This is a genomic window from Streptomyces musisoli, from assembly GCF_016741855.1.
In the GTDB taxonomy this organism is placed as follows: Bacteria; Actinomycetota; Actinomycetes; order Streptomycetales; family Streptomycetaceae; genus Streptomyces; species Streptomyces musisoli.
Genome location: NZ_JAERRH010000007.1, coordinates 1 through 57,671 on the forward strand (window position 1 = coordinate 1; position 57,671 = coordinate 57,671).

Annotated in this window: 46 protein-coding genes (1 of these 46 running past the window's edge); 28 read left to right on the top strand and 18 right to left on the bottom strand. The window is 74.3% G+C overall.

From position 1 onward, the window contains the following. Positions 1-768 (bottom strand): alpha/beta fold hydrolase (locus tag JK361_RS19690; protein ID WP_201819937.1); only part of this gene is annotated, 768 nt, incomplete at its 3' end. A gap of 87 nt (positions 769-855) precedes the next feature. Here JK361_RS19690 and JK361_RS19695 point away from each other — a divergent pair. After that, positions 856-2,202: an aminotransferase-like domain-containing protein gene (locus JK361_RS19695; RefSeq protein ID WP_201819940.1), complete on the top strand. Its 1,347-nt coding sequence runs from the start codon at positions 856-858 to the stop codon at positions 2,200-2,202. Here the strand turns inward: JK361_RS19695 and JK361_RS19700 are convergent. Next, positions 2,102-3,028, bottom strand: coding sequence for a hypothetical protein (locus tag JK361_RS19700; RefSeq protein WP_201819943.1), 927 nt, complete (start codon positions 3,026-3,028; stop codon positions 2,102-2,104). The genes JK361_RS19695 and JK361_RS19700 overlap by 101 nt on opposite strands. A gap of 313 nt (positions 3,029-3,341) precedes the next feature. Continuing rightward, positions 3,342-3,863, bottom strand: a complete 522-nt coding sequence (locus JK361_RS19705; RefSeq protein WP_201819946.1) for a hypothetical protein — start codon at positions 3,861-3,863, stop codon at positions 3,342-3,344. Between the two features lie 163 nt (positions 3,864-4,026). Here JK361_RS19705 and JK361_RS19710 point away from each other — a divergent pair, with 163 nt between their 5' ends. Beyond that, positions 4,027-5,190, top strand: coding sequence for a PP2C family protein-serine/threonine phosphatase (locus JK361_RS19710; protein ID WP_201820732.1), 1,164 nt, complete (start codon positions 4,027-4,029; stop codon positions 5,188-5,190). Positions 5,191-5,299: 109 nt separating this feature from the next. Further along, positions 5,300-6,676, top strand: a complete 1,377-nt coding sequence (locus JK361_RS19715; protein WP_201819950.1) for a hypothetical protein — start codon at positions 5,300-5,302, stop codon at positions 6,674-6,676. 14 nt (positions 6,677-6,690) lie between these two features. Here the strand turns inward: JK361_RS19715 and JK361_RS19720 are convergent, their stop codons facing one another. Beyond that, positions 6,691-8,655 (bottom strand): YncE family protein, encoded by a 1,965-nt coding sequence (locus JK361_RS19720; RefSeq protein WP_201819953.1) that lies wholly within the window; start codon positions 8,653-8,655, stop codon positions 6,691-6,693. Positions 8,656-8,769: 114 nt separating this feature from the next. Continuing rightward, entirely contained in the window at positions 8,770-10,011 is a 1,242-nt protein-coding gene (locus tag JK361_RS19725; protein ID WP_201819956.1) for an amidohydrolase, read from the bottom strand. Between the two features lie 395 nt (positions 10,012-10,406). Between JK361_RS19725 and JK361_RS19730 the strand changes: the two genes are divergently transcribed. Next, complete coding sequence (locus JK361_RS19730) at positions 10,407-11,750, top strand: helix-turn-helix domain-containing protein (RefSeq protein WP_201819959.1); 1,344 nt, start codon at positions 10,407-10,409, stop codon at positions 11,748-11,750. Between the two features lie 18 nt (positions 11,751-11,768). On the opposite strand, the gene JK361_RS19735 is transcribed toward JK361_RS19730, so the two are convergent. Continuing rightward, positions 11,769-12,560, bottom strand: a complete 792-nt coding sequence (locus tag JK361_RS19735; protein ID WP_201819962.1) for a hypothetical protein — start codon at positions 12,558-12,560, stop codon at positions 11,769-11,771. Between the two features lie 345 nt (positions 12,561-12,905). Here JK361_RS19735 and thrS point away from each other — a divergent pair, with 345 nt between their 5' ends. The 3 genes from thrS to JK361_RS19750 all read left to right on the top strand — a co-directional run bounded on the left by thrS (position 12,906) and on the right by JK361_RS19750 (position 16,946). Then, positions 12,906-14,189 carry a threonine--tRNA ligase gene (gene thrS / locus JK361_RS19740; RefSeq protein WP_201819966.1) on the top strand — a complete coding sequence of 428 codons (1,284 nt, stop codon included), beginning with the start codon at positions 12,906-12,908 and terminating at the stop codon, positions 14,187-14,189. Positions 14,190-14,220: 31 nt separating this feature from the next. Further along, complete coding sequence (locus JK361_RS19745) at positions 14,221-15,186, top strand: nucleoside hydrolase (protein ID WP_201819969.1); 966 nt, start codon at positions 14,221-14,223, stop codon at positions 15,184-15,186. 89 nt (positions 15,187-15,275) lie between these two features. Further along, the gene (locus JK361_RS19750) at positions 15,276-16,946 is read left to right on the top strand and encodes a glycoside hydrolase family 13 protein (RefSeq protein ID WP_201819972.1); all 1,671 of its coding nucleotides are present in this window, start codon (positions 15,276-15,278) and stop codon (positions 16,944-16,946) included. Between the two features lie 78 nt (positions 16,947-17,024). Here JK361_RS19750 and JK361_RS19755 read toward each other — a convergent pair whose 3' ends face one another. Next, on the bottom strand, positions 17,025-17,771 hold the full coding sequence (locus JK361_RS19755; RefSeq protein ID WP_201820734.1) for a DUF4142 domain-containing protein: 747 nt from the start codon (positions 17,769-17,771) through the stop codon (positions 17,025-17,027). 263 nt (positions 17,772-18,034) lie between these two features. Between JK361_RS19755 and JK361_RS19760 the strand changes: the two genes are divergently transcribed. The 3 genes from JK361_RS19760 to JK361_RS19770 all read left to right on the top strand — a co-directional run bounded on the left by JK361_RS19760 (position 18,035) and on the right by JK361_RS19770 (position 20,797). Further along, positions 18,035-18,721, top strand: coding sequence for a DUF6445 family protein (locus JK361_RS19760; RefSeq protein WP_201819975.1), 687 nt, complete (start codon positions 18,035-18,037; stop codon positions 18,719-18,721). Between the two features lie 214 nt (positions 18,722-18,935). Beyond that, positions 18,936-19,601 carry an SDR family NAD(P)-dependent oxidoreductase gene (locus tag JK361_RS19765; protein ID WP_201819978.1) on the top strand — a complete coding sequence of 222 codons (666 nt, stop codon included), beginning with the start codon at positions 18,936-18,938 and terminating at the stop codon, positions 19,599-19,601. 248 nt (positions 19,602-19,849) lie between these two features. After that, positions 19,850-20,797 carry an MIP/aquaporin family protein gene (locus JK361_RS19770; RefSeq protein WP_201819981.1) on the top strand — a complete coding sequence of 316 codons (948 nt, stop codon included), beginning with the start codon at positions 19,850-19,852 and terminating at the stop codon, positions 20,795-20,797. Positions 20,798-20,833: 36 nt separating this feature from the next. On the opposite strand, the gene JK361_RS42070 is transcribed toward JK361_RS19770, so the two are convergent. The 3 genes from JK361_RS42070 to JK361_RS19785 form a co-directional block, all read right to left on the bottom strand. Continuing rightward, the gene (locus JK361_RS42070) at positions 20,834-22,681 is read right to left on the bottom strand and encodes a serine/threonine-protein kinase (RefSeq protein ID WP_201819984.1); all 1,848 of its coding nucleotides are present in this window, start codon (positions 22,679-22,681) and stop codon (positions 20,834-20,836) included. Between the two features lie 213 nt (positions 22,682-22,894). Next, positions 22,895-23,572 (bottom strand): L,D-transpeptidase, encoded by a 678-nt coding sequence (locus tag JK361_RS19780; protein WP_201819987.1) that lies wholly within the window; start codon positions 23,570-23,572, stop codon positions 22,895-22,897. After that, complete coding sequence (locus JK361_RS19785) at positions 23,562-24,080, bottom strand: SigE family RNA polymerase sigma factor (protein ID WP_201819990.1); 519 nt, start codon at positions 24,078-24,080, stop codon at positions 23,562-23,564. Before JK361_RS19785 ends, JK361_RS19780 begins: the two co-directional genes overlap by 11 nt. A gap of 161 nt (positions 24,081-24,241) precedes the next feature. Between JK361_RS19785 and JK361_RS19790 the strand changes: the two genes are divergently transcribed. Further along, a complete protein-coding gene (locus tag JK361_RS19790) occupies positions 24,242-25,234 on the top strand; it encodes a L,D-transpeptidase (RefSeq protein WP_307787279.1) in 993 nt (330 codons plus the stop codon). Positions 25,235-25,503: 269 nt separating this feature from the next. Next, on the top strand, positions 25,504-26,769 hold the full coding sequence (locus tag JK361_RS19795; protein WP_307787280.1) for a M64 family metallopeptidase: 1,266 nt from the start codon (positions 25,504-25,506) through the stop codon (positions 26,767-26,769). Between the two features lie 9 nt (positions 26,770-26,778). Here the strand turns inward: JK361_RS19795 and JK361_RS19800 are convergent, their stop codons facing one another. From JK361_RS19800 to JK361_RS19815, 4 genes are all read right to left on the bottom strand, one after another. Next, positions 26,779-27,129, bottom strand: a complete 351-nt coding sequence (locus JK361_RS19800) for a cytochrome C oxidase subunit I (RefSeq protein WP_307787281.1) — start codon at positions 27,127-27,129, stop codon at positions 26,779-26,781. Further along, a complete protein-coding gene (gene ctaD, locus JK361_RS19805; protein WP_201819996.1) occupies positions 27,126-28,850 on the bottom strand; it encodes an aa3-type cytochrome oxidase subunit I in 1,725 nt (574 codons plus the stop codon). Before ctaD ends, JK361_RS19800 begins: the two co-directional genes overlap by 4 nt. Before the next feature lie 251 nt (positions 28,851-29,101). Beyond that, complete coding sequence (locus tag JK361_RS19810; RefSeq protein WP_201819999.1) at positions 29,102-31,429, bottom strand: MMPL family transporter; 2,328 nt, start codon at positions 31,427-31,429, stop codon at positions 29,102-29,104. 221 nt (positions 31,430-31,650) lie between these two features. Then, positions 31,651-32,451: an LmeA family phospholipid-binding protein gene (locus JK361_RS19815; RefSeq protein WP_201820000.1), complete on the bottom strand. Its 801-nt coding sequence runs from the start codon at positions 32,449-32,451 to the stop codon at positions 31,651-31,653. Between the two features lie 451 nt (positions 32,452-32,902). On the opposite strand from JK361_RS19815, the gene JK361_RS19820 reads away from it, so the two are divergent. The 10 genes from JK361_RS19820 (at position 32,903) to JK361_RS19865 (ending at position 44,919) form a co-directional block, all read left to right on the top strand. Further along, entirely contained in the window at positions 32,903-33,541 is a 639-nt protein-coding gene (locus tag JK361_RS19820) for a TetR family transcriptional regulator (RefSeq protein WP_201820003.1), read from the top strand. Between the two features lie 449 nt (positions 33,542-33,990). After that, complete coding sequence (locus JK361_RS19825; RefSeq protein ID WP_201820017.1) at positions 33,991-34,488, top strand: SigE family RNA polymerase sigma factor; 498 nt, start codon at positions 33,991-33,993, stop codon at positions 34,486-34,488. A 59-nt stretch (positions 34,489-34,547) separates the two neighbouring features. Then, positions 34,548-35,879, top strand: coding sequence for a hypothetical protein (locus JK361_RS19830; protein WP_201820021.1), 1,332 nt, complete (start codon positions 34,548-34,550; stop codon positions 35,877-35,879). A gap of 122 nt (positions 35,880-36,001) precedes the next feature. Next, on the top strand, positions 36,002-37,363 hold the full coding sequence (locus JK361_RS19835) for a C1 family peptidase (RefSeq protein ID WP_201820024.1): 1,362 nt from the start codon (positions 36,002-36,004) through the stop codon (positions 37,361-37,363). 833 nt (positions 37,364-38,196) lie between these two features. Next, complete coding sequence (locus tag JK361_RS41315; RefSeq protein WP_201820027.1) at positions 38,197-38,487, top strand: DUF6059 family protein; 291 nt, start codon at positions 38,197-38,199, stop codon at positions 38,485-38,487. A gap of 238 nt (positions 38,488-38,725) precedes the next feature. After that, on the top strand, positions 38,726-41,152 hold the full coding sequence (locus tag JK361_RS19845) for an acyl-CoA dehydrogenase family protein (protein WP_201820030.1): 2,427 nt from the start codon (positions 38,726-38,728) through the stop codon (positions 41,150-41,152). Then, complete coding sequence (locus JK361_RS19850; protein WP_201820033.1) at positions 41,146-42,972, top strand: acyl-CoA dehydrogenase family protein; 1,827 nt, start codon at positions 41,146-41,148, stop codon at positions 42,970-42,972. Before JK361_RS19845 ends, JK361_RS19850 begins: the two co-directional genes overlap by 7 nt. Positions 42,973-43,031: 59 nt before the next feature. Further along, positions 43,032-43,370, top strand: a complete 339-nt coding sequence (locus JK361_RS19855) for an acyl carrier protein (protein ID WP_201820035.1) — start codon at positions 43,032-43,034, stop codon at positions 43,368-43,370. Beyond that, a complete protein-coding gene (locus JK361_RS19860; protein WP_201820046.1) occupies positions 43,364-44,191 on the top strand; it encodes a 4'-phosphopantetheinyl transferase family protein in 828 nt (275 codons plus the stop codon). Before JK361_RS19855 ends, JK361_RS19860 begins: the two co-directional genes overlap by 7 nt. Before the next feature lie 119 nt (positions 44,192-44,310). Next, positions 44,311-44,919 carry a response regulator transcription factor gene (locus tag JK361_RS19865; protein WP_201820048.1) on the top strand — a complete coding sequence of 203 codons (609 nt, stop codon included), beginning with the start codon at positions 44,311-44,313 and terminating at the stop codon, positions 44,917-44,919. Positions 44,920-44,973: 54 nt separating this feature from the next. On the opposite strand, the gene JK361_RS19870 is transcribed toward JK361_RS19865, so the two are convergent. From JK361_RS19870 to JK361_RS19885, 4 genes are all read right to left on the bottom strand, one after another. Continuing rightward, complete coding sequence (locus JK361_RS19870) at positions 44,974-46,038, bottom strand: sensor histidine kinase (RefSeq protein WP_201820050.1); 1,065 nt, start codon at positions 46,036-46,038, stop codon at positions 44,974-44,976. A 316-nt stretch (positions 46,039-46,354) separates the two neighbouring features. Next, entirely contained in the window at positions 46,355-47,974 is a 1,620-nt protein-coding gene (locus JK361_RS19875) for a SagB/ThcOx family dehydrogenase (RefSeq protein ID WP_201820061.1), read from the bottom strand. A gap of 70 nt (positions 47,975-48,044) precedes the next feature. Beyond that, positions 48,045-50,327, bottom strand: a complete 2,283-nt coding sequence (locus JK361_RS19880; RefSeq protein ID WP_201820068.1) for a TOMM precursor leader peptide-binding protein — start codon at positions 50,325-50,327, stop codon at positions 48,045-48,047. Next, complete coding sequence (locus JK361_RS19885) at positions 50,324-50,635, bottom strand: TIGR04351 family putative TOMM peptide (protein WP_201820070.1); 312 nt, start codon at positions 50,633-50,635, stop codon at positions 50,324-50,326. The genes JK361_RS19880 and JK361_RS19885 overlap by 4 nt, the downstream gene beginning before the upstream one ends. 500 nt (positions 50,636-51,135) lie before the next feature. On the opposite strand from JK361_RS19885, the gene JK361_RS19890 reads away from it, so the two are divergent. The 6 genes from JK361_RS19890 to JK361_RS19915 all read left to right on the top strand — a co-directional run. Further along, positions 51,136-52,014: an AfsR/SARP family transcriptional regulator gene (locus tag JK361_RS19890; RefSeq protein WP_307787282.1), complete on the top strand. Its 879-nt coding sequence runs from the start codon at positions 51,136-51,138 to the stop codon at positions 52,012-52,014. Between the two features lie 68 nt (positions 52,015-52,082). Beyond that, positions 52,083-52,931, top strand: a complete 849-nt coding sequence (locus tag JK361_RS19895) for an AfsR/SARP family transcriptional regulator (protein ID WP_307787283.1) — start codon at positions 52,083-52,085, stop codon at positions 52,929-52,931. Between the two features lie 393 nt (positions 52,932-53,324). After that, positions 53,325-54,392, top strand: coding sequence for a glucose-1-phosphate thymidylyltransferase (locus tag JK361_RS19900; RefSeq protein ID WP_201820072.1), 1,068 nt, complete (start codon positions 53,325-53,327; stop codon positions 54,390-54,392). Further along, positions 54,389-55,588, top strand: coding sequence for a Gfo/Idh/MocA family protein (locus tag JK361_RS19905; RefSeq protein WP_307787284.1), 1,200 nt, complete (start codon positions 54,389-54,391; stop codon positions 55,586-55,588). The genes JK361_RS19900 and JK361_RS19905 overlap by 4 nt, the downstream gene beginning before the upstream one ends. 58 nt (positions 55,589-55,646) lie before the next feature. Continuing rightward, positions 55,647-56,915, top strand: coding sequence for a beta-ketoacyl-[acyl-carrier-protein] synthase family protein (locus JK361_RS19910; protein ID WP_201820075.1), 1,269 nt, complete (start codon positions 55,647-55,649; stop codon positions 56,913-56,915). Then, on the top strand, positions 56,912-57,671 hold the 5' portion of the coding sequence (locus JK361_RS19915; RefSeq protein ID WP_201820078.1) for a ketosynthase chain-length factor. The gene runs 458 nt beyond the window's last position; only the first 760 of its 1,218 coding nucleotides appear in the window; the start codon lies at positions 56,912-56,914; its stop codon lies off the right edge, out of view. The genes JK361_RS19910 and JK361_RS19915 overlap by 4 nt, the downstream gene beginning before the upstream one ends.

Consider the following 57,671-nt stretch of genomic DNA (forward strand, 5'->3'; position numbering starts at 1 on the left):
CGCCAGGAAATCTCCCAGTGCCCGGTTGAACTCCCGGGGGCGTTCCAGATTGGGCAGGTGGGCGGCGCCCTCGATGACATGCAGGGTGGAGTCGGGGAGGGCCGCGTGCATGGCCTCGGCGTCGGCGACGGGGGTGTAGGTGTCGTCGGCGCCGACCAGGACGAGGGCGGGCACCGGCAGCCGGGCCAACAGCGCGCGGTAGTCCGGGCGTTCGGCGCGGCCGCGCAGGGCCGCGGCGGCGCCCTCCGGCGCGGTGGCCGTCATCATGCGGTGCACATGGGCCTTGACGTCGGCGCCGGCGTACGGGGCGACCATCTTCTCCAGCACCTCGTCGGCGTAGCCGCGCATGCCCTCGGCGAGCAGCCGGTCGGCCATGGCGTTGCGGCTCCTCCTGCCCTCGGGGGTCTCGGCGGCCGGGAAGGTGTCGGCGAGGACGAGGCCCCGGATCCGGTCGCCGAGGCGGGCGGCGCACTCCATGACGATCTGCCCGCCCATGGACAGCCCGGCGAGGACGAAGGTGTCCACGCCCAGGTGGTCCAGGAGGCCGGCGATGTCCTGGGCGTGGCGGGCGAGCGGGACCGTGCCGGGGGTCACGGGGGAGGCGCCGTAGCCGCGCAGGTCGGGGGCGATCACCCGGCGGGTGGTGGCGAACTCCGTCAGCTGCGGGTGCCACATCGTGCGGTCGAAGGGGTGTCCGTGGACGAGGACGAGGGGAACCCGGGAGGTGAGTCCGGGGTTTTTGTCCTCGTGTGCGAGGAAGGCGGGCATGTGACGACCCTAGGACCCTTCCGTCGCTCGGTGCAATAAAATCTTTGCCCTCGGTGCAATTGAACGGCCCGGAGATCAGGGGGACTTGTGGACGACTACCGGCGCATCGCCGACCGGATCGCGACCGACATCACCGGCGGACGGCTCCGCCCCGGCCAACGGCTGCCGCCCCAGCGGGCGTTCGCGCGCCGGCACGGCATCGCGCCGTCGACGGCCGGCCGGGTCTACACCGAACTGGTGCGCCGCGGACTGGTGGTGGGCGAGGTCGGGCGCGGCACGTTCGTGCGGGCCACCGCGTTGGACGGGCAGCCGGGACACGCCCTCACCGAGGCGGCCGGCGCCCCGCCGGTGAACCTGGAGCTGAACTACCCCGCGGTGCCCGGCCAGTCGGAGCTGCTGGCCCCCGCCCTGGCCCCGCTGCTGCGGCCGGACGCGCTCGGCCAGGCGCTGCGGCCGGCCGCCGCCGCGGGCACCCCGGCGGCCCGCGAGGCGGTGGCCGCCCTGCTCGCCCGGGGCGGGCTGCGCACCGGACCGGAGCGGATCCTGTTCACCGGCAACGCCCGCCAGGCGATCGCCGCGGCCCTCGCCGCCCTCGTCCGGCCCGGCGGCCGGGTCGGCGTGGAACCGCTGACCTACCCGCTGGTGAAGGAGATCGCGGCCCGCCTCGGCCTGGTCCTCGTCCCGCTCGCCACGGACGCCGCGGGACCGGTGCCCGAGTCCGTCGCCGCAGCCCACCGCAGCGCGCCGCTGTCCGCCCTCTATCTCCAGCCGACCCTGCACAACCCCACCTCGCGGACGACAGGGCCCGGACGGCTGCGGCAGCTGGCCGACGCCGTCCACAGGCTGGGGATACCGGTGGTCGAGGACCGGATCTGGTCCTTCCTGCACCCGGGCGGCACACCCCCGCTCGCCGCGCTCGCGCCGGATCTCGTGCACCTCGTCGACAGCCTGTCCAAGCGTGTCGCGCCCGGCCTCACCGTGGGCTTCGTCGTCACCCCGCAGGACCGGACCGAGGCGATGGCCCGGGCGGTCCGGTCCGGCGGGTGGAGCGCGGGAGCCTTCGCGCTGGAGGCGGCCGTGCGCTGGCTCGGCGACGGCACCGTGGACCGCCTGGTGGACGCCAAGCGGCAGGACGCCCGGCGGCGGCAGCGGCTGGTCGCCGAGAAGCTGGCCGGCTTCGCCGTACGGTCCGATCCGGCCGCCTACTTCGCCTGGTGGGAGCTGCCCCCGCCGTGGCGGGCGGACACCTTCACGGCGGCCGCGCGGGCGCACGGCATCGCCGTCACACCGGGCACGGCCTTCTGCGTGGACCCCGGCCGGACCCCGGACGCGGTCAGGCTCGGGCTCGGGTCGGCCCCGGAGCCGGAGCTGGCGTGGGCGCTGGAGACCCTCGCCGGCCTCGCGCGGGACGGGGCAGCCGCAGGTACCGGGTGAGCCAGGTGACGAGGGCCACGGCGACGCCGAGGCCGAGCAGCAGCCAGGCGGCCGTGCGCAGGGTGCCGGTGAGGGCGTCGTAGACCGCGCCCGCGGCCGGGTGGGAAACGCCGGCGGGCAGGCCGGCCAGGGTCAGGCCGCGGCCGACGGAGAGGGCGAGGGCGAGCAGCGCGCCGCCCAGGGCCGTGCCCAGGGCGGTGGCGACGACGGCCCGGCGCCGGCGGACGGCGAGGGCGATCCCGCCGACGGCGAAGGCGACGGACGCCACCGGCAGCCAGAAACCGGCGACTTCGAGCACGTGGAACCCCTTTCGGAGCGTGGTCAGCCGGCCCGCCGGGAGCACGGCGACCGCGGTGTGCTCCACCGGGATGCGTGCGGCGAGCGGCACGTGGTCGTGCGTGAGCTGGCGTTTGACCTGGGCGGTGACGGGAGCCAGGTCGACCGTGACGGTGCGCTCGTCCTCCTCGCGCAGGGCGCGCAGGACGGCGTCGTGGGTGACCCGGTTGCCGGTGTCCCAGGCCAGCCGGAAGGCCCGCGTCTGGGTGAAGGAGCGCACCGCGTCGTGCACGAACGGGCGGACCGAGCCGCGCATCGGGCGGACGTCCAGGTGCTGGTCCACCGCGCGCAGGATGCCGTCACCGACCGTGTCCACGACGGCCTCCCGCACGGCCGGGTCGGCGGCGAGCGGCGCCATCGTGGTGACGTAGCGGCCCGTGTCGGCCAGCCCGTACGCCGCCCAGGCCGCCAGCGCGCCGAACGGTACGAGGAGGCAGGACAGGGCGATCAGCACGGCCGACAGGGCGCTCCGGAGGCGGCGTGTGGGCACGTCTCCAGGCAAGGACCCCCGGGCCCCGCGCGCGAGCGGGAGGACTGCAATCGGGGGGCGGGAGAACCCCCTTGGCGGAACCGGCGTCCCGCGGGGATCCCGGAGGCGGTGTGCGCGCGGGCCGGGCCTCCGGTGGAGGGATCACCCGAACGGGTGTTTGCTGGTTCCGGGCGGTTCCGGCGCGTCCGGCGCTCCGGGTCGTGGGGCCGGGCCGCGTCCGGGAACCCGCTCCGACGAGGGGCCGGGGAACACAGGGGAACACGTGGGTCCCGGCCGGCCGGCCGGGACCCACGTATGACGCCGGTGCGCCCGTTCAGCGGATCCGTCGTCCGGAGGCGTCCTCCCGCGTGTAGTAGCGGTAGAAGCAGACGGCGAAGGTGATCGCTGCCACCGCCAGTGACATCAGCACCGACCGCACCAGGTCGTCGTGGCTGCCCTGGCCGGCGCCCTGGGTGGAGAGGAGGCTGCCGCTCTGGCTGTACAGGAAGCCGAACGCGCAGCCGGCGAACGCGGACCACAGCAGCGCGTGCACTTCCCGCGGCATCCGCGGGGCCAGCGCCAGCAGCGCCATGCACACCACCGCGAACACCAGCGCGCTGACGAAGCCGAGCAGCAGGTTCCAGCCGGTGATCTCGCCGCCGGACCGGTTGTTGGCCGCCACCCAGTAGCCGTAGACCAGACCCAGCACGACCGGCACGCCGATCCGTGCCATCGCGTGGGTGCGGGCATCGAACATGTCGGGCGGACGGGCGCGCGCACCGGTCTTCCGGCCCTCCACCCGGGGGGTGGGGCCGGGCCTGGGCATGCCGCCGGGCGCGGGTGCCGCTTGAGCCATGAGAGGACTCCTCTCTCCTCGCCCCCCGCTCTGCCCCCGGTACCAGGGCACACCGGGGGGCACGGCCTGGCAAGTCGGCCAGGAAGGTGACGAGTGCCCGGATGCGTGCCTGTCTCCCCCGTGTTTCTCTGAAAGACATGGAGGGCGGCCGGCCGTGACGGAGATGGAGTACGGGGGGCGCCGCCGACTGCTGTGGGTCCACGGGCGGAGCATCGCCTGGCTGCCGCCCCTGCTGCTGCTCGCCGGCGTCATCCTGCTGGACTTCGCCACGGGCGAGGACTTCCGGATCATCTCCTGGATCGTGCTGGTGCCGGGCATCGCCGCCGCGATCTGCGGGGTGTGGACGACGGCCGCCTACGGCGTGGTGTCCGTGGTGACGTACTTCGTCGTGGACAGCGCCTGGCCCGACCAGTACAAGGCCGGATTCGGCGACTTCCTCCTGGTCGCCCTCGGCGGCGCCCTGGCCACCCTCGCCGCCGCCGTGCGGGTGCGCCAGGAACGGCAGCTCCTGCACATCCGGGACATCGCCGAGACCACCCGGCGTACCGTGCTGCGCCCGCTGCCGCCGCGCTGGGCCGGCCTGGAGCACGCGGGGGTGTATCTGGCCGCAGACGTCGACGCCCGGGTCGGCGGCGACTTCTACGACATCCAGCCCGGCCCGCACGGCACCCGGGTCCTCGTCGGGGACGTGCAGGGCAAGGGCCTCGGCGCGGTGGAGGCCGCCGCCGCCCTGCTCGGCACCTTCCGGGAGGCCGGTTACCACGAGAAGGACCTCGCGACCGTCGCCGAGCGTCTGGAGATCCGGATGCTGCGCCACCGCTCCCACTCCACCGCGCTCGGCCACCACGACGGCGACCGTTTCGCCACCGCCGTCCTCGTCGCCTTCCCCGACGACGCCCCGGAGAGGATCGACATCGCGAACTTCGGCCACGAGCCCCCGCTCGTCGTCGGCCCGCACGGGGTCCGTGAGCTGCCCAGCGGTGACGGGGTGCCGCTCGGCCTCGGCGACCTCGCGGGCGGCCTGCCGCCCGTGCACCGGGTGCCGCTGGCAGCCGGCGAGACGCTGCTGCTGGTCACCGACGGGGTGACCGAGGCCCGCGACACGCCCGGCGAGTTCTACCAGCTGGCCCGCGAGGTCGAACGCGCGGTCCGGGCCGACCCGCGCCGGGCCGAGCCCCGGCGCCTGGTCCGCCGGGTCCGCGACGGCGTGCTGCGGCACAGCAGGGGCCGGCTGGAGGACGACACCACGATCTTCGCGCTGCGCCGGCTGACGGACGCCACGGGTGCTCCGGGCGAAGACCTCGAACAGGGACGTTTACGGTCCTGAGGCGCCGGTTCGCAGCAGCAGCGGTTACGGTGCTGGCTGGAGAGCGGATCTACGGGGTCCTCGGGGCCGGAGGTTCCACGGGGTCCCCAGGGTGACAGGGGGAAGCACGATGCCCGGAACCGTGCTGCTGCTCGCGGCCGCGCCGCTGGGCCGGGGGCGCCTGGTGGACGCGGCCGGTGTCCTGCCGGTGCTGGCCGCCGTCGCTCCCGCCGTGCTGTCCGGCACCGACACCGCGAACGTCGTGGAACTCGCCGATCCGCTGGAGCCGCAGGCCGTCCTCACCCGGCTGCGGGCCGCCGCGGCCGCCCCCGGACCGCTCACCGTGTACCTCACCGGGCAGCTGCACCTGGACCGCCGCCAGCACCTGCTCCACCTGGCCCTGGCCCGCACCACCCCCGCCACCGTCCGGTACACCGCGCTCCCCTGGCAGTGGATTCGCGAGGAGCTGCGGCTGCGCTCCGCCGCGGACACCGCGCTCGTCGTCGATCTGCACGCCGACGCCGAGAGCTGGCGCCATGTCACCGAACGCGGTCTCGACTGCGGCCGCAACATCACGGTGTACGGCCGTGTCGCCGCGGCGGCGGCCGGGCGGCGTGGTCCGGCCGAGCCGGCCTACATGAAGACGGTGGCCACGCTGTTGCGCAGCGGCCACCGGCCGCCCCTGGACGCCCTCCACCAGCAGGCCCTGGCCCGGGTCCCGGAGGAGACGGCGGGCAACCTGCTCCTGGCCCACACCGGCGGGTACGCCCCGGGCTTCCCGACGGCCGGCGGGTTCGCGCCCGTGGCCGGTGCGGGTGGGTTCGGCGCGAGCGGGGGTGCGGTGCGGTCGCCGGGTGCGGGTGGCCCCGGCGGGGCGCCTTCGCCGTCGGCGGGTGCCGGGGGGTTCGATGTGAGCGGGGGTGCGGCGATGTCATCCGGTGCGGGTGGGCATGCGGTGACGTCGGTGGGTGTGGGTGCGGGTGCGGGTGTGGGTGCGGGTGCGGTCGGGGGCGGGGCGGGCTCGCCCGTCGCCGAGTCCGCCGCCGGGTTCCGGGGCGGTGACCTGGTTCCGGCACCCCGGCTAGCCGATCCGCACGCCGCCATCAGTGCCGCCGTGCAGTCCGGGCGGCACCCGGAGGCCGATGCGATCGCCGCCCGGTACCAGGAGGACGCCGTGCGGGCGCACGGTGCCGGCTCCGAGCCGGCGCTGCACTGGAGCGAGGTCCGGGCCGATCTGGCGATGTTCGCGGGGGACCCGGTGCGCAGCTGCCGGGTCTGGCTGGCGGTGGCCGAGGCGCGGCTGGCCGCGGGGCAGGCGGTGGACGCGCCCGCCGTGGAGGCGGCCGTGGACCGTGCCCACCACCAGTGGGCCACCATCAAGGACGCGGCGCGGGCCCGTGAACTCGGGCCCGCGCTCGCGCAGTTGCGGCTCAGGGTGCCGGGGCGCCGGCGCGGCGCGCTGGAGAACGTCCAGCGGCAGCTCGGGCGGCTCCAGGCCGCCCGGTAGCCCCGGGCGGAGCCTTACCCGGTGAAGGTGAAGTACTTCCAGGCGCCGTGCGTCGTGGAGTTCACGCTGTCGCCGGAGGTGCCGTTGATGTACGACGAGCGGACCCGGAAGCGCCAGCCGACGTCCTCGCTGTGGTTCCCGGTGATGGTCACCTTGGAGACGCCGCCGGTGCCCAGCCTGAAGTACGCGGGGTCACCCGGGTACCAGCGGCCCTGGTAGTACACCTCGAACTCGAACTTCTGCGCCCGGCCCGGGTAGTACGGCATCTTCGTGGTGATCAACGGGTTCTTGGTCTTGTGGAAGAAGTAGTACGTGTGGCCCCACGCGGACTTCGCCCGGTAGTGGTTGGAGACCGACGTGGACACGCTGACCTTGGCGCCGACGGTGCTGGAGGCGGACGCGGACGTGTACCGGGAGTCGCCCTTGTACCTGGCGGTGACCTTGGTGTCCCGCCTCAGGTCCAGGGTGACCGACAGGTCGCCGTGGGAGTTGACCTTGCCGGTCTTCACCAGCTTGTTCGGCTTGTCGGCGCCGAACGGGTCGGCCCAGATCTCCACGGTGCGGTTCGAGTACGTCCTGCCGAGGTGCGCGGTGAACCTGACGTCCTTGCCGTACGAGTACACCTTGCCGTTGTTGCCGATCGTCAGCACCGGCTTGGCGCGGGAGACGGCGACCGAGTCGGCGCCCCTGGCCGGCGTGTGCGTGGCGTCGCCCTCGTACGTCACCGTGTACGTGACCGTGCCGCCGGACTGGGGCGTGTCGGTGAAGCCGAACGCGCCGCCGCTGCCGAGCGGCTTGGTGCCGAGCAACTTGCCCTTCGGCGACTCCCTGTCCGTGCGGGTCACCTTCAGCGGGGTGCCCGCGGGCAGGGCCAGCCCGGCGGTCAGCCTGCCGGTTACCTTGAGGGACTTGGCACGGGCCGCCGTCGTCGGGGCGTTCACCGTCAGCGTCGCCTCGTACTTGCGGGGCTCGTCGATCCGGTGCAGCTTGGTGGACTCGCCCGAGCCCGTCTGCACGAAGAGCTTCGCGCCGTCCGCGGACCAGCTGATGGCGTGCGCGCCCCACGGCATCCAGGAGTGGGAGACGTTGCGGACGCTGGGCTTGCCGGGGCCGCCCGTGAAGACGTAGGTGTCACCGATGTCGTCGGTGTCCAGGACGGTGGCCGCGACGGTGCCGTCCGGGGCGATGCTCACCGTCTCCGGCTGGTCCTTGACCGGGTACGTGCGCACCTGGGCGAGGTCCGAGAGCCGGTACTCGGTCAGGGCGCGGGTGCCGGGGCCGGCGACCACGACGTTCTGGCCGTCCGGGGTGAGGGCCGCGTCCTTGTAGAAGCCGCCCTTGTCCTCGGTGACGCGGATGACCGGCGTGCCGGAGGAGATGTCGTACACGATGATGGGGCCCGAGCTGATGCCCGCGTCCAGCGCGAGCAGCGTGCCCGGGTTGTCCGGGTCGGCGTACAGCTTGGGCGGGCTGGCGAAGTCGTGGCCGGCGGCCAGGTCGAGGGTGACCACCGGGGTCTCGGCGGTCAGGTCGACCTTTCCGAGGCCCGACTCCCACTGGTCGCCGTAGCCGAACCAGAGCTTGCCGTCGGCGAAGGAGACGCTGGACGGCATGGTGCCCGCGCCGGTCGGGTATTCGGCGGTCTGCCGGAGCGTCGCGGTGTCGATCGCGACGATCTTGTCGGCGCCGTAGAGGGCCGCGTACAGCGTGTTGCCGTCCGGGCTCAGCTCGAGGTCCCTGACCTGCGGCAGGCCGGTGAGGGTGGTGCCGGTGTACTTGCCGGTGGCGTCGGTGACGACGATCCGGTTGTTGTACCGGTCGGCGAGGAAGATGTGCTGGTGGACGCCGTCCACCACGGTGTCGCCGGCGTCCGTGAGCGGAATCGGCCGGTCGGTGTCGGCGTACGACGGCACGGCCAGCGCCGTCGAGCCGATGAGGGCCGCCAGGGTGGTGGCGGCAAGGAGAGAGCGCTTGCGCACGCTGATTCGAACCCCCCGGAACGAATGAAGGCATGGGGCCACCCGGGCACGGCGATGTGCGAGTCCCCTGTGCGCGCCGTGTGTGCCTCGTGTGGCGGGTGCGCAAAGACTAGGTCATGTCACCGACAACAGCGCCAGGGCCCCTGAGACAAGGGTGCGAACACCCGGGGCAACCGTGGACAGATCGGGCGCGAAGTGCGGACTGTGGTTGCTCGGCACCGCCGCGAGCTTCTCGGGAAGGGTGTCGCCGGGCGCCTGCTCCCACACCTCGGCGGGTGTGGTGGTGACGAGCCAGTACGCGTACGGGATGGAGCCGAGCGCGAGTTCGGGGAAGTCCTCGCTGCCCATCACAGGACCGGGGTCCGGGACCGTGCCCGCGCCGAACACCTCGCCGTGCACGGCGGCCACGGTGGCGTCGGTGCCGGCGTCGTTCACCGTCATGGGGAAGGTGGCGGCGATGGTCACCTCCGGCTCGCGCGGGCAGCCGGCTGCCAGGCACTCGCCGTGCGCGATGCGCCGGACCGCGGCCAGCATCCGCTGCCGGACGGCCTCGGACCGGGTGCGCAGGTTCAGCGCGATGCGCGCCTCGGCGGGGATGATGTTGGGCCGGCTGCCGGCCTCGATCCGGCCCACCGTCAGCACCGCGGACTCGCCCGCGGCGATCTCCCTCGACACCACCGTCTGGAGCCGGGTGACGAGATAGGCGGCCGTCACCACCGGGTCCACGGTCGCCTCCGGGCGCGAACCGTGCCCGCCCCGGCCGTGCACCACGATGTCCACGTCCGTCGAGGCGGACATGATCAGGCCGGGTGCGTGCGGGTACAGGCCCGCCGGACCCGGGACGGCGTGCTGTCCGAGCAGCACGTCCGGCCGCCCGAACCGCTCGTACAGCCCGTCGGCGACCATCCGGGCCGCGCCCCCGCCGGTCTCCTCGGCGGGCTGCCCCACCACCAGCAGCGTCCCGTTCCAGGTCTCCCGTCCGGCCGCCAGCGCCTGCGCGGCCCCGGCCAGCCAGGTGACGTGCAGGTCGTGCCCGCAGGCGTGCATCACCCCGTCGGTCGCGGAGGCGTACGGAAGCCCGGTGTCCTCGGTGACCGGCAGCGCGTCCATGTCGGCCCGCACCAGCACCACGGGCCCGTCGCCGTTGCGCAGCACCCCGGCGACCCCCGTGCCGCCGACGCCCTCGGCGACCTCGAACCCGGCCCCGGTGAGCCGCCCGGCGAGCGTCGCCGCGGTGCGGTGCTCGCGCAGGGACAGCTCGGGGTGCCGGTGCAGGTCCCGGTAGAGGTCCTCCAGCTCCGTGACGGGAAGATCGGCGGTCAGTTCCAGGGCGACACGGGCGGCTGGGGAGGTCACGGGGTCAGGGTAGGCCCTCGATGACGGTGTCCACAGGGCGGCGGAGGCCCGGGGCGGGCGCTCTTGCGGGGGCCGTCAGCGGTCCATCGGCTGGGCCGATATCTGCGCCGGTGGGGTGCCGGCCGCGCGGGCCGGGCCGGCGTTGGCCGCGAGGAGCAGGGCCACGGCGGCGATGACGGCCGCGGCGACGCCTCTGGCGGCGGAGGTTCGCCCGGTCGGGCGTATCCGGGAGTGGGGGAGGGCGGTGGGGGGTGCGTAAGGTGCGGATGTACGTCCGGGCACGGCGACCTCGCAACACAACAGCGGCGTATTAAGCGTGCTTAATTCGCCATTTAACCTAGGGGTTGCCGGATCCCAACGGCAAGGGGTGCCGAGGGAGTTGGGGGAGCGGGGCCATGCGGGAGCGGGACGATCCAGAGGTCATCGGGCGGCGCGTACAGCGGCTGCGCACCCAACGCGGTCTCACCCAGCGACAGTTGGCCGAGCCCGCGTACACCCCCGCCTACATCTCCACCCTGGAGGCGGGCCGGGTGCGGGCCTCGGACGAGGCGCTCAGGCACATCGCCGACCGGCTCGGGGTCGCCTTCGAGGAACTGGCCGTCGGCCGGCCCGCCCACCTCGCCACCGACCTGCGGCTGCGGCTCACCGAGGCCCAGCGCGTCCTCGCCGACGGCCGCGCCGAGGAGGCCGCCGCCCAGTACGCCGTGCTGCGCGCCGAGGCGGAGGCCCACGGGCTCGGGTGCGAACAGGCCGACGCCCTGCTCGGACTCGGCGAATGCGCCCTGGAGACCGGGCACCTGACCGAGGCGCGCGAGTACTTCGAGCGGGCCGAGGAGCAGATGGCGGGAAAGGCCCTGCCGGTGCGCGTGCCCGCCGTCCGGGGCCGGGCGGTCGCCCACTACCTCGCGGGCGAACTCCGGTACGCCGTCTACCTGCTGGAGTCCACCCTCGACGAGCTGAACCGCGGCGGCCTGCACGACCCCGACGCGCTCCTGCTGCTCTACGCCAGCGTCATCGGCCCGTACATGGACATGGGCGCCCACGCCCGGGCCGCCCAGGCCGCCGAGTTCGCCCTCGCGCTCGCCCCGCGGGCCGGCGACCCCGCGCTGATCGCCCGGATGCACCGCTCGGTGGCCCGCACCCTGCTCGCCGAGGGCCGGGTCGCCGAGGCCGACGTCTCCCTGGCCAAGGCGGCCGAGCTGTACCGCCAGCTGCGCCTGCGCACCGAGCTGGCCAACTGCCACTGGATGCGCGGCTACGTCTGCGCCCAGAACGGCCGGCTGGACCGTGCCGAGGCGGAGCTGCGGCAGGCCCACACCATGCTCTCGGCGAGCCGGGCCGCCCTGTACCGCAGCCAGGCCGCCGTCGAACTCGCCGACGTCCTGCACCGCCGGGGCAAGTCCGGGGAGGCCGCCGAGCTGCTGGAGGGCGTCCTCGGGGACTTCTCCTCCGAGCGCGGCGCCGTCCACGCCGCCGCCGCGCACCGCCTGCTCGGCATCATCGCCGAGGACACCCGGGACACCGAGGCCGCGGAGGAGCACTACGTCCGCGCCCTCAGCCTCCTGGAACGCGCGGGTGCGGCCGGCGACCTCGCCGACCTGTGCCGCCTCCTGGGCGACCTGCTGCGCCGCACGGGCCGCGTCGAGGCCGCCCTGGACGCCTACCGCACCGGCCTGGGCCACCGCACCGCCCCCGGCACCACCACCCTGGGTCCGGCCCCGGCGCAGCCGCCGCTGTGAGCCGGGTGCGTCCCGGTCTCACACCAGCGCCCGGCCGTGCCTGCGGATGTCCGCCAGGCGGAGGGCGCCGATCTGGACGGCGGCCTGGGTCGCGTCGTTCGGCACGTCGCCGAGACCGCCGTTGGTGAGGGCGAAGGCGTCCTCGCCGACCCGGACGGCGGCCACGTCCATGGTGAGCAGGAAGCCCTGCCCCTCGGGCGCCGTACCGGCGAAGGTGACGCGCAGGCCCTGGCGCACGTCCCCCACCTCCGGCAGCGGCGCGTTCGTCACCTGGACGTCCTCCACGAGCCCGAGGTCCGTGGTGGCCGTGAACCGCGCGCACCGCGTCGGCATCGTCCCCAGCCAGGCCAGCACGGCGTCGACGTCCGCCGGGCGGCGGGCGCCGATCTGGAAGCGGATCTGGGCGTCGGTGTCGGCGTCGTCCAGGCCGATGGCGACGCGGGCCGGGGCGCCGAGGAGTTCGTCGCTGTAGAGGGCGTCCAGCAGCCGCTGGCACTCGACGGCCGTGGTGCGCGTCTTCAGCAGCCCGTCCCGCCAGGTGGCCGCGCCGCGCGTGGCGGTCCAGGGGGCGCCGAGGTCCGCCTGGGTGATCAGGGCGCCCTGCGCCTGCTCGTCGGTGAGCGTGGAGCCGTCGGCCCGGGCGGACGTCCTGGACGTCGGCCTGGGCCGGTCCACCGTGGGCAGGGGGTGCGGCGCGCTCTCCGGGTGCTCCAGGGAGAGGGCCGCGCAGCCGCCGCCTATGAGGAGACCGGTGGCGACGAGGGGGAGGAGGACGGCACGGGGTATGCGGGGGCGTATCGCGGGGGACATCGATGCCTCCTGGGCTGCGTGCGGCCGGCGGACCGCCTGATCTCACGGCGCCACCGGACCGGCCGGCGGCTGCCTGATCTCACGGCATCACCGGCCCGACCGCCCCACCAGCGCTCCGGTCCGTACGGGTGAGGGAGCGGCGGAAAACGCGTGGTGCGGGGGGCGCGGGGCTGTTAGCGTCGCGTCCATGCAGCGCGCCCAGCAGTGCCCGTCGAGCACGACGACGCCGGAGACCGTCCCGGCGCGCTGACACCTGCCAGCATCGAAGCCCCGGGGCGTACGCCCCGGGGCTTCGGCATGCCACGGGGTGTCCGCCTCTCCCGCCGAACCCACGCAGGAGACCCCATGAACGACCAGATAGGCAGCGACGACCCGGACCGGCTCCCCGACCACCGCCGCCTCGGCCGGGAACTCGGCCTCTTCGACACCGACCCGCTGATGGGCGCCGGCCTGCCGTACTGGCTGCCCGACGGCGCGGTCGTCCGGCACACCCTGGAGGAGTACGTCCGGGACGCCGAACGCCGGGCCGGCTACCGGCACGTGTACTCCCCCGCGCTCGGCAAACGGGAGCTGTACGAGACCTCCGGGCACTGGGACCACTACAGCGACGACATGTACCCGCCGATGCGGCTCGGCGCCGAGGAGGTCGTGCTGCGGCCCAGCCTCTGCCCCCACCATGCCCTGATCTACCGCTCCCGCTCCCGCAGTTACCGCGAACTCCCGCTGCGCATCGCCGAGTTGGGCACCATGTACCGTGCCGAGCTGTCCGGTGTCCTCGGCGGCCTGACCCGGGTGCGTGCCATCCGGCTCAACGACGCCCACATCTTCTGCACCCTGGACCAGGCGGTGGCGGAGGCCCGCGCCGCGCTGGAGCTGATCGCCCGCGCCTACGCCGACCTCGGCATCGAGGCCGTACGCCACCGCCTCTCCCTGCCCGGCGGGGGCGGCAAGTACGTCGCCGACCCGGACCTGTGGCAACGGGCCACCGGACTGCTGCGGGAGGTCCTCGCCGAGGCGGGGGTGGCCTACGAGGAGGCGGAGGGCGAGGCCGCTTTCTACGGCCCGAAGATCGACGTCCAGATCGCGGATCCGGCGGGCCGCGAGTCCACCCTGTCCACCGTGCAGATCGACTTCCACCAGCCCGCCCGCTTCGACCTGCACTACATCGGCGCCGACGGCGCGAAGCACCGGCCGGTGATGGTGCACCGCAGCGTCATCGGCAGCGTCGAGCGGGCCGTCGCCCACCTCGTCGAGGCCCATGGCGGCGCGTTCCCGGCCTGGCTCGCCCCGGTCCAGCTGGTCGTGCTGCCGGTCGGCGGGGAGCAGGTGGAGCAGGCGGCGGCGGTGGTCCGCGAGGCGGTCGCGCTCGGCCTGCGCGCGGAACTCGCCGGACCCGATCAGGGCACCCTGGGTGCCCGGATCCGCGCCGCGCGGCTCGTGCCGTACCAGGCGGTGATCGGTGCCCGGGAGGCCGGCGCCGAGCTCGCCGCCGTACGGCTGCGGGACGGGCGGCGGCCCGGCGCGCTCCCGGTGCCGGAGCTGCTGGGCCGGATCGCCGAACGGGTGGCGGCGCGCGGCACCGCGCTGTGGGACCGCCCGCCCGGCGCCGGTCACGACCGCCCGGCCTGACCTAAGGTCGCATCGACGGAAGGAGTCCGCCGTGACCGGTCAGCCCATCCCCGTGATCATCGACTGCGACACCGGCGTCGACGACGCCCTGGCCCTGCTGTTCGCCGTACGCCACCCGGCACTGGATCTGCGGGCGGTGACCTGCGTGGCCGGGAACACCGACGTCGACGGCGTGGTCCGCAACACCCTCACCGTGCTGGAGCAGGCGGGCGCCCCGGACATCCCGGTGGGGCGGGGTGCCGAGCGCCCGCTGCTGGAACCGGCCCGCTCCGCCCGGCATGTGCACGGTGCCGACGGCATGGGCGACCTGGGCCTGCCCGCACCCGCCCGGGTCCCGGCGGACGTCGACGCCGTCACCCTGCTGCGCCGGGAGATCCTCGCGTCCCCGCGCCCGGTGACCCTGATCCCGACCGCCCCGCTGACGAACATCGCCCTGCTGCTGCGCACCCACCCGGAGGTGACCCGGAACATCGAGCGGATCGTCTTCATGGGCGGGGCCGTGACCACCGGGAACGCCACGCCGGTCGCGGAGTTCAACGTGTGGCACGACCCCGAGGCGGCGGCGATCCTGCTCACGGCCGGGGTGCCGATCACGATGTACGGCCTGGACGTCTTCATGCGGGTCGTCGTCCCCGGCGACGAGGTGCACCGGCTGCGCGCGAGCACCGAGCCCGGCACCCGCCTGGCCGGGGAACTCCTCGCGCACCGGCCGACCACCCAGGGCGAGCAGCCGGAGGCGGAGGAGGCGGGCGGCCTCGGCGACGCGGGCGCGGTGTGCGCGGTCGCCGACCCGCAGGGCATCACCACCCGGCTGCTGCCGGTCGAGGTCTCCCTGGCCCCGGGCCCGTCCCGCGGCCAGACCGTCGTGGACCGCCGCCCCCGGCCCGGCGAGTCCGAGATCCACGAGGGCGGGCGGGAACGGGCCCTGGTGGACGTGGCGTTGGACGTGGACGTCGACCGGTACGTGAAGCTGTACCTGGAAACTGTCGAACGTTAGTTCTCGTTCCTTTCCCGGGCAAGGTGGACAGAGTCTGTATGGCCGACCGAACGGCACAGCGACCGTCGTACCGCCCGAACGGAGCCCGTATGGCAGACCTCTCGCCGGACCCCGCACCCGACCTCTCGTCCCGGAACCCCGACTGGTGGCGGCAGGCCGTCGTCTACCAGGTCTATCCGCGCAGCTTCGCCGACGCCGACGGGGACGGCCTCGGTGACCTCCGGGGCGTCACCGAGCGGCTGAACCACATCGCCACGCTCGGCGTGGACGCGCTGTGGCTGAGCCCCTTCTACCCCTCCGAACTCGCCGACGGCGGCTACGACGTCATCGACCCGCGCGGTGTCGACGAGCGCCTCGGCACCCTGGACGACTTCGACGCCCTGGTCGCCGAGGCGCACCGGCTCGGCCTCAAGGTCGTCGTGGACGTCGTACCCAACCACACCTCCCGGCTGCACCCCTGGTTCCAGGAGGCGCTGCGCGCCGCCCCCGGCTCCCCCGCCCGGGACCGCTACGTCTTCCGGCCGGGCCGGGGCACGCACGGCGAACTCCCGCCCAGCGACTGGCAGTCGGTGTTCGGCGGCAGCGCCTGGCGGCGGGTGCCGGACGGCGAGTGGTACCTCCACCTGTTCGCCCCCGAACAGCCCGACCTCAACTGGGCGAACGACGACGTCCGCGCCGACTTCCGCACCACCCTGCGGTTCTGGTCCGGCCGGGGCGTCGACGGCTTCCGCGTCGATGTCGCCCACGGCCTGGCCAAGGACCTCGCCGAGCCGCTGCGGGACATCGGCGGTATCGGCGCGACCGGCGAGGCGGCTCTGCCCCGGGTGGCGCCGGGCAGCCACCCGTACTGGGACCGCGACGAGGTCCACGAGATCTACCGCGACTGGCGCAAGATCTTCGACGCCTACAGCCCGCCGCGCACCGCCGTCGCCGAGGCCTGGGTCCCGGGCGCCCGCCGCGCCCTGTACGCCCGGCCCGACGAACTGGGCCAGGCGTTCAACTTCGAGTACCTGGAGGCGCGGTGGGACGCGGAGGAACTGCGTGAGGTCATCACCGGCTCGCTGGCCACGGCCCGCGCCGTCGGGGCCTCCGCGACCTGGGTGCTCTCCAACCACGACGTCGTCCGGCACGCCTCCCGGCTCATGCTGCCGCCCGGCACCGACCCGGCCGCCTGGCTGCTGTCCGGCGGTACGGCGCCCGCGGTCGACCCGGCGGCCGGCCTGCGCCGGGCCCGGGCGGCGACCCTGCTGATGCTGGCGCTGCCCGGCTCGGCCTACCTGTACCAGGGCGAGGAACTCGGCCTGCCCGAGGTCGCCGACCTGCCCACCGAGGTGCTCCAGGACCCGGTCTGGGAGCAGACCGGCCATGTCCGCAAGGGCCGCGACGGCTGCCGGGTGCCGCTGCCGTGGACGACGGCCGGACCGTCGTACGGCTTCGGGCCCGGGGCCGGATGGCTCCCGCAGCCGTCGACCTTCGCGGCCCGCTCCGTCGAGGCGCAGGCCGGCACCGAGGGCTCCACGCTGGAGCTGTACCGCACGGCCCTGCGGCTGCGCCGCAAGCTGCTGGAGGGCGAGACGCTGACCTGGACGCCGGGCGCGCCCGGCGACGTACTGGACTTCGCCCGCACGGAGGTCTGGCGCAGCGTCACCAACCTGGGCACCGGGCCGGTACCGCTGCCGCCCGGCGAGGTCCTGCTGAGCAGCGCCCCCCTGCCGGACGGGAGGACCCTGCCGCCGGACACGACGGTCTGGCTGGCCTAGGCGCTTCTCGTCCGGATCACGCAGGGCTCGCGGTGCCAGGCCCCGCCGCCTGAACCGGCCCGACCCGGACGAAAGACCCTAGCCGGCCGACGGGCTGGGGCCGGGGGCGGTGCCGCCCGGCGCCCCGCCGCCGGTGAGGCCGCTCAGGTCCAGCGGTGTGGACGTGGCGGTCGGCGGCGGGGCCAGCACCACCTCCGGCTGGCCCGCGGCGGGCGGCGGCGGAGTCAGGTCGGACTGGGGCAGCTTCGGCGGTGTGGTCTGGTTGAAGAGGGTCTGGTCGAAGTCCACCAGACCGGTCTTCTCCATCACCGTGATGTGGTCGAGGACGGTGTCGTTGGCCTGGTCGGCGAGCGCGCGGACCAGTGAGTTCTTGGTCGTGGAGCGGATCTTCGCGATGGTGTTGAAGATCGAGCCGTGCGTCATCCGCAGGATGTTGGCGAAGTCGGTGTCGAACTGCTTGCCGGTCTCGCCCTTGAGCTGGGTGACGAAGCCCTCCTGCTGCGGGCTAGCGATGTTGGGCAGCGTGATGTTCAGCATCGGGGCGATCTTGCGGCAGGAGGCGTCCAGCGCGGCATGCCCGTCGACCAGGTGCTCACTGGCCGTCTTGACGCCCTTGGAGGAGCCCTTCTGCAGCCCGATCTGGCCGAGCGGGTACTCCCACAGGCCGGCCGCGCGCACCTTCACCACGAAGTCCCGGTCCTGCTCGGTGAGCGGTCCCCACTGGGTGTTGGAGATGATGCGGTCCTGTGCGGTGGTGACCTTGTCCAGGCCGAGCATGCCCGGGTAGGCGAGTGCCGCGAGGGTGAGGGCCATCGCACCGCCCACGAAGAGAGTTCCCGTCGCGTTCCGCGAAAAGCGCACCGTGCCTCCTGCCCGGTCGTGGATCCCGCCCACCGTGACGGCGTGGGCGGTGGGGACGCACAGCAGTACGGACGGGAGACGGATTCGTCTCTGCCGTGCAGGTAAAAACTGTGGATAGACGTCCGGCGCCTCCGATTGCCCTTCGTTGGTGTACATGACAGACGGTTGCCGAAACGTTGACCATCGACCGGGAGAAGGCGGGCCGGTTGCGGTCCTAGATTCGCCGCATGTCCCCACAGCCCCCGCCCCGCCCCCCGGCCACGCTGCCCGTCCTGCCCTACCGCAAGCCCACCGAGGGCCGTGACTACTGGGTGCTGGACGACGTCCTGCCCGGCATCGACGCCGTACGGCAGCGGTGCCTGGCCAAGGACGACTGGGTCGAGGGGTACCCGTACACCTCGGAGACCTGGCCCGGTCTGCGGGCCATGCCCGGCCTCGAACCGGCCGAACTGGCGGGCGTCGAGCGGCTGGTGAAGAAGGCGACCGGGGCGAGGGAACTGTGGGTGCAGCGGACGCCCGGCGGCGGCACCCTCAACCACAACTGCGTGCAGGTGGTCGGCGAGGGCGAGAGCGAGCCCCGCCCGCACACCGACTCCCGCGCCCTGTGCCGGTACGCGGCCGTGCTCTACCTCAATCCGGTCGTCCCCAAGGACTGCGGCACCGCCTTCTACCGCCAGTCGCTGCCCGGCGGCCGGCTCGGCGGCAACATCGTCCAGGCCCCGCACAACAACCTCGTCGAGGCCCTCGGCACGCGGTTCGTCCCGGCGGACCACTTCGAGGAGGACGTACGGGTCCCGCACCGGTACAACCGGCTGCTCCTCTACCACGCCAACCTGGTGCACAGCGCGACCCGTTACGCCGGCCGGACGCTGGAGGAGAAACGGATGACGGCGGTCTTCTTCTGGATGGCCTGAGCATCGGCCGGGGCCGGAGCATCGGCCTGGCCGGAGCATCGGCCTGGCCTGATCATCGGCCGGGCCTGAGCATCGGCCGGGGCCGGGGCCGGGGCAGGGCTCGGGAGCGGGAGCGGGAGTGGGGTGGGAGGGTGAGGGCCGTGGCGGCCGGGACGCCGGCGCCGGGTCCCGCGGCCGGTGTGAGGCGGTGGCTCGTGCGGTACGGATGGTGGGCATGAGCAGTGTCGCCATCGTGGGAGCCGGGCCCGGGCTCGGGGCCGCCGTCGCCCGGCGGTTCGGGCGGGAGGGGTTCGTCGTCGGACTCGTCGCCAGGGACCCGGGCCGGCTCGACGTGATCGTCGACGCGCTGGCGGACGAGGGGATCGCCGCCCGCGGGTTCGCCGCCGACGTGCGCCGGCCGGAGCAGCTGGCCGTGGCGCTGAGGGAGCTGGCCGAGGCCCTCGGGACCATCGAGGTCCTCCAGTACAGCCCGGTGCCGCACCGGGACTTCATGCGGCCCGTGCTGGACACCGGGCACCGGGATCTGGTGGCGCCGATCGAGTTCTCGGTCTACGGACCGGTGGCCGCCGTGCAGCAGGTGCTGCCGGGGATGCGACGGCTCGGGCGCGGGACGATCCTGTTCGTCAACGGCGGGACCGCAGCCGTGCCGCACCCCGAGCGGGCCGGGACCTCGATCGCCTTCGCCGCGGAGAGCGCGTACGGCCATCTGCTGCACGAGCGGCTCGCGGCGGAGGGCATCCACGTCGCGCAGCTGGTGATCCCGGGTGCGATCACGGCCGGGCACGCGCGCAAGGACCCGGACGTGCTCGCGCAGACCCTGTGGTCCATGCACCGGGACCGGCACGGGTTCCGGCACTACGCCGACGACCTCGACAGCTGACCCGGCCGGCGGGCCGCGCGACGGCGGCCGGGCGGTGTCCCGGTGGGGTGGGCACGGCCCCCAGGCAGGGCGGGACGGGGACCGCCCGGGCGGTTGCCCGGCAGGGTGAGGCGGGGGCGCCGGAGCGGCGGACCGGGGGCCGGGGACGCCGGTCGGACCGGGCATGAGCGTCCGTCACCCTGCGAGAGGTGACTTTGTGGGCCAATATGGTGATGTTGGCCGCATTGCTCTCTTCAAAGGGGGCCTTCATGGCTGTGGAAATCCCTTCGCTCGTCAAGACGTCCCGTCTCAGGAGCCGGGGCGGTTTGCTGGGCGAGTGCGTGGCGGAGTTCCTCGGAACCTTCGTCCTCATCGCCTTCGGCTGCGGTGTGGTCGCGATGGCGGTGGCCGCGCTGCCCGGTTCGGGCCGGGCCGCCACCCCCACCACGATCTTCCTGGCGGCCGGCGACTGGCTGCTCATCACCTGGGGCTGGGCCCTCGCCGTCGTGTTCGGCGTGTACGTCGCTGGCGGCGTCAGCGGCGCCCACCTCAACCCGGCGGTGACCCTGGCGATGGCCCTGCGCCGCGGGTTCTCCTGGGCCAAGGTGCTGCCGTACTGGTTCTCGCAGGTCGTCGGCGCCCTGACCGGGGCCGCGCTGGTCTACCTCGTCTACCACGACGCGATCAACGCCTACGACAGCATCGTGCCGGGGCCCAAGGTCAACGGGCACACCAACGCCACCTTCTCCATCTTCGCCACCTTCCCGGCCCCGTACTTCCACGGTGGCGTCTGGGGGCCGCTGATCGACCAGATCGTCGGCACGGCCTTCCTGCTGATGCTGATCGCCGCCGTCATCGACCTGCGCAACCAGGCCGTCAAGGCCAACCTCGGGCCGCTGATCGTGGGCTTCGCCGTCGCCGCCATCGGCATGTCCTACGGCGCCAACGCGGGCTACGCCATCAACCCGGCCCGCGACTTCGGCCCGCGCCTGCTCACCTACGCGGAGGGCTGGGGCAGTCTGGCGTTCCCGGGAAGCGTGGCCGGGTCCTTCAGCAACTACTGGTGGATCCCGATCGTCGGGCCGCTGATCGGCGGTGCGATCGGCATCGTGGTCTACGACCTGTTCATCGGCGACGTCCTGAACGTCCGGGCCGAACTGGCCGAACTGCCCCCGCCGGGACGGTCGACCCCGGTGCGGACCTCCGACGACGAGTGACCCCGGCACACCGCCGGATGCGGGGCGCCGCCCCCACTAGGACCTGTCGAACCGCGTGGGGGAGCCCGGCGCCTGGCTTCCCTCGTCGCCCAGGGCGAGGGTGTCGGGGCCGGTTCTGGTCAGCGTGTAGAGGTTGCCGCGGACGCACAGCGCGACGAGCGACGGATCCGTCGGGGTGCTCGTGGCCGCCTCGAACACCATGGAGTCGCGGTGCACCTCCCGCAGCCGCAGTGTCTCGGTGCAGCCGATGTCGCGGCCGGTGCCCGCCACGGTGATCCGGCTGACCTGGCGTCCGACGAGTTCGCCGCGGGCCGCCGGGTGCAGGGTGAGGGTGACGGTCACCTCGCTGGTCCCGGCCGCGGAGCTGCCCGGTCCGCGGCCCTCCCAGGTGCCGGTCCAGGAGGAGGGGAGGGCAGCCGCCGTGGCCGTGGGCGACGGGCCGCCGGTGCGGTCGCCGCCCTTGTCCGCGGTGCCGCCGGGCCACTTCACCACCAGGGCGACGACGGCCGCCACGGCCAGCGCGCAGCCGGCGAGGCCGGCGGTGAGGCCGAGAGCGCGGGGACGGGTGGCGCGGGTGTGGTCGAGGGGGCGGGGCGGTACGAGGGGCGGTACACCGGCCCCGGTCGGTACGGGCGTCGGACCGGGCAGGGCGACGGCCGGACCGAAGCCGGACGGAGGCGATACCGACGCGAACCCGCCGCCCGAACCGGCCGACGCGACCCCACCGGCCGCCGCGACCCCACTGGCCGGCAGGGGCCCACTGGCTGGCACGGGCCCACCGGCCGGCACGGGCCCATCGGCCGGCACGACCCCACCGGCCGATGCAGGTCCGCCGCCCGGCGCAAGTCCGCCGACCGGCGTGGGTCCGCCGGGTGTACCCGTCGGCGCTGCTCCGCCCGCCGATCCGGCCGCCGATCCGCCCGCCGGTGCGCCCGTCTGCGCGCCCGTCTGTGCGGACGTCGTCGGCTCCGGGGCGTGCGCACTCGCGGCCCGGGCCAGGGCGGCCGCCAACTCCTCCTCCCGCTCGACCAGTTCCGTTTCCAGGCGGGCGGGGCGCGAGGCGGTCCAGCCCCCGTCGCCGGCCAGCTCAACGACCCGGTCCGCGGTGGGCCGGGCGGTGGGCGTCTTGTCCAGGCAGGCCCGCAGCAGCGGGACGAGCGAGGGCGGTACGCCGTCCAGCCCCGGGTCCTCGTGCACGACCCGGTACAGCAGCGGCCCCGCCGAGGGCTCCTCCCCGGGGTGCAGGAAGGGCCCCCTGCCGGTGGCCGCGTACACCAGCACGGCGCCCAGCGCGAAGATGTCGCCCGGCTCATCGCACAGGCCCGAGGTGATCTGCTCCGGCGCCATGTAGCCGGGTGACCCGATGACCCCACCGGTACGGGTGTGGCGGGTGTCGTCGGCGGCGCGTGCGATGCCGAAGTCGATGAGCCGGGGGTGGTGGCGGGCGAGCAGCACGTTGGACGGTTTGACGTCCCGGTGGGTGAGACCGGCCCGGTGCACGGCCCGCAGCGCCTCGGCCAGTTCGGCGGCGAGCGAGCGCAGGGCGGGTTCCGGCAGCGGCCCGTGGCGCTCCACCCACTCGGCGAGGGAGGGGGCCGCGACGTACTCCGTGGCCAGCCACTGGGGCCGCCGCTCCGGCGGGCTGAAGTCGACGACGGCCACCGTCCAGGGCGAGCGGACCCGGTCGCTGCTGGCGATCTCGCGCGCGAACCGCCGCGCGAAGTCCGGGTCGTCGCCGTACTCGTCCCGCACGGTCTTCAGGGCCAGCGGCCGGCCGGAGGGCGTGCGGGAGAGGAAGACCTGCCCCATGCCGCCGGCGCCGAGCCGGGCGAGCAGGGGGTAGCCGCCGACGTCCGGCGGATCGCCGGGCTCCAGGTTCCGCATGAGGTTCCCTCCCGCCCTTCACGTACACCTGACCGATCCCGGTACATTCTGGCCAACCGGCCGGGCGGACAGTGCCTTTCACGGATCTTTCCGCCGACCGGCCGCCCCGCCGACCGGCCGCCCCGCCGCCCCGTGTCCCCGTCGCCCCCGCTTGCGGAGGAGGCGCCCGGCGGTACCGCCGCGGTCCTGCGGGACCCGCTCGGCCGCCGGGCGTCAGGTGCCGGCGCCGGTGATCGTGACCTTGGCGCCGACGACGGTGTGCTCGAACAGCCAGCGGGCGTCGTCGGTGCGCAGGCCGATCAGGCCCAGCGTGGAGGGGCGGCGGCCGGGGATGTCCACCGTGGAGTCGGTGCCGTAGACGAAGTGCTCGTCGCCGCGCCGGCCGAGGAAGGCCAGCACCCAGTCGTGCTGCTCCACCACGCCGGTCGGAGAGGAGCTGAACCGCTCGTGGCGCAGGCGCCCGGTGACGCGGGCGACCGCGTCGTCGTGGAAGGGCTGGTTCATGCCGGGCGCGGAGATGGGGAACGTCCATCCTCCCGCGTGCAGTTCCAGCGCGGTCAGATCGATCCTGATCTCGTGGACGGTGGTGCCGTCGGGGGACGGGGGCGGTGCCGGAGCGGCGGTGGAGGCCGTGGCCGCGGGCGGGGGCGCCGACCGGTCGGCGGGGTCCAGCAGGACCGCCCCGGCGAGGACGGCCGTGCCCGCGGCGACGAGCCCGGCCGACGCCAGCACGGCCCGGCGGGTGCGGCGGCGCTGGGCGGCCCGCCGCCGCACGGCGGCGCCCGGCGCGGGGGCGGACCGCCGGCCCCGGGCGGCCACCTCGCGCAACGCCTCCGTGAGCCGGTCGGAGAGTTCCCCGGGCCCGGCCGGTCCCGACGGGTCATGAGGCATGGGTGGCCTCCTTCGTCCCGGTCATGGTCTCAGCCTCCTCGGGCGACAGATGGCGGGCGAGTGCGGCGCGGCCCCGCGCCAGCCGCGCCTTGACCGTGCCGACGGGCGAGCCGGTCTCCGCGGCGATCTGCTGCACGCTCAGGTCGCACACGTGGTACAGGACCACGGCCAGCCGTTGCGCCGGCGGCAGTTCGCGCAGGGCGGCGACCAGGGCGACGTGTTCGGGCCCGGGGCCGGGGGTCCGGTCCGGCGGGGTGTCCTTGCGTACGAGTTCCAGCCAGCGCCGGGCCCGCCGGAAGCGGCTGACCGCGAGCCGGGTGGCGACCGTGCGGATCCACGCCTCCGGTGCCTCGGCCGCGTCGAACGACGCACGCCGGTCCCAGGCCCGCACGAACGCCTCCTGCACCATGTCCTGTGCCTCGGCGTGATCGCCGGTGAAGGCGTACAACTGCCCCACCAGGCGGGGGAATGCGGACGCGTAGAAGGCGTCGAACTCCTCCTCCGTCATCCGGCCCCCCGTGTCCCCGTCCCCGAAAGGCGATCCTACGGGGCGTTCCGGGCCATCCGCCCCGGCGCCCGGGACCGCGGAACTTCCCGGGAACCGGATGCAACCGGGGCTCCGTGCGGTGCGTACAGACGATGTCCGTACACACCTCAGGGGGAAAATCCGTGTCCACGTACGACTCGCCCGGCCGCCGTCCGCGCCGCCGGTACTCCGTCGCCGCCGCCCTCACCGCCGCCTGCACGCTCCTCCTCGCGGCGACCGGCTGCGCGAGCACCACCTCGTCGGCCGCCACCGAGCCCACCACCCCGGCCGGCGAAAACGCCCACCGGCCCGCCCCCGCGCACAGCCGGACCGCTCCCGCCGTACCCGAGCCGGCCGCCCTCGCCGGCGCCCGGGTCAATGTCGGCGAGGGCGCCACGGTGGGCGTCGGCATGCCGATATCCGTCACCTTCGCGCACGCGGTCCCCGAGTCGCAGCGGGCGGCGGTCGAGCACTGGCTCACCGTCGGCACCGAGCCGTCCGCCAAGGGCGCCTGGAGCTGGGTCAAGGACCGCAACCTGCTCGACGGGCAGCGCGTCGACTACCGCCCGCCGGCCTACTGGAAGCCCGGCACCCGGGTCACGCTGCGTGTCGGCACCCAGGCCGTACGGCACTTCACCGTCGGCCGCTCCCTGGTCGCGACCGTCGACGTGGGCCGCCACACGATGACCGTCGAGGAGGACGGCAAGCCCACCACCCGCATCCCGGTCACCGCGGGCCGGCCCGGCCTGGACACCTGGAACGGGACCATGGTGGTGATGGACAAGCAGCCCAAGGTCTACATGGACTCGCGGACCGTCGGCCTCGGCGACGCCTACCACGGCTACTACGCCTGGGCCGTGCACATCACCACGTCCGGCACGTACGTCCACCAGAACCCCAACGCGAACACCTACGCCGGCCGGTCCAACGTCACCCACGGCTGTGTCGGTCTCGCCACCGACGGCACGGCCGAACGCTTCTACCAGCGGGTCATGCCAGGCGACGTCATCCGCGTCACCGGTTCCAAGGAGACCGTCGAGGCCGGCAACGGCTACGGCGACTGGAACGTCGGCTGGTCCGAGTGGCTGTCCCACAGCGCGACCCACAAGGGCGGCACCGGCGCGTCGCAGTCGTAGCCCCCGGCGGTCGCGGTCCCCGGCGGCGGCGGTCGGTAGCCCCCGGCGGCGGCGGTCGTGGTCCCCGGCGGCCTGCGCGTCGCATGCCGCCGGGCATGACCGCCGGTGGCCGTCAACTCTCCCCTGTGCCTTGTCGGTTGGCATCCGCGCCGCTAGGTTAAGCGCGCTGTTAAGTGCACTTAATCTGCTACTTAAGCGAGGTCGCCGTGCCGCACCGCGCCAGAGCGCTCCCTCGTCCGGTCAGTGCCGCCGGAGCCGTCCTGCTGGCCGTGGCGGCATTCGCCGGCCTGGCGAACCCGGGGCCGGCCCGGGCGGCCTCGCCCGCGGAACGCACCCGGACCGTCGAGTACTTCCCCGGCCCCGGGGCCGAACCCCGGCAGGTGACCGTCCCGGTGGCCGCCCCGGCGGCCGGGTCCGCCGCCCGTGGTCCGCTGGCCCCGGCGGGCACCGGCCCGCAGGTGCGGCCGCTCCAGCACACCGGGCCGGTGTCCGGGCGGCTCGACCTCGTGGTGACGGGCGACGGCTACACCGCGGACGAACAGGACGAGTTCGCCGCGGACGCCGAGGAGAAACTGGACGCGGTCTTCGGTGTCGAGCCGTACCGCAGCTACCGCGGGCTCTTCAACATCTGGCTGGTGAACGCCGTTTCCCGCGTGTCCGGCGTCTCCGGCGACCCGACGGCCGACGACGTGAAGGACACCGCGCTGGGCTCCTCCTTCTTCTGCGACGGCCTCGAACGCCTGCTGTGCGTCGACACCGACGCGGTCACGCGGTACGCCGCCCTGGCCCCCGACGCCGACATCGTCTTCGTCGTCGCGCACTCCGCCAAGTACGGTGGCGCCGGCTACTCCGCCACCGACCTGCCGCCGGCCGCCCCCTTCCACGGCGTGGCGACGATGTCGTCCGGCAACGAACGCTCCTACCTCATAGGAGCCCACGAACTCGGGCATTCCATAGGCGGGCTGGCCGACGAGTACCAGTACCCCGGCTACGGCGCCTACCCCTACGCCGAGGAGCCCGCCGCGGCCAACCTCACCCTGCACCGCGACCCGGACCGGGCGAAGTGGCACCGCTGGGCCGGCGTCCAGGACCCGACCGGATCGGTCGTCGGCACGTACGAGGGCGGCGGCTACTACGAGACCGGCATCCACCGCCCGACCGGCACGTCCCTCATGCGCAGCCTGGAGTCGACCGAGTTCAACGTCGTCGGACGCGAGGCGATGATCGACGGGTTCTACGCCGACGCGGACGCCCTCACCTCCTCCGTCCCCACCGGCCGGCCGGTCCGCGCGAACCGGCCGATCACGGTGCGCCTCGCCCCGCTGACCGGACTCGCCGACCTCCGCCTCACCTGGTACGTCGACGGCAGGCGGATCCCGTGGGCGGCCGGCGCCCGGTCGGTGACCCCGCACGCGCTGGGCGTCCGCGGCCACGACCACCGGGTCACCGCGACCGTGACCGACCGGACCACGGCCCTGCGGGACCCGGCCGCGCGGGACCGGGCCGCCAACTCGCTCACCTGGGCCGTGCGGTGAACCCGGACGTCAGAGGACCAGCAGCAGCGTGGCCAGGGTGGTGAAGCCGGCGCACACCGCGAGCGCCACCCCCACGCAGCGCCGCCGCAGCACCTCGTAGCGGTGCTCGTACTCGGCGCGCAGCGACACGCACCGGGCCGCGACGCGTTCGAGATCCGCCCGGGCCCGCCGCAGACTGTCGGCGACGTACCGCCGCTCGATCTCCTCGCGCTGCGCCGTCGTCAGCCAGTCCAGTTCGTCGCAGAACTCCCGCGCGCGCCGCTCCGCCTCGGCGACCCTGGCCTGCCACAGCAGGTAGCCCTCGACCTCGTTGCCGAGGCTGCCCCCCAGGTCGGCTTCCTGCCGCCCCGGACCGCTCACCCGCGCCCTCGGTCGGTCGTGGCCGGGAATCCGTGGGCCTCGAACTCCTGCATCGCGATGTCCGGGTGGTGCAGGTCGAAGGCGGGGGACTCGCTGCGGATCCGCGGCAGGGTGACGAAGTTGTGCCGCGGCGGCGGGCAGGAGGTCGCCCACTCCAGCGAGCGGCCGAAGCCCCACGGGTCGTCCACACCGACCGGCTTGCCGTACTTGGCCGTCTTCCACACGTTGTAGAGGAACGGCAGCATCGACAGACCGAGCAGGAACGAGCTGATGGTCGAGACCGTGTTCAGGGCGGTGAAGCCGTCGGTGGCGAGGTAGTCGGCGTACCGGCGCGGCATGCCCTCGGCGCCCAGCCAGTGCTGGACCAGGAAGGTGCCGTGGAAGCCGACGAACAGCGTCCAGAAGGTGATCTTGCCGAGGCGCTCGTCCAGCATCTTGCCGGTGAACTTGGGCCACCAGAAGTGGAACCCGGCGAACATCGCGAAGACGACCGTTCCGAAGACCACGTAGTGGAAGTGCGCCACCACGAAGTACGAGTCGGAGACGTGGAAGTCCAACGGGGGCGAGGCCAGGATGACACCGGTCAGACCGCCGAAGAGGAACGTCACGAGGAAGCCGGCCGCCCACAGCATCGGCGTCTCGAAGGACAGCGAGCCCTTCCACATCGTGCCGATCCAGTTGAAGAACTTCACGCCGGTCGGCACGGCGATCAGGAAGGTCATGAAGGAGAAGAACGGCAGCAGCACACCGCCGGTGACGTACATGTGGTGGGCCCACACGGTCACGGACAGGCCGGCGATCGCGACGGTCGCGGCGACCAGGCCCATGTAGCCGAAGATCGGCTTGCGGGAGAACACCGGGATGATCTCGGTGACGATGCCGAAGAACGGCAGCGCGATGATGTACACCTCGGGATGGCCGAAGAACCAGAAGAGGTGCTGCCACAGCAGCGGCCCGCCGTTGGCCGGGTCGTACACGTGGGCGCCGAACTGGCGGTCCGCCTCCAGCGCGAACAGCGCCGCGGCGAGACACGGGAAGGCCAGCAGGACCAGCACACCGGTCAGCAGCACGTTCCAGGTGAAGATCGGCATGCGGAACATGGTCATGCCCGGGGCACGCATGCAGATGATCGTGGTGATGAAGTTGACCGCGCCGAGGATGGTGCCGAAGCCGGAGAAGGCCAGACCCATGATCCACATGTCGGCACCGGGGCCGGGGGTGCGGATCGCGTCCGACAGCGGGGTGTACGCGAACCAGCCGAAGTCGGCCGCGCCGTCCGGGGTGAGGAAACCGCCGACCGCGATGGAGGAGCCGAACAGGTAGAGCCAGTAGGCGAACATGTTCAGCCGCGGGAACGCCACGTCGGGCGCGCCGATCTGGAGCGGCATGATCCAGTTCGTGAAGCCGGCGAACAGCGGTGTCGCGAACATCAGCAGCATGACCGTGCCGTGCATCGTGAACATCTGGTTGTACTGCTCGTTCGAGATCAACTGGATGCCCGGGCGGGCCAGCTCGGCGCGCATGACCAGCGCCATCACGCCGCCGATCAGGAAGAACGCGAACGACGTGAGCAGGTACAGCGTGCCGATCGTCTTGTGGTCGGTGGTGGTCAGCCACTTCACCACGACATTGCCGGGCTGCTTGCGCCGGACCGGCAGCTCGTTCTCGTACGAGTCCTCGGCTGCCTCGGCACCGCCCTGGGGTTCGTTGAGGATGCTCACCAGTCGTCCGTCTCCCGATACTCGACGTCGGCTCACGCCATGACGTGAGTCACCGCCATCCTCGCCGCGCGAGGGCGGCCCCGGGTCCCTGAGCGGCCGACGCGCGGCCGAACGGATGACGGATGCACCCGGACGGAGCAGCGGAGCGGGCGCCGCGGCCGCGGTCACACCGTCGGCGGGGCCCGGCCGACGGGAGGGTCCGTCAGCCCTGCCCCGCCCCGCGGAGCGCGGGCGCCGTGACCGGGGTCCGTTCAGCTCGGGCGGCTGTTTCGGAAGGACGCGTCGGCCGCGCCCGGTACGCCGGTACCGGTGCCCTCGGCCGTGCCCGGTACGCCGGTGCCCCCGGGACCGGTGCCCTCGGTCGTGCCCGGTACGCCGGTGCCCCCGGGGCCGGTGCCCTCGGCCGGGTGCTCCGTCGCGAGCCGTTCGCCCTCGATGTCGAGGTTCGGCAGCAGCCGGTCCAGCCACTTGGGCAGCCACCAGCCCGCCCGGCCGACGAGTGCCAGGGCCGCCGGGACGAGCGTCATGCGGACCAGGAACGCGTCGACGAGGACTCCGACGGCGAGGGCGAAGGCGATCGGCTTGAGCATGGTGCTGCCGCCGGGGACGAAGCCCGCGAACACCGCGAACATGATCAGCGCGGCGGCGGTGACCACGCGGGAGGCGTGCCGGGACCCGGCCAGGACGGCGTCGCGCGGTGCGGCGCCGTGGACGTACGCCTCGCGCATGCGGCTGACCATGAACACCTCGTAGTCCATGGCGAGTCCGAACAGGACGGCCATCACCAGGATGGGCAGGACGCTCACCACCGGCCCGGTCTCGCCGACCCCGAGCGGGCCGGACAGCCACCCCCACTGGAAGACGGCCACGACCGCGCCGAGGGTGGCGGCCACCGAGAGCAGGAAGCCCAGGGCCGCCTTCACCGGCACGACCACCGAGCGGAAGACCAGCAGCAACAGCAGCAGGGAGAGGCCGACGACGACGAGGGCGAAGGGGACCAGCGAACTCGCGAGCCGGTCGGAGACGTCGATGTTCACCGCCGTCGTACCGGTCACCGACACCTCGGCACCGGTCCGCTCCCGTCGGTCGCCCGCCTCGTCGCGGAGGTGCTCGACGAGGTCCTTGGTCCTCGCGTCCGAAGGGCCGGTCTCCGGCACCACCTGGATGACGGCCGTGTCCCCGTGGCCGACGACCTGGGGCTCGCCGACCGCGGCGACGCCGTCGGTGGCCTTCAGCTCCCGGACGAGGGCGGCCGTGGCCTGCCGCGGGTCGCCGGCGTGAGAGATGTCGGCGCGGACGAGCAGCGGGCCGTTGAAGCCGGGGCCGAACTCGTGGGAGACCACGTCGTACGCCTGCCGTTGGCTGCTGCCCGCCGGGGCCGAGGCGTTGTCGGGCAGGGCGAGCCGGAGGTCGCGGGCGGGCAGGGCGACGGTCAGCAGCCCGACGAGGACCGCGGCCAGGGTGAGCAGCGGGCGGCGGATCGCGGCCCTGCCCCAGCGTTCGCCCAGCGGCCGGCGCCCGTCGTCCCCGGCGCGGCGGGCGGCCTGTTCGCGCCGGGCGGCACGCGAGCCCGGCTTCGGCCGCAGCCGCTCACCCGCGAAGCCCAGCACGGCCGGCAGCAGTGTGGTGGAGACGCCGACGGCGACGAGGACGGCGGCGGCGCCGGCCCCGCCCATGACGGTCAGGAACGGGATGCGTACGACGGCCAGTCCGCACAGCGCGATGATCACCGTCAGGCCGGCGAAGACGACCGCGCTGCCCGCCGTGGCGGTGGCCCGGGCCGCCGATTCCTCGGTGTCCATGCCTGCTGCCAGCTGGGAGCGGTGCCGGGAGACGATGAACAGGGCGTAGTCGATGCCGACCGCGAGGCCCAGCATGGACGCCAGCGAGGGCGCGGTGCTGGAGACGGCCAGGACGCCGGTCAGCGCCGACAGGCCGAGCAGGGTGACGGCCAGGCCGGTGAGCGCCGTCAGCAGGGGCATGCCGGCCGCGAACAGCGAGCCGAAGGTGAGGGTGAGCACGACGAGCGCGACGGCCGCGCCCATCGCCTCCTTCGTGTGGCCGGTGCTCTTGCCGCTGCCGTACGCGGATCCGCCGACCTCGACGGTGAGCCCGGCGTCCTCGGCGTCCCCGGTCGTCCTCTCCAGCGCGGTGAGGCTGCCGTCGTGCAGGCCGGCGCGGGAGACCCGGTAGCGGACCTGGCCGAGGGCGGTGGTGCGGTCCGCCGATATGACCTTGTCGCGCACCGGGTCGGTGACGGACACGACCTGCGGGGCCTTCGCCGCCCGCGCCATGGTGGCGCTGACGGCCTGGGCGTACCGCGGCTCGGTGATCAGGTGGCCCTCGGGGGCGACGAAGACGACCTGGGCGCTGGTGCCGGCCGCCGAGGGCAGTTCGGTCCTGAGGGTGTCCATCGCGGTCTGGGCCGGTGAGCCCGGGACCGTGAACTCGTCGTCGGTGCTGCCGCCGACCGTGATCACGCAGGTGACCGCCGCGGTCAGCACCAGCAGCCAGGCGGCGAGCACCGCCCGGCGGTGCCGGAAGGCGCCCCGGCCGAGCCGGTGGAGGAGGGAAGCCATGGGAAACCGTGCTCCTTGAGGGGGACTTGCGGGGCTGAGCGGCACGTTCGGGGAGGAACCTCGTTCGGGGCGGATCCCTTGTGCGGGGAGCCTCGTCCGGGCAGATCCCTAGTACGGGGGGCCCTCCCGCGTGGGCTCTCGTACGGGGGGAGCCCTCGTGCGGGGGGCCTCGTACGGGGGGAGCCCTCGTGTGGGGGCCTCGTACGGGGGTGGCTCCGGGGTCAGGCGGTGACGGTGGCTGGGCCGCCGCTCAGGGTGAGCCGCAGTCCGGTGCCGGTGACCGTGAGGCGGCGCGGCTCCAGCCGCAGCGGGAGGCCGGTCAGGGAGACCGTGCGCGCTGCCCGTGCGGTGACCTTCTCGGCCAGGGCGTCGGGGAGGGGGGTGCCGGCGAACGCGGGCCGCCCGGGGGTGACCCGGATCGTCCGCCCGTGCAGGGAGGGCGTGACGGGGACGGTCAGGGCGCCCGAGCGGCCGAGGTGGACGACGAACCGTCCGTGCGCCGGGTCGGGGACCACCACGCCGTCCGGGCGGTCCGCCACCACGCCGTCCGGGCGGTCCGCCACCACGCCGTCCGGGCGGTCCGCCACCACGCCGTCCGGGCGGTCCGCCACCTCGCCGTCCGGGCGGTCCGCGCCGATGCCGGCCAGGGAGGCGGCGTCGGCGTCGACGGTCACGGTGGACGAACCGACCGTGCCGCCGTGCCCGTTGCGGCGTACCTGACGCAGGCGGGCGTCGACCGTGAGACCGGTCATCCGCCGGGCGGCCACCCCGTCGGCCGTCAGCTCGACGTCGGGGAGGGTGCCCCGGGCCAGCTGCCACAGCGCGGGTGTGGTGCCGAGGCCGACGTCCGGGGTGGTGCCGAGCCGCTTCGCGGCCATGGCCGCGATCCGGTCGGCGATCCGGTCCCGGACCACCGCTTCCGCCGTGCCGACGAGGGTGGCCAGGGCCAGGGCGGCGGCCAGGACGGCGGTCGTACGCCGACGCGCGCGCAGCCAGGAGACCGGCGGACGGAAAAGTGTCATGACTGACACGATACCCGAAGTGTCAGTGCTGACACTTTCTTGGGGTAGGGCCGGAGGCTGGGTCGGGGTCGGGGTGGGGGTCGAGGGCTGGGGGCTGGGGCTGAGGGACTGGGGGTTGGCGACTCGGGCCAGGGGCTGGGGGCTGGGTCTGGCCTGGGGTTTGGGCTGGGGGCGCCGCTGAGGACTCGGATCAGGGGCTGAGGTTGGGGGTTGGGGATTGAGGGTCGGGTGGGGGCCGGGGCCGAGAGACGGTGTCTGGGGTCTGGGGTCTGGGATCCGGGTCGGGATGCGGGGGTTATGGGTCCGGGTGCTGGGGTCCCGGGTCCGGGGTCTGGGGCCGGCTGCCGGGTAGTGCCGGGTGGTGCAGGTGGCAGGTGGCAGGCGGCAGGGGCAGGGGGCAAGCGGCAGGTGGCCGGGCGGTCGGGGGTGGGCGGCGTGTCAGGATGAACGCGTGGACGAGCGGGACGTGCAGGAGATGGGCCGGCGGGACCGGAAGAAGGCCGCCACGCGCCGGAGCCTGCTCCGCACGGCCACCCGGATGTTCGCCGAGCGCGGCTACCAGGAGACGACGGTCAAGGACATCGCCGCCGCGGCCGGGGTGACCGAACGCACCTTCTTCCGGTACTTCCCCTCCAAGGAGGACCTGGTCTTCGCCGAGGTCCTGGACTTCGTACCGCTGCTCGTGGAGGAGGTCGCCGGGCGTCCGGCGTCCGAACCCCCTTACACCGCCGTGCTCAACGGCCTGATCGCCGCCGCCGGGCGCCTCGACGGCGGTCTGGGCATCCTCTTCATCGGCGTCCCGCCGCGCGCCCTGCCCACCGGCCCGCGGCGCACCGGCGTACTCACCGACTTCGAGGACGGCCTCACCGGGGCCCTCGGCGACCGTCTCGCGCGCCGGTCGCCGGACGAGCCGGCCGGCGCGCGCGCCCTGCGCGCCGCCGTCCTCGCCCGCGCCTCGGTCGCCGCCGTGCGCAGCGCCCTGATCGCCTTCGCCACCCGCGACGAGGTGCCGGCCGGGCCGCCCGCGGTCGAGGAGTTCGGGCGGCTGCTGCACGAGGCGTTCGCCGCCCTGCGCAGCGGCGGGGAGTGACGGACGCCGGGTACCGGCCAGGTTCGTCGGCGATCCCGGAGGCCCGGCACCCGGCCCGCCCGGCCGCGTTCGTCAGTGCCCCCGCAGGCCCCGGTGCCCCCGCAGGCCCCGGTGCCCCCGGATACCCCGGCGCCTGGCCCGCCCGGCCGTGTTCGGCAGTGGCCCCGTGTCCCGGTGATCCCGGAGGCTCCGCTGCCTGGCTCGCGAGGCCGTGTTCGGCAGTGGCCCCGCCCGCCCCGGCACCCGGCCCGCCCGGCCGTGTTCGTCGGTGGCCCTGGTGATCGCGGAGGCCCCGGTGTCCGGGCCGTCCGGGTGTCCGGGGCGTCCGGGTGTCCGGGGCGGTCTCGGGTCGGACGTACCGGCCGTCGGGAAGGAGTTGCCGCCGGGCTGTAACGCGCACGCACCCCCACCGCGTGTAAGGGATGACGCCGGCCACGAGAGGACACACGGTGAGGGAAGCACCCGCGGACTACCTGGAGTTCGCAGTCGCCCGCAGCGGGCCGCTGTTCCGGACGGCCTGCCTGCTCACGGGTGACTGGCACCTCGCCGAGGACCTGGTGCAGGAGACCCTCGCCAAGATGTACCGGTCCTGGCGGCGCATCAACCGCGCGGAATCCCCGGTCGCCTACGCCGACACCGTGCTGGTGCGCACCTACGTCTCCCAGCGCCGGCGGCGCAGCTCCACCGAGCGCCCCAGCGACCGGCTGCCCGACAGGGCCGGACCGGCGGCGGACCCGGAGCTGCGGATGGCCCTGCTGGACGGCCTGGCACAGCTGACGGGCAAGGACAGGGCCGTGCTGGTGCTGCGCTACTGGGAGGACCGCTCGGTCGAGGAGACCGCCCATGTTCTGAAGCTGTCGCCGGGTGCCGTACGGACCCGGAGCCTGCGCGCCCTCCAGCGGCTGCGCACCCTGCTCGGCGCCGAGTTGGCCGACCTGACCGCATGACGAGCGCGGCCGCGCGGTGCTCCGCGCCGCGGCCGACCCCTGACGAACGGAGATCCCGCATGTCCCCCGACAAGGAGTTCGACGAGAAGGTCGACGACAAGGTCGACGAGAAGGTCGACGAGGAGTTCGAGGTCCGGGTGGCCCACGCCATGCGCCGCACCACCGGTGACTTCCCGCCCCACTCCGCCGACCTGGTACGGCGCTCCGTCGGTCGGGGCCGCCGGATGCGGCTGTACGCCGCCGTCCGGATCGCCGCCGCGGCCGTCGCGGTGGTCGGCGCGGGCGGCGGACTGCTGGCCACGGGCGCGTTCGGCGGCCACGGCGACGGCACCCCCGAACAGTTGCGGACCGCCGCCCGGGGCACGCCCACCGGGAAGCCGGCCTCCCGGGCGGCCGCGCCGGTCAGCGGCGAGGAGATGGTCCGCACGCTCAAGAGCCTGCTGCCGCCGGGCGGCACCGTCTCCGCGGCCTCCGGCAGGGGCACCCAGGAGGGCGACGACGGCGTCCGGCCGGGTGCCGAACTCACCTACACCACCGCCGAGGGGGTCTCCGGCATCGACCTCACCGTCTCCCGGCTCGACCCGGGCCTGCCCTACGACCAGCAGGGCGACGGCGGTTGCCTGCCGGTCGAGGTGCGCCCCTACGACACGTGCACCACGCAGAAGCTCCCCGGCGGAGCGGTGCTCAACACCACCAAGTCGTTCACCTACCCCAACTCCGACACCGGGCAGAAACGCTGGTACGTGGTGCTCACCACCGCCGACGGCGCCCAGCTGTCGGTGCAGGAGTTCGGCGGTGGCGGCGAGAAGGCGTCGTCCGGCGGCACCGACCCGCTGCTGTCCCTCCCCCAGCTGACCTCGATCGTGCGCAGCTCAGCCTGGCAGAAGGTGATCGCCGCGCTCCCGGCCCCGGAGCGGACCCCGGCCTCCACCGCCTCCCCCCGTCGGGAACACGCGTCCGGCGCGCGGCTGACCCGGGTGCTGAAGGACCACCTGCCCCGGGGCGGGACGGTCTCGGACGTCAACGCCTCCGACGGACTGGTCCAGCTGGTCCACGACGACGGCCACGGGAAGAACATGGTCGAGGTCGACGTGCAGTACGACATGACCGACTCCCTGGCCGGACTCATGGACTGCGACGACGTCCCCGGTCACTGCGAGGCCGTGACGCTGGGCGACGGAACCCGGGTGAAGAAGGTCCGGGGCAAGTCGGAGAAGGGCGGCTCGGCCCAGGTGTGGCTGGTCGACACCCTGCGCCCGGACGGCCGGCGGGTGGTGGTCCGGGAGATCAACTCCTTCGCCGAGAGCGCCCCGGTGACGCGCCCCCGGCCCGAGCTGGGCATGGACCGGCTGCTGAGCATCGCGCTCGACAAGCGGTTCTTCACGGGCTGAGCGCGGTCCGGTCGGCCGGGGCCCGCGGCGGGCGCGGACTCCGTTGACTGCGGCTGATCGGCCGTGCGACGGTGAGTGCGCGCTCGTCTCGGGTACCACGGGGAAACTGGAGGCAAACCGCTGTGTCCTTCGGAAACGACGACTCCCGGCCGGCCATGGAACGCAGTCTGACCTCCGATCAGCTGGAGGCGTTCGAGAAGGAGTTCACCGCCCGGCCGGCGAACCGGCTGATGCAGAACGCGGTCACCCAGACGCCCGTGGACGACATCGCCCTCGACCGGCGGATCCTCACGGGCATCGACCACTCGGTCTCCCACCACCTGGACGACTGGAAGGTCACCAACCAGAAGCAGAGCGGGCGTTGCTGGATGTTCGCCGGGCTCAACCTGCTCCGGGTCGGCGCCGCGCGCAAGCTGGGCGTGAAGGACTTCGAGTTCTCCCAGAACTACCTGCTGTGGTGGGACAAGTTCGAGCGGGCGAACCACTTCCTGGAGGCGGTGATCGACACCTCCGGCCGGGACGTGGACGACCGCACGGTCGCGCACCTGCTGGCGGACCCGATCGGTGACGGCGGCCAGTGGAACATGTTCGTGGCGCTGGTCGCCAAGCACGGCCTGGTCCCGAAGTCGGCGATGCCGGAGACCGACAGCTCCTCCTCGACCCGGGCGATGAACCGGTCCCTGAAGACGCTGCTCCGCCAGGGGGCCCGCGACCTGCGCGCCTTGGCCGCCGACGGAGCCGACGCGCAGCGGGAGCGCAAGCGGGAGGTGCTGGCAGCCGTCCACCGGGTGCTCGGCATCCACCTCGGCACGCCCCCGCGGCGGTTCCTGTGGCAGTGGGAGGACAAGGACAAGGAGTTCCACCGCGACGGCTGGCTCACCCCTGCGGAGTTCGCCGCCTCGTACGTGCAGCTCCCGCTGGACGAGTACGTGTGCCTGGTGCACGACCCGCGGGAGTCGAGCCCGTTCGGCCGGACCTTCACCGTCGAGTACCTGGGCAACGTCGTCGACGCCCCGCCGGTGGTCTACCTGAACGTGCCCATGGAGCAGCTGAAGCAGCTGACCATGGACACGATCGTCGGCGGGGAGCCGGTGTGGTTCGGCTGCGACGTGGCCAAGATGATGCGCGCGGACGCCGGCGTATGGGACGCCGGTCTCTTCGACTACGCCGCCGTCTACGACGCCCCCTTCACCATGGACAAGGCCGACCGGCTGCTGCACCACGACACGCAGATGACCCACGCGATGCTGTTCACCGGCGTCGACGTGGTCGACGGCAGCCCGCGCCGCTGGCGGGTGGAGAACAGCTGGGGTGAGGAGAAGGCCGACAAGGGCTTCTGGACCATGAACGACTCGTGGTTCGGCGAGCACGTCTTCGAGATCGCGGTCCGCCGCTCCGCACTGCCCGCGGACCTGGCCACGGCCCTGGAACAACCGCCGATCGTCCTCCCGGCCTGGGACCCGATGGGCGCCCTCGCCGACTGAGGACGTCGACGGGGCCGCGGACTGAGGATGGCGGCAGGGTCGCGGGCCGAGGACGGTGACAGGGGCGCGTACTGGCGGACTGAGGGTGGCGGCAGGTCGCGGGCCGAGGACGGTGACAGGGTCGCGTACTGGCGGACTGGGGACGGCGGCAGGGGCGCGTACTGGCGGACTGGGGACGGCGGCAGGGGCGCGTACTGGCGGACTGGGGACGGCGGCAGGGGCGCGGGCCGAGGACGGTGACAGGGGCGCGTACTGGCGGTCTGAGGATGGCGGCAGGGGCGCGGGCTGAGGACGGCGGCGGGGCCCGTCCGTCACGACGTACCACCCTCGCCGTGGATCCCTGACGCCCACGCCGCCGGCTGCGAAGGACCACCACCGACGGCCCGCCGTCACCTTCCGGGTCCTCGTGCGCCCCCTCCCGTGCCGGGGCCTGCCGTCACCTTTCGGGGCCCCGTGCGCCCTTGCCCGTGCCGGGGGCTGCCGTCACTTCCCGGATCTTCGTGCGCCTCTCCCGTGCCGGGGCCCGCCGTCGTCTGCCGGGTCACCGTGCGTCCTCTCCCGTTTCCCGGCCTGCCGTCATCTTCCGTGGCCCCGTGCGCCCCCTCTCCTGGCCCCTCTCCCGGCCCCTCTCCCGGACCCTCTTCCGGACGCGCCGTCGGGCGACGAGACGGCCCTGCCCCGCCGTTCCTCCGATGCGCACCCGGCGGGCCCCGGTCCCGCGTGACGGGGCGGGCGGGGGATGGCGCTCGGGGGTTTCTGGAGGGGGGCTTGAGGTGCGGGCGGAAGGGTGGGGGGCGTCAGGTGTGGGCCGCTAGGAGAGGGGAGGCGACGGTGTGAGGAACGTGTTGGCCGTTTTCGGCCGGGCGCTGGTGAAGGTGTTGACCCTGCCGGGGTTGCAGGCGTTGGGGTTCTGGTTCGGGTCGGTCATGCCCTGGCCGATGTCGTACGGGGCCTGGGACGAGCCGGTGCGGTGGGTGCCCGGGGCGCCGGACGGCACCGGCCGGCTGGTGGAGCCGCCGCCCCTGCATCCGGAGCGGGTGCGAGACGACCTGCCCTTGACGGAACTGGAGCTGCGGCTGTCCCGGGAACTCAGCGCGGTCAGCCCCGAGTGGCCCGCGCGCTAGGGCCGCTCGTCTGGGTCAGGCCGGGCTCGCGGGTCCTGGCACCTTCCTGATCCGGCCTGTTCCAGACGAAAGACCCGGGACCCTGTCGTCCGGTCCCCGCCCGCCCGGCGACGTCAGGGTCCGGGCGAGCCGCTCCACGACCGTCGGTGATCCAAGGAGGTTCGAGATGTGCTCTAGACCAAAGACGGAGACTCGGACTTCTGGACGGTGGGACGACGGCGGGACTCGGAGGGCCGGGGTGACGGAGCGGATCGGGACGGAGCGTGCGCCTGCGGGCGACACGGATCCGCCACGCCTGCCGGAGCTGTCCGCGGCCTGCGTGCCTGCCGAGTTCGGAGGTGCGCTGGACGACTACGGGCGGCTCCACCGGCTGCTGCGCTCGTTCGCCCGCCGTGATCCGGCGGCGGCCGCCGCGCAGGCCGGTGCGTTTCTGGCCGTGGCGCCGGTGTGGGTGTCCGGTGACACCACCGTCGCGCGCCGGATCGCCGGGCCGGTGGCCGCGGGCGCCCGTGTGTCCTGCGGGCTGACCCGGGCCGATGCCGTCGGTCCGGACGCCGGGCTGAGTGCCTATCCGACCCGGGACGGGTACCGGCTCGACGGGGAGGAGCGGCTGACCGGGGGCCTGGCGGACGCGCGGTTCGTGTCCGTGCTCGCCCGCACCTCGCCCGTGCCCGGTCCGCGCGCCTACTCGCTGCTCCTGTTCGAGACGCGGGAGCTGTCCGCGGACGCCTGCCGGCCGGTCGCGGCGGCGTCCGGCGCCGTCGCCTTCCGTGACGCCCGGGTGGGTGCGGACGCGCTGGTGGGGCGGGAGGGCGCCGGCATCGAGGTGCTCCTGAAGGCCGACCAGGTGGCGTGGAGCGTCCTGTCGGCGGTCTCGCTCGGGAGCGCCGAGCGCGCCCTGCGTGCCGCGCTGAGCCGCGTGGCTTACTCCGCGGACGGGCCGCCGGGCGACCGGTCCGCGGACGGCTCCGTGTCCGCTTGGCGGATGCGGGAGCTGACGGAGTCGTACGCCGATGTGCTGCTGGGCGAGGTCCTCGCCGTGGTCGGCGTGCGTGCCCTGCATCTGCTGACCAGCGAGATGAGCGTGACCTCGGCCGTCGTGGGCTTACTGGTGCCCGCGCTGGCCGCCGGGGTACCCGACCGGCTGCGGCGGCTCGGGCTCCCCCGCGGACCCGAACCCGCCGACGGCCGCGAGGGCGACCCCCCGACCCCGCCCCCACCGCACACCGCCCGACCCGGCACCACCGGCACAACCCCGGACACCGCTCCAGCACGGGACACGTCCACACCGGACGCCTCCGCGTGGGATACGTCCGCGTCGGCCACGTCAGCGTCGGGGGCCGATTCAGTGCGGGACGCGTCCGCGTCGGATACGTCCGCGTCGGCCTCGTCCGCGTCGGCCACGGCAGCGTCGGGGACCGATTCGGTGCGGAACGCGTCCGCGTCGGGGGCCGCCGCGTCGGGCGCCTCAGTGCCGGAGACTTCCGCGTCGCAGACCTCCGGGTCGAGCGCCTCCGCGCCGGACGCCTCGGTGCCTGAGACTTCCGTGCCGGACGCCGATCCGGTGCCGGGCACGTCCGCACCGGACGCCTCCGCGCCGGACCTGTTCACACCGGGGACCTTCGAGCTGGACGCCCTTGCCGGTACCGCTCTGTGCCCGGCCCTGCTGGTGGCGCAGTTCCGGCCGCTGGCGCGGGACTACCTCTCCCCGTCCGAGCACCGGCCCCGGCTGGCTCGCCTGTTCGGTCTCGGCGGCCCGGTGCCGCCGCTGGACCCGGACCGGCTCGCCCTGCTGTCCCGGTACGGCAGCGCCGTGCTCGGCACGTTGCCCGGATCCGTGGCGCACCTGCGCGAACTGGCTTGCGGCAACCCGGCGTTGAACGGTGTCGCCGCACTGGCCGGCCGGCTGCTGACGGAGGCGGAGGTGCTGCACCACCGGATGGCCGCCGCCGCGCCGACGGCCGGCCGGACGCCGCCCGGCAGCCTGGCCGACGCGCGGGCGTACGCGCTGTGCTTTGCGGGCGCGGCCTGCCTCGGCGTGTGGCTGGGCAACCACGGCGCGGACGGCCCCCCGACCGATGCGCGCGACGGAAGCCCGAGGCGAGGCGACGCCCCGACCGCCCCTGCCGGCGACTCGGCAGCCGCGTCCGTGTCCCGTCGCGTGGCCGGTGGCTCGGTGGACGCCGGGTCTGTGTCGCCCCGTGTGGCCGGTGGCTCGGTGGACGCCGGGTCTGTGTCGCCCCGTGTGGCCGGTGGCTCGGTGGACGCCGGGTCTGTGTCGCCCCGTGTGGCCGGTGGCTCGGTGGACGCCGGGTCCGTGTCGCCCCGTGTGGCCGGTGGCTCGGTAGACGTCGCTTCCGTGTCGCCCGGCGTGGCCGGTGACTCTGTCGCGTCCGTGTCGCCCCGCGTGGCCGGGGAGTCGGGCGGTGCGTCCCGTCGTGCCGGCCGAGCCGTCGGTCATGCGAGCGAGGCGCTCTGGCGGGACGGGCTGTGGCTCGAGGCGTGTCTCGCGCGCGTGCTGGCCCACCTCGGCGTGCGCCGCCCCCGGGTGGCCGACGAGGTGTTGTTCGACCGGCTGGCCGAGCCGCTGATCACGCAGTACGAGGAGGGGAGCGACTTCTCCGTGCTGCACCGTCCGACCCCTCAGGAGTCGTCATCATGCTGATCCCGACCGAGCAGCCGGCGCCCGCGCCCCGCACCACCGCGGGGGCCGACGCCGCCGAGTGGGCCGTACGGGAACGGATCGCCGAGGTGGAGCGGCTCCTCGGAGACCCCGCGGACGACGCCAACCCGCTGGGCCGCAGGGCGCTGCTCGACGCCGACTCGCAGGGCAGGGCGCTGCTCGGCGCCGATGCGCGGGGTCGGCCGTTGCCCGGGGCCGCCGTCCTCGCGGCCGGGGGGATCGCGGCGGAGACCGTCCCCGTGCCGCTGGGCGGACGGCTGGAGCGGACGGACCGGCTGGTGCGCGTCGCGCGGGCACTGTTCCGGCGCTCGGCGTCCCTGGGCGTCGGCCAGGTCGTGGGCCCGCTGCTCGCGGCCCTGCCCGTCTGGGCGGCCGGAACCGCGCGGCAGCGCCGGTGGACCGCCGACCTCCTGCTCGGCGGCGGCACGCTCGCGGTGGCACCGCGCGAACTGGAGCACGGGGACTGCTTCGTGCACGGCGGGATCGAGGCGGTACCCGGTGCGGACGGCATCCTGCTGGACGGCCGCAAACCCGCGGTGGCCGGCGCCGCCCGCGCCGACGCCCTGGTCGTCTTCGCCAGGACCGCCCCGGGCGAAGGGGCGCGCAGCCACAGCGTGCTGCTCACCGAGACCGCGTCCCTGCCCGGCGACCGCTTCGCCCGCCGGCCTGCCCGCCAGGGCCTCGGCCTGCGTGCCTGCGAGGTCGGGGGAGTGGAGTTCCACGCCTGCCGGCTGCCCGCCGGGGCACTGCTGGGCCAGGTCGGTGACGGCGACGAACTCGCCCTGGGCTCGTACCAGTTCGCACGCGCCGTCGTTCCGGGCATGGTGCTGGGCGGTGGTGACACGGCGCTGCGTACGGCCGTGTGGCATGCCGGGGAGCAGGCACCGGGCGGCGACCCGGCAGCGATCCCCCCGCAGCAGCGCGCCGTGCTCGCCCGGGTCTTCGCGAACCTGCTGGTGTGCGACTGCCTGACCCTCGTCGCCGGCCGCGCGCTGCATCTGCTGCCCGGCCCGTCCAGCGTCGCCGCCGCCGTGACCGGATACGTCGTCCCCCGGCTGCTGCGCGACAGCGTCTACGACCTGTCCGCCGTCCTCGGTGCCCGCTTCCACTGCGACGAGGGCCCGTACGGTGTCTTCCGCGCGTTCCTGCGCGACCTGCCGCTGACCGGTCTCGGCCATGTCGGCGGCACGGCCTGCCAGTCGGCGCTCGTGCCGCAGCTGCCGGAGCTGGCGCGCCGCTCCTGGCTGCGGGACGGCCCCCCGCCGTGGGAGCTGTTCGAGACCGGCGGCGCGCTGCCGCCGCTGGACGTCGGCCGGCCGGCGCTGCGGGCGGCCGGCGACCCGCTGGCCGCGGCGCTGGACGGGATCGGGCGGTCGCTCGGCGCGGGCGGTGACCGGCGGGGCGGCCCGCAGACCGAACTCTGCCTGCTGCGCGAACTCACCGACGGGCTGACCGGCGAACTGCGGCGGCTGCGCGAGGAGTTGAGCGAGCTGCCCGCCGACGACACCGCCGCGCTGGCGGACCCGCGGGTGCAGGCCCTCGCCGACCGCTACGCACTGGTCGCGGCGGGCGCCGCGTGCCTCGGCGTCTGGTACCGGCACCGGGACACCGCGGACTCCTTCCTCGCCGGGCCCGCGTGGCTCGTCGAGGCGCTCATGGGGCTCAGCCACCGGCTGGGCCTGCCGCTGCCCAAGCGCGAGGTGCCGACCGCGGAGCGTGTCGTACGAGAGATCCTCGACCGGTACCACAGCGGCCGCAGTTACGACTTGTACGGGGACCGTCCGTGCCCGGACCTCCCGTGATCCGGGGCCGGGCGGCCGGTCCCCGACAGGCGGCGGGACACGAGCGGCGGGAGGTCGCGGTGGACGACAACGAGGGCACGGGGTGGCAGGAGCGCCGGGTGCGTGAGTGGCTGGCCGGGAAACTCGCGGCGCGCCTGGGCCTGGCCGCCGAGGGCACGGACGGCGCCGGTCCGGGCGCGTCCTGCGGGGCCTACGGCATCGGTCCGGACACCTCCTTCGAGCAGTGCGGCCTCGACGCGGTCGGGGCGCTCGCGCTCGCCGTCGACGCCGAGAGCGCGTGCGGGGTGCTGCTGGAGCCGACCGTGGCCTGGGACCATCCGACGATCGGATCCCTCGCCCGCCATCTGGCCCAGGAGACGGAACGCTCCCGGGCGGCTCACGAGGCACCGGCATGGTGAGCGGTCGGCGGGAGCCGGGCGCGGCGGTCGGCGCGCCCCTGCGGGTGCACGGCCCGGCCGGCCCGTGGCGGCGGATCGGGCACGCGCTGCGCGAGCAGGGCACCGTCCTGGTGTACGGGCTGCTCGACGACTGGATCCCGCGCGAGCCGCACACCGCCGGGCTGCGGCAGCTGCTCGGCCGGGAATGGAACCGCTACGAGACGATGGCCGTGGCCGCCGTGCGGGACCGGTTCGCCGCCTCGCGGTGCCTGATCAAGCATGTCGCCGGATACGCCGTCCAGGCCCCGCCGCACACCGTGGAACTGGCGTACAAGCCGGGCGGGCGGCCCTATCTGCGCGGCTGCGACCAGCTCGACATCAGTCTCAGTCACACCGGCGACCTGCTGCTCCTGGGCATCACCCGGCGCGGCGGTGTCGGGGTGGACGCCGAGCCGGCGGACCGGCAGACCCTGCTGTCCGGTTCCGAGCGGCGCTTCTGGACGCCGCATGAGATCGAGGCGCTGGCCGGGGTCGGCGAGGCGGACCGGCCGCGGCAGATGGTGCGGCTATGGACCCTCAAGGAGGCCTACAGCAAGGCCATCGGGCAGGGCATGCGGTTCCGGTTCAACGACTTCGGCTTCCCGCTGGACGGCGTGGTGCCCCGGGTGCTGACGCCGCACGGGCTGACGGGCACCGGGGACGAGTGGAGCTTCGGCAGCGCGCGGGTCGAGGACAAGTACACCGTCAGCTGGGCGCTGCACGACGCCGGCGGTGCCGGCGGGACCGCCGCCCGGCTCGACCGGGGGCTGGTGGAGGCGCTCACAGCAGTACCCGTCCGCTGATGCCTGTCAGGAATGACCGTTTCCTGGCATGATCATTCGAACATCGTAGGATCATGGCCGGACATGTTCGAACATTTCTCGCCTGCTCGGGTGAAAAGCAGGACGGACCAGGGGGATCGATGGGCATCAGGGTCTTGTTGGCCGAGGACATGCACATGGTGAGAGGGGCGCTGGTGGCGCTCCTGAACCTCGAGGACGACATCGAGGTCGTCGCCGAGGTGTCCGACGGTGACCAGATCGTGCCGCAGGCCCTGGCCTGCACGCCGGACGTGGCGGTCATCGACATCGACCTGCCGGGGACGGACGGACTGACCGCCGCCGCCCACCTCCAGAAGCAGCTTCCGGAGTGCAAGGCGATGATCCTCACCAGCCTCGGGCGGCCGGGCACGTTCCGCCGCGCGGTGTCGGCCGGCGTGCGCGCCTTCGTCCTCAAGGACGCGCCGCCGCAGCAGCTCGCCCAGGCGATACGCCGAGTGCAGCGGGGCGAGCGGGTGGTGGACCCCGAGCTGGCCATGGCCGCCTGGGACAGCGGCGACAACCCGCTCACCGACCGTGAGACCGAGGTGCTGAGGCTCGCGGCGGACGGCGCCGAGGCCGCCGAGATCGCCCGGCAGCTGTTCCTGTCGGCCGGCACCGTCCGCAACTATCTGACGTCGTCCGTCGTCAAGCTCGGCGCCCGCAACCGCCTGGACGCCGTCCGCATCGCCCGCGAGGCGGGCTGGGTCTGAGCCTCCGGGCGGGCCGGGCGGGCGGCCGTGGGCCGACCGCCCGGTGATCCCCCGTCAGCTCGCCGGGCTGGTCTCCGCCAGCAGCCGGAAGCCGCCGTCCGGGGTGGTCCCGGCCGTGAAACGGCCGCCGACGGCGGCCATCCGCGCCGCCAGACTGTCCAGCCCGCAGCCGCCCGGTGTGCCGGAGTACTCCTCGGACCGCGGCTGTACGCCATCGTTGTCCATCCGCAGACGGACCACCCCGTCGCGCTGCGTGACCTCGATCCGGCACCGGGTCGCCCTGCTGTGCCGCACCACGTTGGTGATGCCCTCGCGGACGACCGTGGCCAGCGCGGTGTCGGCCTCCCCGGCCAACCGGTCGTAGTCGACCTTCACATGCGCCTCGACGCCCGCGGCGGACAGCACCGACCGGGCCGAGGACAGCTCGTTGAGCAGCGACAGCGACCGGTAGCTGCGGGCCACCTCCCGTACGTCGGCCAGGGCCTGACGGGACGTCTCCACGATACTGCGCAGTTCCTCGCGGGCCCGCTCGGGCGCCGGCTCCACCAGCTGGTAGGCCAGCTCGCCCTTGAGGGTGATCGCCGACAGGCTGTAGCCCAGCAGGTCGTGCAGGTCACGCGCGAACCGCAGCCGCTCCTTGGTGATGGCGAGACGCGCGAAGTCGTCCCGCGCCTCGTGCACCGCGATGGCGAGCGTGGCCAGCCGGATCAGGCTGTAGACGATGATGCCGGTCAGCAGGGTCGAGACGATCATGTACGGCACCGCGACGGTGGCGAACCCCTCGTTGATGCCGGTGGACACCGCGATGAGCAGCACGATCAGCCCGAAGGCGGGCACCGCCCGGCGCGTCGGCAGGACGAGCAGCGCCGACGCGCCGACGAAGCCGCCCATGCCGCCCCAGGCCCAGCCGAGCAGCAGGCAGGGCACCACCACGAGCACGACCTGGCCGAGCAGGATCCAGCGCCCGTACCGGTCACGGAAACGCTGGTAGCGCGGCAGCGTCTGGGCGATCTGGAGCACGATGGTCAGCGGGAGCACCGTCACGCACAGCGCGATGCGGACCGGCGATATCCCCTCGTCCAGGATGTCCACGACCTGCATGGCGAAAAACCCCGCCATGACGGTGAAGACGACGGCCAGTGCGAAGCGCGGAGGCGGAGCGTGCGTACCGAGCGCCGCGAGCCTGGGTCCTTCCGCCTCCGCGTGGTCCGTCGTTCTCGGATTCGGCCCCCCGATGGCTTCGTCCCTTGTTTTCCGCGGATCGTCGGTCCGCAACTGCATAAGGCATCGCCCCCCGTCACATTGCCTTGCAAGTGGTGATGATAGAGGCAACTTCTGGGAAGAGAGCGTGATCGACTTGTGAACAAGGCGGCGCTCCGCGTCGACTCCTGGTTGACCGAAAGTCATCCCTGGGCCGGGATGAACTTCCGAGCGGTCAGCCGCCGTCCGGCAGTGAACCGATGGTGAACTCCCCCACCGCGGACTCCTCGCGCCAGTCGAGCCCGAACGCCCGGGCGGACTGCTCCGTGTCGCCCGTGCCGATCGCGCAGCCGGCCAGCCCCAGCGCCGTCGTGAGCAGGTAGAGCGTCTGCTGCACCACGCCGACGTGCTTGAGCGTCAGCGCGTACGCCAGCCCGCTGTACTTCCACGACACCCGGGCGAACCGCGCGGTCATCGTCAGCAGGATGTCCGGGAGGGCGGCCATCCCGGCGCCGGTCTGGGCCTCCGCGAGCACCCCGCGGCGCAGCGCCTCCGAGGTGGGCAGGCGGACCAGGCAGTGCTCCGCCGGGGCGTAGTAGTAGACGCCCGGCTCCAGACCCTCGCAGCGCTGCACGCTCAGGTAGAACTCCAGCTCGTAGCAGGCACCGCCGCTCGGGTAGGGGCGGTTCGCGCGGGCCGGGACGGGACCGTCGGGCGTCCCCGGGTGCGGGTCGGGCGCGGTGCGCACCCGCAGCCCGTGGTGCAGCAGCTCGCCCAGCTGGTCCAGGGTCGGCGGGCGGCTGCCGTGCTCCCGGACCGACGTACGCCGTTCCAGGGCCTCGGCCAGGGTCAGCTCCCGTGCTCCGCCCGCGCCCGCGGCCGGCCCGGGCAGGGCGGTCCGCGGGCCCGCGGGGAGCGGCTTGACCGCCGGCGGCATGTCCTGGAGGCCGCTCATCGGGTAAGTGGCGCCGAAAACACCGTCGTTGCGGCCCGGACGGCTGCGCCAGTGGAACATCAGGTCGTGGTGCGACCAGGGCCGCAGCGCCGGGTCGTCGTCCTCGGCGAACCGCAGCTCCCCCGCACCGTACGCCCCGGCCCCGGCCGTTCCCGCACCGTACGCCCCGGCTCCTGCCGTTCCCGCACCGTTAACTCCGGCCCCGGCCGGCCCCGCACCGTTCACCCCGGCGCGCGGATCCGTGCCCGTGAGGACCGCGTGCTCGGCCTCCGCCGCGGCCGTCGCCGACTGCACCATGCCGGTCGCCACCAGGTACGACAGCACGGTGAGCGCCGCCGGTCCGGACACCGGCAGCCGCTCCACGGCCGCCTTCGGCGTCGTCGGACCGCCGAGGGAGGCGATCAGCCAGCCCGCCTCGGGCCGGGTGAAGACCGCGCGGAACGACGACAGCGGGGACTCCAGCACCCAGCCGTCGCCCTCCGTGCGCAGCGCCGCGAACCGCGACAGCCGCAGCGGCACGTCGGCCGGCACGGGGACGGGCCGCAGCGAGGCGTCGACGGTGTTCGGCACCACCGACAGCAGCGGACTGTGCCCGTCCGGGGCGCCGACCGAGCGCACCACGAGCCCGCCCAGCCGCCGCAGGGCCACCAGCAGCCCCACCCGGCAGGCCAGGTCGTCGGTGCCCGGCACGTTCTCCAGGCGGGCCGGCCCCAGCTCCATGCGGCGCAGCGCCTGCCGCAGCACGGGCGCCGGTCCGGGGATGCGCACCGTGCCCCAGCGCGAGCCCAGCAGGACGCACGTGTCCTCCTCCTGGAGGTGGACGTCGTCGCGCAGCGACCACAGTTCGCCTTCGGCGACGTCCGGTACGAGGAGGGGCACGGCGGGGTTCTCAAAGGCCACGGCGGGTCGGTCCTGGAGCTCGGTCGGGCGGGGCGGCAAGGAGGCGGGGGTCGGCGGGACGGACACGGGATCAGACGAACAGCGGTACGGGGTTGAGGTCCTCGTACGCCCTTGGCCCGTCCAGCCTGCCGAGGGCGACCGGGACGTCGTACAGCCGTCCCGGTGCCAGGCGCGGCCAGAAGTGGCGCAGCCCGGGCACGATCACCCGCACCACGGGCAGCCCCAGGTCCGGTCTGGTCTGGTCGAGGACCAGCACCTCCATGCCGCGCCCCTCCAGCCGCCGGCGCAGTTCGCCGACGTCGTCGAGCAGATCGTCGGTGGGCCGGTGGGCGTAGTGGGCGGGGGTGCGCGGCGCCTCGGCCGGGTGCGGGTCGAGGTAGGGCAGGGACTCCCGGGTCGCGGTGCGCCACCAGTGCAGCGCCACCTGATCGGAACAGGCGTACCCGGTGCCGTCCGGGCGGGTGTCGAGCACCGCGGGCAGCAGCTGGTTCATCTCCGACAGGGCACGGCTCAGGGCGACGGCCGGGTCGAGGTGGGCGCCGAAGCCGAACACGATGTCCTCGGCCGGCCGGTCGGTCCGCCGCGACAGTGCCGCCATCACCGGCACGCCGAGGTCCGCGGTGAGGTCCAGCACCCAGACCTCGCGGCCCAGTTCGCGGTGCATCTCCCGTACCCGGTCGGTCCAGGGGTCCGCGAAGGCGGTCACGTCGACCGCGGGCTGGCGGGTGCGGTTGTACCACCACAGGGCCACGGCATCGCGTTCCACCAGTTCCAGCAGTCCCTGGAGCACCGCGTCCTCCAGGGTTCCGCCGGCCGCGCAGCCGTTGGAGTCGGCGCGCACCATGCGGCGGGCGTCGGCGTCGGGGACGTCGTAGTAGAGCAGGGCGCTGGGCAGCAGGACGTGCCGGCCACGGGTGAGCGACCACACGGGGGACCAGCTCAGCTCGGCGTCCCGGTCGAACGGCTCGGGAACCATGTGGAAGGGGTGTCCGCCGGCGTTCCACGCGCGGCGCTCGCGGAACTGCCGCTCGTGCCAGAGCTGGAGGCGGCGGGGGTCCATGGCGCGGTCGCCGAGCGAGCGCAGTGTGCCGCGCTCCCACCGCTCGTCGCCCTGCCAGGTGCCGCTGATGCGTTCCAGTCCCTCGCACAGGGCGCCGACCCGGGCCTGGAGCGCGGTGCGGCCCTTGCCCGCGCTCTCCTGGCGCAGCGAGGTGCGCAGGTCGGCCATGCGGCGCGGGCCCAGGGCGAGGTTGTGGCCCGCCCGGTAGACGTTGAGCAGCGCGGGGCCGCGGTCGTCGCGGCGGATCTCCTTGATGGCACCGGTCACCGGGCTCACCAGGTGGGCGTAGCGCTCCCACACCTCGCGGGCCGGCAGGGCGCGGTGCCCGCCGCCCGAACGCTCCGCCTTCGGACGGGAGTTCAGCACCACCGGGGCGTCCGCACGCCGGCCGGTCAGCGAGCCGTCCCCGCACTGCGGGCACTGCGGGCGCCGGGTCAGGCGGTGGGTGCGGCTCGTCAGGGTCAGCGTGTCGAAGGTGACCACGCCGTCCTGTGCCGCGTGCCGGTGGCCGGCCAGCCACTTGGCGCACTCCAGCGCGGCGAGGTCGAGGCCCAGCCGGACGGTGGCGGGAAGGGCCGCGCGCGGCGGCAGCACCGACGTGCCGCCCAGCGCGTGGCACACCGGGGACTGGGCGGCGCGGTGGGTCCGCACCCGGTGCGCCAGGCAGTGCCAGCAGGCGCTGTCGCCGGGCCGGAAGACCGGGCCGATCCAGACGGTGGTGCCGTACGGCTTGGCGAGCAGCCAGGGCCGGGCGTCGGCGCGCCGCTGCCGGTCCAGTTCCGCCAGCCGGGGGTCCAGGTAGTCCTCGCACACCACCAGGTCGATCCCGGCCGCGCCGGGGTCGTCCACGACGGTGAGGCCCGCGCCCTGGCAGGAGAGGCGCAGGGCGGTGGTGTCCGCCTCGCCGAGGGCGACGATCCGCACGCTCAGGGGCGCGGCCGTCGCGCGGCGCCGTACGTCGCTGCCGATGCTCTCCCAGTACGCCTCGGCCGCGGGATCGGCGGCCGGGGTGTCGTCGGGGTGGCGGTGGTCGAGCAGCCCGGAGCGGGTGAGCTGGCCGACCAGGCTGCCGACCTGGGCGGGCGGCACGGAGGGCGCGGTCTCGCGCAGCAGGGCGGGCAGGTCGCGGGTGCCGTCGAGCAGGGGGGCCAGAGCCGCCATCTCCGCTCCCGGCAGGGCCGTCACCCCGTGCTCCGAAACCAAGTAGACGGCGTCCCCCGGGACGATCTCCGGCCGCAGGTGACGCCTGAAGCCGATGAGTGCCGAGCCGTCGGTCCCTCGTCCGGTGGTCATGCGGCCAGCGCCTCCGGCAGGGCGCGGGAGTGACGGACGACCGGGAGGTCGGCGATGGACGGGGGGTCCACGAGGCTCAGGCAGAACCCGGCGGCCGGGGCCACCGCGGGCAGGGTGTCGAAGGGGGCCACGACGACGTCCAGGTCGGCACCGTCGGGCAGGGCGGGGGCCGGGGCACCGGGCGCGAGGTCGATGCCGGCCTCGGCGAGCACGCGGTGGGGATCGGCGAGGTAGCGCTCCTTGAGGTCGGTCTCGGTCCAGGTGCGGGCGACGAGTTCGGCGAAGCGCCAGTCGTGGTCAAGTGACATGTCTTCTCCTCCTTGAGGGCGCGGACCCGCTTGTGACGGGCCGTTTCGACGGGGACGGACTGCGTGAACCCTCGCCAGGAGTAAACGTGGCGGGGCCCGGACCGGACCAGTGCGGCCGTCACCAACGGCATATGAGGGATTCACATCCCGCAGGGGACGGCCGCACCCCCGCGGGATGAGCAGGGCAGGGCCCGCCCCGGGACGGCGTACGCGCCCGGCCCGTGAAGGGCGCACGGCGTGGACGGTGAGGTGCGCACGGCGCCGGGGGTGACCCCGGCACGGTGCGGGCGGTGAGGGGCGCACGGCGTGGACGGTGACCCGGGCACGGGGCCGGCGGTGTGCCGTGCACGGCTCACGCGGTGACCGGCGCACGGCCCCGGTCGTGAGCAGGCCACGGTGCGCCGGTGACGCTCGCACTGCCGTCATCTCCCCGGATCGGCGAGGGTGTTGACACCAGATGGATCGGGCCGGAAGCCCGCGGGGGAGTAAGGGAGAGACCCGTGATTGCCGACATCAGACTGCTCGGTCCGCTGCGGGCCCGGATCGGTGACGTGTCCGTGGTTCCGTCGGCGGCCAAGCCGCGTCAGCTGCTCGCACTGCTCGCGGTCCACGTCGGCCGCATCGTGACGATCGACTCCCTGCTCGCGGAGCTGTGGGAGGAGGAGCCGCCGCGCAGCGCCGCCACCACCCTGCAGACGTACGTCCTCCAGCTGCGCCGGAAGATCGCCGCCGCGGTCGGGGACGGCTCCGGCGTCTCGGCCAAGGAGCTGCTGGTCACCGAGCACGGCGGCTACCGCCTGGCGCTGCCCGCCGAGTCCGTGGACGTGCTGCGGGCGCGTGATCTGATCACCCGTGGGCAGCAGGCGCTGGCCGCGGGCGAGGACGCGAGCGGTTCGACGCTGCTCGGCGACGCCCTGCGGCTGTGGGACGGGCCGGCGCTGGTCGACGTCCCCGCCGGGCCGCGGCTGCGGATCGAGCGCATGAGCCTGGAGGAGAGCCGGCTCGGCGCGGTCGAGCTGCGCATCGGCGCCGACCTGCGGCTCGGCCGGCACCACCGGCTGCTCGGCGAACTCACCACGCTGACGGCCGAACAGCCGCTGCACGAGGCCCTGCACGCCCACTACATGGTGGCGCTGTACCGCGCGGGCCGGGCCGGCCAGGCACTGGAGGTGTTCCGCCGGCTGCGCGCCACGCTCATCGACGAACTGGGCCTGGAGCCCTCGCCGCGGGTGCAGCGTCTGCACCAGGCCGTGCTGGCCGCGCACCCGGACCTCGACCCGGTCGCCGTCCCGGGCGGCGGCCTGCCGCGCGAGCGGGCCGGAGCCCTGGTCGGTCCCAGCTCCACGGCGAGTCGAGCCCCGCTCCAGTCCTGGTCGTGATGGTGCTGGGCCCGAGGGCCCGCTCCGGTGGACACCGGATCCCGGCCCGACCCCGAAGGAGAGACGAGATGCTGGACATCGGCGTGCTGGGACCGTTCCAGGTCACCTGCCGGGGGGTTCCGGTGGCCCCCACCGCGGCCAAGCCGCGCAAGGTGCTGGCCCTGCTGGCCCTCAGCCCGGACCGCTTCGTGTCCGTGGACTCCCTGATGGAGGAGTTGTGGGAGGAGCGGCAGCCGCGCAGCGCCGCGACCACGCTCCAGACGTACATCCTGCACCTGCGCGGGCTGATCGCCGCCGCCCTCGCCGCCGGCCCCGAGGGCGCCGGGCCGGCGGGCGTCGACGCCAAGGGCGTCCTGGTCACCAAGCCGGGCGGCTATCTGCTGCACACCTACGGTGGCCGGGTCGACGTGCGCGACTACGAGGCACGGGCGGCGGCCGGCCACCGGGCGATGGGCGCGGACGACTTCGGCGCGGCGGCCGACGAGTTCCGTGCGGCACTGGCGCTGTGGCAGGGCCGGGCCCTGATCGACGTGCAGACCGGGCCGCGGCTGACGGCGGAGGCGCTGCACCTGGAGGAGTCGCGGCTCACCCTGCTCGGCCGCCGGATCGAGGCGGACCTCAGGCTCGGCCGGCACCACGAGGTGCTGGCCGAACTGGCCGGGCTGTGCACGGAGTACCCGCTGGACGAGACGTTCCACGGGCAGTACATGGCCGCGCTGTGCCGGGCCGGCCGGCGCGGCCGGGCCCTGGAGATCTACAGCCGGCTGCGGCTGTCGATGAAGCGGGAGCTGGGCCTGGAGCCGTCCCCGGCGGTGGCCCGCCTCCAGCACACCATCCTCAGGGGCGGCCCCGGCATCGACTGGGAACCGGTCGCCGGCTCCTGGGCGGCGGGCCCCCAGCTCCTGCGGGCGGGCTGACACCGGGGCCCTGCCGGACCCACCCCGCCGGCTCCCCCCACCGGCCCCCGCCCGGCCCGCCGGGGCACCCCGCCGGCTCCCCCCCACCGGTCCCCGCCCGGCCCGCCGGGGCACCCCGCCGGCTCCCCCCCCACCGGTCCCCGCCCGGCCCGTCGAGGCACCCCGCCGGCTCCCCCCACCGAGGCACCCCTCCGGCCCCCCGCCCGGCCGCCGGGGCACCCCGTCGGCTCGTGCGGCCCTGGCCCGGGCCTGGCGTTCCCCCGGTGCTTGAGGGGGTTTCGACCGTCGGGCGGCACGGTTCCAGGGTCCGAATCGGGGCCGGGGCGCTACCGCCGCACCCGGTGCCCGCAGCCGTCTTTCGTCGAGAGCGGCCGTCGCGGTGAGGAGAGGTCCATGAAGGCCCTGGTGCTGTCGGGCGGCAAGGGAACCCGCCTGCGTCCATTCAGCTACTCGATGCCCAAGCAGCTGATCCCGATCGCCAACAAACCGGTGCTGGAGCACATCCTGGGCAACCTGCGGGCGGTGGGGGTCGAGGAGACCGCCATCATCGTCGGCGACTGGGGGCCGGAGATCCGGGCGCTGCTCGGCGACGGCAGCCGCTACGGCATGCGGATCACCTATCTCCCCCAGGACGAGCCCCGGGGACTGGCGCACTGCGTCACCCTCGCCCGGGACTTCCTCGGCGACGACGACTTCGTCATGTACCTGGGCGACAACATGCTCCCGCAGGGCGTCTCGCACATCGCCGAGGAGTTCCGTGAGCGCCGCCCCGCGGCCCAGGTCGTCGTCCACAAGGTGCCCGATCCGCGCGCCTTCGGCGTGGCCGAGGTCGACGCCGACGGCAGGGTGACCCACCTGGTGGAGAAGCCCCAGCGGCCGGTCAGCGACCTGGCCCTGATCGGCGTCTACTTCTTCACACCCGCGATCCACGACGCCGTGGCCGCGATCCGGCCCAGCGCCCGCGGCGAGCTGGAGATCACCGACGCCATCGCCCTGCTCGTGGCGCAGGGCGAGGAGGTCAAGGCGTCGGAGTACGACGGCTACTGGCGCGACACGGGCCGCGTCGAGGATGTGCTTGAGTGCAACCGCGAACTGCTCGACACGCTCGTGCCACGCGTCGCGGGCGAGGTCGACGCGGCCAGCGAACTGGTGGGCCAGGTGGTGGTGGAGCCCGGCGCCCGCGTGGTGCGCTCCCGCATCCACGGCCCGGTCGTCGTCGGCGCCGGCACGGTGGTCGAGGACAGCTGGGTCGGCCCGCACACCGCCATCGGCCGCGACTGCGTCCTCAGCGACGCCCGGCTCGACTACTCCATCGCCCTGGACGGTGCCACCGTGCGGCATGTGCACGGCATCCACGGCTCCCTGATCGGCCGGGCCGCGGTGGTCCGGTGCGACGACACCGGCCCCGGCCGGCACCGCCTGGTGGTCGGTGACCACACGACCGTCGAGGTGGCCGCGTGAGACCGGTGGACCCGGGCGGCGCGGCCGCCCGGCCCGTGCGGATCGGCGTGCTCGGGGCCGCGGAGATCGCCCGGCGGCGGATGCTGCCCGCGTTCGCCGCCGAGCCCGGGGTGGAGGTCGCCGCGATCGCCAGCCGGAAGCCGGAACGGGCCGCCGCGCTGACCGGACGGTTCGGCGGTGAGCCGGTCGAGGGGTACGCCGCGCTGCTGGAGCGCGACGACGTCGACGCCGTGTACGTGCCGCTGCCCGCGGCCCTGCACGCCGAGTGGGTCGAGCGGGCGCTGCTGGCCGGCAAGCACGTGCTGGCCGAGAAGCCGCTCACCGTCGACGCCGCGCGCACCCGGGCGCTGCTGGCGCTGGCCCGGGCGCGGCATCTGGTGCTGCGGGAGAACGTGATGTTCGACCACCACTCCCAGCACGCCGCCGTACGCCGGCTGCTCGACGAGGGCGCAGTCGGCCGGCCCCGGGCCTTCCACGCCGCCTTCACCATCCCCGAACTGCCGCCGGACGACATCCGGTTCAGCGCCGGCCTCGGCGGTGGCGCGCTGCTGGACGTCGGTCTGTACCCGGTGCGCGCGGCCCTGCACGTGCTCGGCCCCGGACTGCGGGTCGCCGGCGCGGTGCTGGACCGTCCGCCGGGGCACGAGGTGGAGACGTCCGGGGCGGTGCTGCTGCGCGGCCCGGACGGGGTCACGGCCCAGCTCACCTTCGGCATCGGCTTCGGCTACCGCTCCTCGTACGAGATCTCCGGCACCACGGGCCGGCTGTGCGTCGACCGCGCCTTCACCCCGCCGGCCGACCACCGTCCCGTCCTGACGCTGGAGCGGGCCGGCGGCACCGAGCGGATCACCCTGGACGCCGACGACCAAGTGGCCAACACCGTACGGAAGTTCGCGCGAGCGGTGCGAGAGGGCGAGGGGCCCGCGGGGCCTGACCGGCGGGCGACGCTGCGGCAGGCGCTGCTGCTCGACGCGATCCGCCGGGCCGGGCGGGGCGAGGCCGCGGGGCAGTCCGGGCCGGGCGGCGGGCCCGCGCGCGCCGGGGACGGAGCAGCGGCGCGCCCCGGGGACCGCGTACCGGCGCGGTCCGGGGCCCGGGACGTACCGGTTCTCGAGTCCGTGTCGAGGGGCCGAGCCGACCATGACTTGGCAGTCGAGGGCGAAACAAGTGCCACAGGGAGGGGATGGAAGCAGTGACTTCCACAGCGAGCAGGACAGCTCCGGCCCGGCCGGAGACGAGCAGGGCGGTCCGGCCATGACCCGACGCGTGGCCATCACGGGACTCGGTGTCGTCGCCCCCGGCGGGATCGGGGTCAAGGCCTACTGGGAGATGCTCACCGCCGGGCGCTCCGCGACCCGCATCATCACCCACTTCGACGCCTCGCCGTTCCGGTCGCGGGTCGCCGCCGAGTGCGACTTCGACCCGGAGGCGGCGGGCCTGTCCCCGCAGGAGATCCGGCGCATGGACCGCGCCGCGCAGTTCGCGGTGGTCAGCGCCCGCGAGGCGCTCGCCGACAGCGGGATCGAGGCCGACACCTACGAGCCCACCCGCATCGGCGCCACCCTCGGCAACGCGGTCGGCTGCACCACCAGCCTGGAACGCGAGTACGTGGTGGTCAGCGACGGCGGCCGGAAGTGGAACGTCGACCACGAGTACGCCGTGCCGGACCTCTACCGGCACTTCGTGCCCAGCTCCATGGTCGGGGAACTGGCCTGGACGGCCGGCGCCGAGGGCCCGGCCGCGATGGTGTCCACCGGCTGCACCTCCGGGCTCGACGCGCTCGGCCACGCCGCCGAACTCATCCGTGAGGGCTCCGCCGACATGGTGATCACCGGTGCCACCGAGGCGCCCATCTCCCCGATCACCTCCGCGTGCTTCGACGCCATCCACGCCACCACCCCGCGCAACGACGACCCCGAGCACGCCTCCCGCCCGTTCGACCGGACGCGCAACGGCCTGGTCCTCGGCGAGGGCGCGGCCACGCTGATCCTGGAGGACCTGGAGCACGCCCGGCGCCGCGGCGCCCACGTCTACGCGGAGATCGCCGGGTTCGCCTCCCGCTGCAACGCCCACCACATGACCGGGCTCAAGCCGGACGGCCGCGAGATGGCCGAGGCCATCGACGTGGCGCTGGCCCAGGCCCGGATCGACCCGTCGGCCGTGGACTACGTCAACGCCCACGGCTCCAGCACCAAGATGAACGACCGGCACGAGACGGCGGCCTTCAAGCGCAGCCTCGGCCACCACGCGTACAGCACCCCCGTCAGCTCCATCAAGTCCATGATCGGGCACTCGCTGGGCGCGATCGGCGGTCTGGAGGCCGCCGCCTGCGCCCTGGCCATCGAGCACGGCGTGCTGCCTCCGACGGCGAACCTCACCGAGCCGGACCCGGAGTGCGATCTCGACTACATCCCGCTGCACGCCCGCGAGCGGCGCACGGATGTCGTCCTCAGCGTGGGCAGCGGCTTCGGCGGCTTCCAGACCGCGCTGGTGCTGGCCCGACCCGAAAGGAGCAGCCGGTGACGGCGCAAGCGGTGGTGACCGGCCTCGGGGTCGTCGCGCCCAACGGCCTGGGCACCGAGGAGTACTGGGCGGCGACCCTGGCCGGCACGAGCGGCCTCGGCCCGGTCACCCGGTTCGACGCCGGCTCGTACCCGAGCAGGATCGCCGGCGAGGTACCGGACTTCGTGCCCGAGGAGCACATCCCGAGCCGGCTGCTGCCGCAGACCGACCACATGACCCGGCTGGCCCTGGCGGCCGCCGACTGGGCCGTCGAGGACGCCGCCGTCGACCCGGCGGCGCTCGACGAGTACGGCATGGGCGTGGTCACCGCGGCCTCCGGCGGCGGGGTGGAGTACGGGCAGCGCGAGCTCCAGCAGCTGTGGAGCCGCGGCAAGGAGTACGTCAGCGCGTACCAGTCCTTCGCCTGGTTCTACGCCGTCAACACCGGCCAGATCTCCATCCGGCACAAGATGCGCGGGCCGAGCGGTGTGCTCGTCACCGAGCAGGCCGGCGGTCTGGACACGCTCGGCCACGCCCGCCGGCACGTCCGCCACGGCATCCCGCTCGTGGTGTCGGGCGGCGTGGACGGCGCGCTGTGCCCGTGGGGCTGGGTGGCGCAGATCTCCACCGGCCGGCTGAGCACCGCCGACGACCCCGACCGCGCCTACCTGCCCTTCACCGACCAGGCGAGCGGGTACGTACCGGGCGAGGGCGGCGCCGTCCTGCTCGTGGAGGACGCCGAGGCCGCCAAGGCCCGGGGCGCCGAGCGGATCTACG

Excerpts from the sequence above, each read along its gene's own strand:
- JK361_RS19705 (WP_201819946.1), bottom strand. The coding sequence starts at position 3,863 with ATGGCTCAAGCGGCACCCGCGCCCGGCGGCATGCCCAGGCCCGGCCCC.
- JK361_RS19710 (WP_201820732.1), top strand. The coding sequence starts at position 4,027 with ATGGAGTACGGGGGGCGCCGCCGACTGCTGTGGGTCCACGGGCGGAGC.
- JK361_RS19715 (WP_201819950.1), top strand. The coding sequence starts at position 5,300 with ATGCCCGGAACCGTGCTGCTGCTCGCGGCCGCGCCGCTGGGCCGGGGG.
- JK361_RS19730 (WP_201819959.1), top strand. The coding sequence starts at position 10,407 with ATGCGGGAGCGGGACGATCCAGAGGTCATCGGGCGGCGCGTACAGCGG.
- JK361_RS19735 (WP_201819962.1), bottom strand. The coding sequence starts at position 12,560 with ATGTCCCCCGCGATACGCCCCCGCATACCCCGTGCCGTCCTCCTCCCC.
- thrS (WP_201819966.1), top strand. The coding sequence starts at position 12,906 with ATGAACGACCAGATAGGCAGCGACGACCCGGACCGGCTCCCCGACCAC.
- JK361_RS19750 (WP_201819972.1), top strand. The coding sequence starts at position 15,276 with ATGGCAGACCTCTCGCCGGACCCCGCACCCGACCTCTCGTCCCGGAAC.
- JK361_RS19760 (WP_201819975.1), top strand. The coding sequence starts at position 18,035 with ATGTCCCCACAGCCCCCGCCCCGCCCCCCGGCCACGCTGCCCGTCCTG.
- JK361_RS19765 (WP_201819978.1), top strand. The coding sequence starts at position 18,936 with ATGAGCAGTGTCGCCATCGTGGGAGCCGGGCCCGGGCTCGGGGCCGCC.
- JK361_RS19770 (WP_201819981.1), top strand. The coding sequence starts at position 19,850 with ATGGCTGTGGAAATCCCTTCGCTCGTCAAGACGTCCCGTCTCAGGAGC.
- JK361_RS42070 (WP_201819984.1), bottom strand. The coding sequence starts at position 22,681 with ATGCGGAACCTGGAGCCCGGCGATCCGCCGGACGTCGGCGGCTACCCC.
- JK361_RS19780 (WP_201819987.1), bottom strand. The coding sequence starts at position 23,572 with ATGCCTCATGACCCGTCGGGACCGGCCGGGCCCGGGGAACTCTCCGAC.
- JK361_RS19785 (WP_201819990.1), bottom strand. The coding sequence starts at position 24,080 with ATGACGGAGGAGGAGTTCGACGCCTTCTACGCGTCCGCATTCCCCCGC.
- JK361_RS19810 (WP_201819999.1), bottom strand. The coding sequence starts at position 31,429 with ATGGCTTCCCTCCTCCACCGGCTCGGCCGGGGCGCCTTCCGGCACCGC.
- JK361_RS19815 (WP_201820000.1), bottom strand. The coding sequence starts at position 32,451 with ATGACACTTTTCCGTCCGCCGGTCTCCTGGCTGCGCGCGCGTCGGCGT.
- JK361_RS19830 (WP_201820021.1), top strand. The coding sequence starts at position 34,548 with ATGTCCCCCGACAAGGAGTTCGACGAGAAGGTCGACGACAAGGTCGAC.
- JK361_RS19850 (WP_201820033.1), top strand. The coding sequence starts at position 41,146 with ATGCTGATCCCGACCGAGCAGCCGGCGCCCGCGCCCCGCACCACCGCG.
- JK361_RS19860 (WP_201820046.1), top strand. The coding sequence starts at position 43,364 with ATGGTGAGCGGTCGGCGGGAGCCGGGCGCGGCGGTCGGCGCGCCCCTG.
- JK361_RS19865 (WP_201820048.1), top strand. The coding sequence starts at position 44,311 with ATGGGCATCAGGGTCTTGTTGGCCGAGGACATGCACATGGTGAGAGGG.
- JK361_RS19870 (WP_201820050.1), bottom strand. The coding sequence starts at position 46,038 with ATGGCGGGGTTTTTCGCCATGCAGGTCGTGGACATCCTGGACGAGGGG.
- JK361_RS19880 (WP_201820068.1), bottom strand. The coding sequence starts at position 50,327 with ATGACCACCGGACGAGGGACCGACGGCTCGGCACTCATCGGCTTCAGG.
- JK361_RS19885 (WP_201820070.1), bottom strand. The coding sequence starts at position 50,635 with ATGTCACTTGACCACGACTGGCGCTTCGCCGAACTCGTCGCCCGCACC.
- JK361_RS19895 (WP_307787283.1), top strand. The coding sequence starts at position 52,083 with ATGCTGGACATCGGCGTGCTGGGACCGTTCCAGGTCACCTGCCGGGGG.
- JK361_RS19900 (WP_201820072.1), top strand. The coding sequence starts at position 53,325 with ATGAAGGCCCTGGTGCTGTCGGGCGGCAAGGGAACCCGCCTGCGTCCA.
- JK361_RS19910 (WP_201820075.1), top strand. The coding sequence starts at position 55,647 with ATGACCCGACGCGTGGCCATCACGGGACTCGGTGTCGTCGCCCCCGGC.